The organism is Pseudomonas sp. rhizo66 (assembly GCF_031931925.1).
In the GTDB taxonomy this organism is placed as follows: domain Bacteria; phylum Pseudomonadota; class Gammaproteobacteria; order Pseudomonadales; family Pseudomonadaceae; genus Aquipseudomonas.
In genome coordinates this window covers 56,164-113,349 of record NZ_JAUJWZ010000017.1, presented here as the reverse complement: position 1 = coordinate 113,349, position 57,186 = coordinate 56,164, and the positions used below count along the sequence as shown (strand labels likewise).

The window sequence follows — 57,186 nt, the reverse complement described above, 5'->3', positions numbered from 1 at the left end:
CGCGTTGGGCGCCGTGTTTTCGCCATTGGGGATTTACTTCGCGCACCAGTTGCCGGAGAAAATCCTGATGATTCTGTTCAGTCTGCTGATGGTCATGGTGGCCTGGCGCATGCTGCGCCGCGAGCGTCAGCAGGAAGGGCCGAGCGATCACGGTCACGCCAGTTGGGGTCAGAAGAATTGCATGCTCAACGAAGAAACCGGGCGCTTCGACTGGACCGCCAAATGCACCGCAACGCTGGCTGCACTGGGCGCGATTACCGGCGTGGTGTCCGGTTTGCTCGGCGTCGGTGGCGGCTTCTTGATCGTGCCGGCGTTCAAGCAACTGACCGATGTGCAGATGCGCGGGATTGTCGCGACGTCGTTGATGGTGATCAGTCTGATTTCGGTGATAGGGGTGATCGGCTCGTTTCACGCCGGTGTGCGGATTGATGCGCAGGGTGCAGCGTTTATCGTGGCCAGCATTGTCGGCATGATCATCGGGCGCAAACTCAGTGCGCGGGTGCCGGCGCGGGCATTGCAGGTGGGGTTTGCCAGCGTGTGTCTGGTGGTGGCGGCCTACATGCTGTTTCGCGCCTGAGCGTGGGGAAGATCAAAAGATCGCAGCCTCGTTTCACTCGACAGCTCCTACATGGGAATGCGATTCATGCAGGAGCTGCCGAAGGCTCGGGCCGCGATCGGACGATCTTTTAGGGTGTTACAACACCAGATGCGGCAACCACAGCGAAATCGCCGGAACGTATGTGACCAGCATCAGCACCAGAAACAGCACCGCGTAAAACGGCAGCAGCGCTTTCACGGTGCTCTCGATGCTGACCTTGCCCACCGCTGAACCGACGAACAGCACCGCGCCTACCGGCGGCGTTATCAGACCGATGCCCAAATTCACCAGCATGATCATGCCGAACTGCACCGGATCCACGCCGATGCCGAGAATCACCGGCATCAGGATCGGCGTGAGGATCAGGATCAGCGGCGCCATGTCCATCACCGTGCCGAGCAACAGCAGCATGACGTTGATGCACATCAGGATCACGTAGCGGTTGTCCGACAGGGTCAGGAACAGCGTAGTGATCTTCGCCGGGATCTGCATCAGGGTCATGATGTAGCCGAAGCTCGCGGCGAAACCGATCAGGATCATCACGATCGAAATCGTCCGCACGGTGCGGTGCATCAGTTTCGGCAGTTCGCTCCACTTGTAGTCGCGGTAGATGAACATGGTGACGAAGAACGACCACAGCACGGCGATGGCCGCCGACTCGGTTGCGGTGAAGATCCCCGAGAGGATGCCGCCGAGGATGATCACCATCGCCATCATGCCCCAGAGGGCTTCGCCGACGATTTTCAGCGCCTGGCGCATCGGGATGACTTCACCTTTGGGGTAGTTGCGCTTTTTCGCGAAGATCAGGCACAGCACCATCAGGCAGGCACTCATCATCAAGCCTGGCACGATGCCCGCCATGAACAGCGAGGCAATCGAAACCGTACCACCGGCGGCCAGGGAGTAGAGCACCGAGTTATGGCTTGGCGGAGTCAGCAGGGCTTGCACCGAGCCGCTGACGGTCACGGCGGTGGAGAACTCCCGTGGATAACCCTTGCGTTCCATTTCCGGAATCAGCACCGAACCCACCGATGCGGTGTCGGCCACCGACGAGCCGGAAATCGCGCCGAAAAAGGTCGAGGCGACAATGTTGACCAGTGACAGACCGCCGCGGACAAAACCCACCAGTACCCCGGCACACGCCACCAGCCGGCGCGACATGCCGCCCTCGGCCATGATCGCACCGGCCAGCACGAAGAACGGAATGGCCAGCAGCGAGAATTTGTTCACCCCTGACGCGACCTGGATCATCACCGCCTGGAACGGGATATCGATCCACCATGCACCGATCAGCGCGGCGGCGCCCAGCGCGTAGGCGACGGGCATGCCGATCAGGATCAATACGATAAAACTGCCCAGCAGTATCAAAGCGTCCATTAAGCGGCACCTTCACTTTCTTCCACCAGGTCGAACTGCACGACCCGCCGTTTGCTCTGGTCACCGAGCAAGAGTTTTTCCAGAACAAAAACCAGCGTCAGCAAGCCGCCCACAGGAATCGGCAGATAAGTCACGCCCACCCGCAGATCGGGAAGGGCCGCCATGAACTGGTTCCAGGTGGACATGCAGAGCTTGGCGCCCCAGATCGTCATGAAGATGCAGATCGCCGCCATGAGCAGTTGCGAGAATATCGCCGCCGCAGATCTCAGCTGTGGAGGCATGCGGTCGGTGAGCATGGCCACGGCCATATGCGCACCGGCGCGGTAACTGGCGGCGGCGCCGATGAAGGTAAACACCATCATCAACAGAATCGCCGTGGGCTCGGGCCAGCTCGAGCCGGTGCCCAGCACGTAGCGGGCGAACACACCCCAGGGAATCATCAGGGAAATCGCCAGGACCGAAAGACCGGCGACCCAGATACACGTCATGTAGATCTTGTCGTTGATACGCAGCACTAGATTCTTCATCGGGTTCCACCGTAACCGGGCGCGCCTGAGTCATCAGGTGCGCCGGGCCTTTTTCAAAATTACGGAGCGGGAGGCGTTACTGAACGGCTTCGATTTTCTTGATCAGGTCGGCATATTTCGCGCCGTACTTTTCCCGCACCGGAGCGGTGGCGTCGTAGAAGGGTTTCTTGTCGACCTCGATGAACTCGACGCCGGCGGCCTTGAGTTTTTCCTCACTGGCAGCGGACTTCTTGTCCCACAGCACACGCTCTTCAGCCTGGGCAGCCTTGGCGGCGGTCTTGACCAGCGTTTGTTGATCCGGGGTCAGTTTTTCCCAAGTGATTTTCGACATCACGATCGGCTCTGGCAGGATCAGGTGTCCGGTGAGGCTGTAGTACTTCGCGTTCTGGAAGTGGTTATGTTCGAGCAGGGTTGGCGGGTTGTTTTCCGCGCCGTCGATCACGCCGGTCTGCAGGGCACTGAAGATTTCGCCGGTGTCCATGGCGATACCGTTGCCGCCCATGGCGTTCATCATGTCGATGAACATCGGGTTGCCTTGCACGCGGATTTTCATGCCCTTGAGGTCTTCGAGCTTGCGCACCGGTTTCTTGGTGTAGACGTTGCGCGTGCCGCCGTCCATCCAGGCCAGGGCCACCAGGCCGAATTCGGAGTGGGTGATTTTGTCGAGGATTTCGTCGCCCACCGGGCCGTCGATGACGTTACGCATGTGTTGATGGTCGCGGAAGATGAACGGCATGTTGAACACGTTCACGTCCGGTACCACCGGGCCGACGATACCCAGGCTGACGCGAGACAGCTGTACTGCGCCGACCTGCATCTGCTCGATGACTTCCTTTTCGGAACCCAGCACACCGCCGGGGAAGTACTGAAAGGTCAGCTCGCCGTTGGTTTCCTTGGTCAGGGTCTTGCCCATGTTTTCTTCGGCCACCACGGTTGGATAACCGGCGGGATGGATGTCGGCAAATTTGAGTTGCAGGGCCTGAGCGGCGCCAGTGAAGGTAAACATCAGCGGGAGTGCAGCGGCCAGCAAGGTGCGTTTGAAGTGCATGGGGGTGAGTCTCCAGTCTTGTTATTGTTGTGTTCAAGGCGCAGCGGTGCAGCAGAAGCGGGTGTTACAGCAAAGCGTCGAACATCGGCTCCGGCAGGCCTTTGACGTTGGGGTTCAGGGCGAACACGCCGCCTGCGAGAGATTGCGGATCATGGTCGTCGCCGGGACGAATCGAAGTCACGAACAAGGTGTCCATCCGGTCACCGCCGAAGGCACACATGGTCGGTTTTTTCACCGGCACCTCCAGTGAGAAATCCAGACGACCGTCCGGCGCGAAGCGGTGAATCAGGCCGGCGTCGTTGGCGCAGATCCAGTAAAAACCTTCAGCATCCACGGCAGCGCCATCGGGCCGTCCGGGAAAGTGGTTCATGTCGACGAACACTCGACGATTCGACGGCGTGCCGGTCTCGGTGTCGTAATCGAACGCCCAGATCAGTTGCACGTCGGGGTGCGAATCGGACAGGTACATCGTCTTGCCGTCAGGGCTGAAACCGAGGCCGTTGGGCACGATGAAACCGTCGAGCTGCGCTTCGATCACGCCAGACTGCCCGGCGCCGTAGCGATAGAGCCGGCCTTCGGGCGCATTCAGGCCCATGTTCAGCACCATGCTGCCGGCCCAGAAGCGCCCTTGGCGGTCGCAGCGACCATCGTTAAGGCGCATGTCTGTGCGGCTGTGCGCCACGGTGGCGAGCAATTCGCTGTCGAGGCTGCCATCGCTGTGCGGGTGCAGATGGAAAAAGCCGCTCTCCATGCCAGCGACCCAGCCGCCACTGCTGTGACGGGCGATGCAGGCGAGCATTTCCGGGGTTTTCCAGGCATGCACGTGGCCGGTGTCGGCGCTCCAGCGTTGCAACCCGCCGTTAGGAATATCCACCCAATACAGCGCGTTTTCCTGCGGTACCCAGACCGGGCTTTCGCCCACGGCGTTACGGGCATCGACGATCAATTCGGCTTGCATACTCATTCCTTTGCGTCGTTGTCAGGGGGATCAGTCGCCGAACGGACCTGCCGCGACGAACGCGCCGCCCTGGTAGATCCGCGCCGGGTCATCGGCGGCCGGCATGGGCTGTGCTTCGACTTTTTCGCGGAACACTTCGGAGCTGTCCTTCGCGGCAAAACAGAGGTGGCTGGCGAATTTGTTGTCCCACCAGACGTCCTTGTTGGCGGACATACCGTAGACCACGGTGTGGCCGACGTTCGGCGTGTATAGCGCGCGTTCGAGCAGTTGCGTGAGATCGTCGAAGCTCAGCCAGGTGTGCATCATTCGGCGGTTCTGCGGCTCGGGGAACGAGGAGCCGATGCGGATGCTGACGGTCTCGATGCCGTAGCGATCGAAATAGAAACTGGCCATGTCTTCGCCGTAGGACTTGGACAAACCGTAGTAACCATCGGGACGGCGCGCCGAGGTGGCGTCGAGTTTTTCGTCCTGTTTGTAGAAACCGATGACGTGGTTCGAGCTGGCGAAGATCACGCGCTTGACGCCATGCCGGCGCGCCGCTTCGTAAATGTGAAACACGCCGCTGATGTTGGCGCCGAGGATTTCTTCGAAGGGCCGTTCTACGGAGACGCCGCCGAAATGCAGGATCGCGTCGACGCCTTCGACCAGTTGGTGCACGGCGTGTTTGTCGGCCAGATCGCACGGGACGACTTCTTCGCGATCGTCGACGGCCGGGGCGAGGGCGGCAATGTCTGACAGGCGCAGGACATTGGCATAAGGGCGCATACGTTCGCGCAGGACTTTGCCCAGGCCCCCGGCGGCGCCGGTCAGCAGCAGGCGGTTGAAAGGGGCGCGGGGAGTAGAGGTAGACGTCATGGCAAGCCCTTACACGTTGTTATTAGGTTTGTTGTAGGTTGTCGTATGACTGCGCTGAAGTATCGGTAGGGTTTCCGGAACTTGTCAACGCGACTTTCGGTGTAAATGACGGAAGGCCCAAAACACTTTTCGATCACCACAATGACTTCGTAGCTACGCAACCCCCTTGAGGGAGCGAGCCTGCTCGCGAAGGCGGTGTGTCAATCAACATCAATGGTGAATCTGCCGCCGCCATCGCTGGCAAGCCAGCTCCCACAGGGTGTTGTGGTGGACACAGACATCGAAAACAACTTCGATACCTGTGGGAGCTGGCTTGCCAGCGATGAGGCCGGTGCAGGCAACTCTTGCATCGCCTGACACGCCGCCTTCGCGAGCAGGCTCGCTTCCACAGGGAAGCTCGGTGTGGCGACTGGCTTTACAACAACGAAATCGGATAACTGATAAAGATCCGGTTCTCGTCAAACTCGTTGGTGCTGAAGTCGCGGCGTATCGTCGCGTTGCGCCATTTCACGTTGAGGTTTTTCAACGGGCCGCTCTGCACCGTGTAGGCCAGTTCCGACTCGCGGCCCCATTCCTTGCCATCAGTGGTGCTGGCTGTGTGCACGTTGTCACCGCTGATGTAGCGGTTCATCAGGGTCAGGCCGGGGATGCCGAGGGCGACGAAGTTGTAGTCGTGGCGCAACTGCCAGGAGCGCTCTTTGGCATTGTCATAACTGGCGTTGTAACTGTCGTTGGCCAGGGTGCCGCCGCTCGTGCCGTTGACCCGCATCCACGCATCGTCGCCGCTGAGTTTTTGCAGGCCGACATAGAAGGTGTTGCCGCCGTATTTGGCCGAGAGCAGGGCGAACGCGGTCTTGTTGTCGAGGTCGCCGGCCTGGGCGCTGCCGTCTTCTTTGCCGGTGAAGAAACCGAGGTTGGCACCCAGCGTCCAGTCGCCCAGCGGCTGGCTATGGCTGAGGTTGAAATACTGCTGTTGGTAGATGTCGCTGAGCTCGGCGTACCACACGCCGACCAGCGTGCGCTTGTCGTTGAAGGTGTATTCGCCGCCGCCGAAGTTGAAGCGGTCGGAAGTGAACGCGCCACGGCCGTTCATTGACATGTCTTCCATGCTCGCGTCGTTGCGCGGGCTGTTGCCGCGGAACTGGCCGCCGTAGACAGTCAGACCGTTGATCTCGGTGGACGTGATCTGGCCGCCGCGAAAGGTCTGCGGCAGCGAACGGCCATCGTCGGAACGCAGGATCGGCAGCACCGGCATCCATTCGCCGACCTTCAGTTCAGTCTTCGAAACCTTGGCCTTCAGCGCCACACCGAGGCGACCGAAGTTGTCTGCCGGGCGCCCGTCATCGTGGATCGGCAACAGTTGCGTGCCGCCCGTGCCTTTGCCGCCATCGAGCTTTTGCGAGTACATGCCAAGGATGTCGAGCCCGAAGCCGACCGTGCCTTGGGTGAAGCCGGATTTGGCATCGAGGATGAAGTTTTGCGTCCACTCTTCAGCCTTGCCCTGCGGGTTGGCCGGGTTGACGAAGTTACGGTTGAAGTAGGCATTGCGCAGGTTCAGCGTGGCTTTGCTGTCTTCGAGAAAGCCTTCGGCATCGGCGCTCATCGGCAAGGCCAGGGCCAGGCTGCTGCAGCCGATCAGGCCAAGGGTGGTGCGTGGTCGAAGCGTGGCAAAGCGGAAAGGGCGGACGGAACTGCAGACAAGTGTGCTCACTGTGACGCTCCCTGAATCGTTTGTTGTTTTTATTATTTGTCATACGTCGTCGTACAACATGGATGCGGATATTTCCTAGGTTTTACGGGAAAGTCAACTGCCAGTTATACGATGACCTTGTCGTGCCCGAATTTTCAACTTATCGCTAAAACCTGTGGGCGCTGGCTTGCCAGCGATTGCGTAGTGTCATTCAACAAGGATGCTGGATATGCCGGCCTCATCGCTGGCAAGCCAGCTCCCACAGGGTTTGGTGGATGACAGGGGATGAGTGTGTTGCCGGTGAATTTGCGGCAAACTTCACCCACCTTCCGCACAAGGCCTGTCCATGGATCAATACGCCCCGCGCAACTGGCAGCCCCACGAAAAGCCCAGTCTGCCCGGTTCCCCTTCGACGCCGTTGCACTCCAACCCCAAGCGCCTGGCCTATGCCTTGGTCGGCGTGCTGGTGGCGGTGACCGGTGGCTTGGGCAACTCGCTAGTGGTGGCCAACCTGCCTTACCTGCAAGGTGCATTGGGCGCGACCACGGCGGAAATGGCCTGGTTGCCGGCGGCGTTCGTGATGACCAACGTATCGATGAACCTGCTGCTGGTGAAGTTTCGCCAGCAGTTCGGTTTGCGTGCATTCACCGAGGTATTTCTGGTGCTGTATGCGCTGGTGACCTTCGGCCATTTGTTCGTCAATGACCTGAATTCGGCGGTGGCGGTGCGCGCGGCCCACGGCATGGTCGGCGCGGCACTGAGTTCGCTGGGTCTGTATTACATGGTCCAGGCGTTCCCGGCGAAGTGGCGCATGAAGGCCCTGGTGCTCGGCCTCGGTACCTCACAACTGGCGCTGCCGCTGGCGCGATTATTCTCGGAAGATTTGCTGCAGATCGCCGAATGGCGCGGCCTCTATCTCTTCGAACTGGGCATGGCACTGCTGTCGCTGGGCTGCGTATTGCTGCTCAAGCTGCCGCCGGGCGACCGTTTCAAAACCTTCGAAAAACTCGACTTCCTCACCTTCGCCATTCTCGCCACGGGCGTGGCGCTGCTGTGTGCGGTGTTGTCGCTGGGGCGGATTGACTGGTGGCTGGAGGCCAACTGGATCGGCTATGCGCTGGCCGCCTCGATTGCTTTGATCCTCGCCGGTCTGGCCATCGAACATAATCGCAGCAACCCGCTGCTGATGACCCGTTGGCTTGGCAGCGGAACGATGATCCGCCTGGCGCTGGCGGTGACCCTGATTCGCATGGTCACCTCGGAGCAGTCGACCGGTGCGGTCGGTTTCATGCAGAACCTGAACATGGGCTATGAGCAACTGCACAGCCTCTACGTGGTGATGCTGATCGGCAGTGTCGCCGGGCTATTGACCAGTGCGCTGACCATCGACCCCAAACACCTGCTGATGCCATTGATCATCTCGCTGGGCCTGATGGCCACCGGGTCGGTGATGGACAGTTTTTCCAACAACCTGACCCGCCCGGAAAACCTCTACTTCAGTCAATTCCTGCTGGCCTTCGGCAGTACGTTTTTCCTCGGCCCGACCATGGTCTTCGGTACGCGCAATGTGCTGACCAATCCACGCAACCTGGTGAGTTTTTCTGTGCTGTTCGGGATCTGCAACAACCTCGGCGGCCTGCTGGGCGCGGCACTGCTGGGCACCTTTCAGATCGTCCGGGAAAAATTTCATTCCAGTCACATCGTTGAGCACCTGACACTGTATGACCCGTTGGTGGCCGCGCGCGTGCAGAGCGGCGGCTCGGCGTACGGCTCGTTGCTGGCCGACCCGAGCCTGCGCAACCTGGCGGGGATTCGCAGCCTGTCCAACGCCGCGACCCGCGAGGCCAACGTGCTGGCCTATAACGATGTGTTCATGCTGATCGCCGTGATTGCGGTGCTGACCATGATCTGGCTGTCCATTCGTGCGCTGTGGCTGATGAGCACCACCAAAGCCGTCGCCACGGCGCCTTCCGTACCTCCTAGCGGTGCCTCTACTTCATGACCGAACCGACCACCACAACCACCACCAATGCCATTGCCGCCACGCCTGAAGGCGTGGCGCCGCCGTCATCGCCGAACACCGAGCCACGCTCGCTGCGGGTGCGGATCATCTCTTCAATGGGCTTCGCGGCGATTGCCATCGTCGGTGTGTTGATCGTGCTCTATGCGTGGCAATTGCCGCCGTTCAGCAGTGCGGTCGAGACCACCGAAAACGCACTGGTGCGCGGGCAGGTGACGATCATCGGCCCGCAGCTCGCCGGCTATGTGTATGAAGTGCCGGTGCAGGATTTCCAGTACGTGAAGGCCGGCGATTTGCTGGTGCGGCTGGACGACCGCATCTATCAGCAGCGTCTCGACCAGTCGCTGGCGCAGCTGGCGGTGCAGAAAGCTGCATTGGCCAATGTGGTGCAGCAACGCAACAGCGCCGAGGCGACGATCAAATTGCGTCAGGCGGTGCAGGCTGACAGCGAAGCGCAGTTGCGCAAAAGCGAGGCCGATCTGCGCCGTAATCAGGAGTTGGTGCGCGACGGTTCGGTGTCCAAGCGTGAGATGGATGTAGCGCTGGCAGCCAATGCGCAAAGCATTGCGGCGGTCGCGCAGGCCAAGGCCAATCTGGAAATCGCCCGTCAGGATCTGCAAACGGTGATCGTCAATCGTGGCTCGCTGGAAGCAGCGGTGGCCAGCGCCGAAGCAGCGGTGCAACTGGCGCGGATCGACCTGTCGAATACGCGTATTGTCGCCCCGCGTGACGGTCAGCTCGGGCAGATCGGCGTGCGCCTCGGCGCTTACGTCAACTCCGGGGCGCAGTTGATGGCGTTGGTGCCGAACCAGAAATGGGTGATCGCCAACATGAAGGAAACCCAGATGGACAACGTCCGCGTCGGGCAACCGGTACGCTTCACCGTCGATGCGCTGAACCACCGTAAGTTCACCGGGCATGTGCAGCATATTTCCCCGGGCACCGGTTCTGAATTTGCCCTGCTGCAGGCGGACAACGCCACCGGCAACTTCGTGAAAATTGCCCAGCGGGTGCCGGTGCGGATCACCATCGATCCGGATCAGCAGGAAGAGGAACGGTTGCGGCCGGGGATGTCGGTGGTGGTCAGCATCGACACCGCCGCGGGCGACACCCAGCCTCACTGACACAATGCATAACCCTGTGGGAGCTGGCTTGCCAGCGATGACGTCGGCATATCCGAAATATCTGTTCCTGACACACCGCCATCGCTGGCAAGCCAGCTCCCACAGGGGGATCGTGTTTCAGGTTGTGATCATCGGGGGCAGGGTGCCGAGCAGGGATACGGCGGCTACGGCACCAATGCCGAGCAACCACTCCAGCATCACGCTGCGCCTGAGCGTCTCCATCCGCTGCTCGCAATCATTAATCCGCAAGCGATTGAACAGCGCCAACCCAAGCATCCCCAGCACGGTCAGCGCCTTGATCAGCAGAATCAACGCAAACCCGTTGAACAACGGCGTCGGCCACCACTGGCCGGTCAGCACGCGTACGTTGATCAAACCCGTGATCAGCAACCCCGCGACCAGCGCATAACCGATCCCGCTGAAACGTCGCAAAACTTCATTCACCGGCTCCGTCGGCTGACGCAGAATCAGCACCAGCAATAACAGCCCGCCGAGCCACGCCGCTACGCAGGTCAGATGCACGATCTGGTTGAAAATCAGCAATTGCCCACTCAAACCATCGAGCATGGCGCCGTGCCCGACCGGTGCCAGGGTCGCCAGCAACAACGCGCTCAAACCGAGTCGCAACGGCATGTTTGAACGCCAAGGCGTGAACAGCAAGGCCAGCAGCGCGGCATTGATCAGCAGATGCCAGCGCCACACCTGACCAAAAAACGTATTGCCCAGCACCCGCGCAAGCGTGTCCGGATCAAACGCCGCTGCAGTCGAGCCGGCCATGCTTGCGGTAATCAAAAGTGCCCAGGCAATCCCGCTGACCAGCGCCATCGCAGCCAGCCAGCGCGCCAGTCGCGCCAGGTACCGATCCACTTGCGGCGCTTCATCCGTGAGCAGCAACGGCCTGAACAGCCAGGCCCCGAACAGCATCAACACCACGATGAAATGCACGAAGCGGCACAGCACCAGCGCTTCACTCATGAATTACTGACCCACCTTGAACTGGTAGGCGCCTTCGCTTTTGTGCGTGTCCACCGACACCGCATGCCATTCGACTTTGTACTCGCCGGCGCTCAGCGGAGCGGCCGGTGTGACGATCAGGGTTTTCTTGTCGCCCTCGGTGGTTAGCGGCTTGACCGCGACCGGTGCGCCATCGCGAGTCAACGTGACTTTGGTGAAACTGGCCTCGACACCTTCGGAAAAGGTCAGGCGCAAATCGGCGGGAGCGGCGACGGTGCTGTCGGCGGCCGGGGTCTGGCTTTTCAGGTGGGCATGGGCAAACACGGAAGATGCGGCGAACAGCGAAGCGAGCAGGGCGGTGGTGGTCAGGACGTTCTTGAACAGCATCGCGGATACCTCTGAGGCAGGATCGAAGAAGCGTCAGTTTAGCCATCCGCTGACGCCAGTACGAAGTTTTGTTTGCAGCGGTCGCCCGCGGACCAGAGCGGATGCTAGTCTTGGGCAACGCTGTTGTCAGGGAGCCCTCATGGGCAATCACAAGATCGAGATTCGTCGCAGTAACGTCGAGAAAATCCTCCTCGCGGCGGAAAAAGTCTTCGCCGAAAAAGGCTTCGGCGGCACCGCCATGGCCGACATCGCAGCGGAGGTGCAACTGCCGCGCTCCAACCTGCATTACTACTTCAGCACCAAGAGCGAGCTGTACAGCGCGGTGCTGTTCGACCTGTTGGAAGTGTGGAAACAGGATGCGCTGTGCTTCGAGATGTTCGACGATCCGCGCGTGGTGCTGAGCAGCTATATCCGCGCCAAGATGAACCACTCGCGCAGCCGTCCGTATGGCTCGAAAGTCTGGGCCAACGAGATCATTCACGGTGCACCGACCTTGGGCGAGGCGCTGGATGTCAGCCTGTATGACTGGGCGAAGATGAAGGAAGCGAAGATTCGTCAGTGGGTCGAGGACAAGCGGATTTTGCCGGTGGAACCGTCGAGTCTGCTGTACATGATTTGGGCGTCGACCCAGCACTATGCCGACTTTGATCATCAGGTGAATATTCTGAATGAGCATCAGCCGTTGTCGGACATGCAGTTTGAGCGGGCGGTGCAGACGGTGACGAGTGTGATTTTGCGTGGGATCGGGTTGGAGCCCTGAAGATCACCGTCAACGGCCGACCCTCACCCCAGCCCTCTCCCGGAGGGAGAGGGGGCCTACCGAGGTGTCTTTCGAGGTACATCGACCTGAAAAATCCAGTCGATTATGGATTCAAAAAGCCGTCCGAGCCTTTGCCTGTTTCGATTAGCCGTCCGTGCCTGTGCATGTATCGATTATGGATTCAAAGCAAATCGTTCAGGTCGGTGGATTTCTGAAATATCCCCGGATCAGTCCCCTCTCCCTTTGGGAGAGGGTTAGGGTGAGGGGCTAGAGCGCAACGTGATACGGATTGCGCGGATCATGATTCCAATCGAGAAACGGCTTCCCAGTCTCAATCGGCACCATCTCGATGCAATCCGCCACCGGGCATGTGATCTGGCACAAATTACAACCCACACACTCCTCATCGATCACTTCATATTTATGCGTGCCATCCGCCTGCTTCAGACTGCTGATCGCCTGGTGTGAGGTGTCCTCGCAAGCAATGTGGCAGCGCCCGCAACCAATGCACGCGTCCTGATCAATCTTCGCGATCACCTGATAGTTGATGTCGAGGTATTTCCAGTCCGTGGTATTGCCCACCGCGCGCCCGGAGAACTCGGCGATGTTGGCGTAGCCCTGACTGTCCATCCACCGCGACAAGCCGTCCTTCATCTCCTCGACAATGCGGAAGCCATGCAGCATCGCCGCCGTGCACACCTGCACCGCGCCGCTGCCCAACGCCATGAATTCCGCCGCATCGCGCCAACTGCCGATGCCGCCAATGCCACAGATCGGCAAGCCCTGGGTCTGCGGATCGCGGGCAATCTCGGCGACCATGTTCAGCGCAATCGGTTTCACCGCCGAGCCGCAGTAACCGCCGTGGGTGCTTTTGCTGCCGACGGTGGGCAGGGCAACCATGTGTTCCAGGTCGACGCTGGTGATCGAGTTGATCGTATTGATCAGCGACACCGCGTCCGCACCACCGCGATGGGCCGCGCGGGCGGCGACGCGGATGTCGGTGATGTTCGGCGTCAGTTTGACGATCACCGGCAGCGAACAATAGGTCTTGCACCAGCGCGTGACCTGCTCGACGTACTCCGGCACCTGGCCGACCGCCGCACCCATGCCGCGCTCGGGCATGCCGTGGGGGCAGCCGAAGTTCAGTTCGATACCGTCAGCGCCAGTCGCTTCCACCAGCGGCAGAATGTGTTTCCACGACTCCTCGACACACGGCACCATCAACGAAACGATCAGCGCGCGATCCGGCCAGTCCTTCTTGACCTGAGTGATTTCGCGCAGGTTGATTTCCAGCGAACGGTCGGTGATCAGCTCGATATTGTTGATGCCCAACACTTCACGGTTATTGCCGTAGTGCGCCGAGTAACGCGACGACACGTTGACCGCCGCCGGGTCCTCGCCGAGGGTTTTCCACACCACGCCACCCCAGCCTGCTTCGAAGGCGCGGACGACGTTGTAAGCTTTGTCGGTGGGTGGCGCAGAGGCCAGCCAGAACGGATTCGGCGCTTTGATGCCAGCGAAGACAATCGACAGATCGGCCATTTACGCAGCCTCCACGTTAAGCATCAGTTGAGCGTTGATCGCCTCGGCGGCGCGTTTGCCGTGCTGCACGGCTTGTACGGTGAGGTCCTGATCGAGGCTGGTGCAGTCGCCGCCGGCATACACGCCGGGGATGCTGGTGCGCAGGTTCTCATCGACGTAGATGCGTTCGCCCTGACGCTTGAGTTCACGCGCCAACGGGTCGGCGAGGGCGCTGCCGTCGAAGGCCTGGCCGATGGCTTTGAAGATCGCGTCAGCAGCCAGCTCGAAAGTTTCGCCAGTGGTTTGCAGGCGACCGTCGACCAGATCGGTGCGGGCGAAACGCATGCCGCGCACCTGGCCCTGCGCGTCGAGCAGCACCTCTTCCGGTTGCGCCCAGGTCAGCAGGCGTACCTGATTGGCTTTGGCGATGTCCTGTTCATGACCGGTGGCGCCCATGTCGGCGGCGCCACGGCGATAGACCAGATTGACGTCGCGGGCACCGAGGCGGGCCATTTGCACGGCCATGTCGATCGCCGTGTTGCCGGCGCCGAGCACGATGCAGCGTTCGGCCAGTGGCAGTTGCGTGAGGTCATCGGCCTGGCGCAGTTCGCGAATGTAATCGGTGGCGGCGAGCAGGCCCGGAGCATCTTCGTGAGGCAGGCCGAGTTGCTTGCTGGCGTTGAGACCGAGGCCGAGGAACACCGCGTCGAACTGTTGATGCAGTTCGCTCAGCGTCAGGTTGTCACCGAGTTTCTGCCCGTGACGAATCTCGATGCCGCCGATCTGCAGGAGGAAATCCAGTTCCTTCTGCGCATAGTCGTCGACCAGTTTGTACTTGGCGATCCCGTATTCATTGAGGCCGCCAGCCTTCTCCCGCGCTTCGAAAATCACCACGTCATGCCCGTGCATGGCACAGCGGTGAGCGCAGGACAAACCGGCCGGCCCGGCACCGACCACGGCGATGCGTTTGCCAGTGGCGGCAGCACGCTGGAACGGGTGCTCGGTGAAGTGCGCATTGTCCACGGCGTAGCGTTGCAGCAGGCCGATCAGCACCGGCGCGCATTCCTGAGCGTTATTGCGTACGCAGGCTTGCTGGCAAAGGATTTCCGTCGGACAGACCCGCGCGCAACTGCCGCCGAGGATGTTCGCCGAAAGGATTTTCTGCGCCGCACCGGGCACGTTGTCTTGATGAATGTTGCGGATGAACGACGGGATGTCGATCTCGCTCGGGCACGCATTGACGCACGGGGCGTCGTAGCAATACAGGCAGCGCGAGGCTTCCAGATGCGCCTGCCGGGCGTTGAGCGGCGGCGCCAGATCGGTGAAATGCCCGGCGAGGGCGGCCGCGCTTTCGTGCGGGTGGGGGAGATGGTTCAGGGTCTCGATCACGGTTTTGTGCCTCACGGTTATTGAGGTTCTCTGCCTCTGATGGGCAGTGGTTTTTGTGGCGTTCGGGATGGCCTCATCGCTGGCAAGCCAGCTCCCACAAGGTTTTGTGAGCACCACAGATCCCTGTGGGAGCTGGCTTGCCAGCGATAGGCCGAAGGCCGCTTTCAGCGTTTCACAGCAGTCGGCTTTTGCAACTCAGCCCGCTTGCTCAGCAAATCAAACACCGCCGGGTACGCCGGCCGTTCGATATACCGTCCGGCACCACGCTCGGCACGCAGGTCGCCGTCGGCCCAAACCAGCCGGCCCTGGCTGATGGTATGGCTCGGCACGCCGCGCACGGTCTTGCCTTCGAAGATGTTGAAGTCCACCTGCTGATGGTGGGTCTTGGCGGAGATGGTGCGGGTGCCTTGCGGGTCCCACAGCACCAGGTCGGCATCGGCACCGACGCGAATCGCGCCTTTGCGCGGATACAGGTTGAAGATTTTCGCGGTGTTGGTGGAGGTGAGGGCGACGAAATCCTGCATCGAAAAACGCCCACTGTTGACGCCTTCATCCCACAACACCGCCATGCGATCTTCGATGCCGGCCGTACCATTGGGAATCTTGCTGAAGTCATCGCGGCCGGCGGCTTTTTGCTCGGCGCAGAAGCAGCAGTGGTCAGTCGCGGTGGTGTGCAGATTGCCGTTTTGCAGTCCGTGCCACAGCGCCTCTTGATGCCCGCGCGGACGGAACGGCGGGCTCATCACGTAACCGGCAGCGGTCTGCCAGTCCGGGTGTTGATAGACGCTATCGTCGAGCAGCAAATGCCCGGCGAGGACTTCGCCGTACACCGGTTGGCCCTTGCTGCGCGCATAGGTGATTTCGTCGAGGGCTTCCTTGGTCGAAACGTGCACCAGGTACAACGGCGTGCCAATGGTTTCAGCAATACGAATCGCCCGACTCGCCGCTTCGCCCTCAACCTGCGAGGGCCGCGACAGCGGATGCGCTTCCGGCCCGGTGATGCCCTGGGCCATCAACTTGCGTTGCAGGTGATAGACCAGTTCGCCGTTTTCCGCGTGCACGGTCGGCACCGCGCCGAGTTCCAGGCAGCGCTCGAAACTCGCCACCAGCGTGTCGTCAGCGGCCATGATCGCGTTTTTGTACGCCATGAAATGCTTGAAGCTGTTGATGCCGTGATGGCTGACCAGCTCGGCCATTTCCTCACGCACCTGCTCGCTCCACCAGGTGATCGCGACGTGGAAGCCATAGTCGGAGGCGGACTTTTCCGCCCAGCCGCGCCACTGATGAAAGGCCTCCATCAGCGACTGCTGCGGATTGGGAATAACAAAATCGATGATCGACGTGGTACCGCCGGCCAGACCGGCCGCCGTGCCACTGTAGAAATCCTCACTGGCCACGGTGCCCATGAAGGGGAGTTGCATGTGGGTGTGCGGATCGATGCCGCCGGGCATCAGGTACTGGCCGCTGCCGTCGAGGACTGCGGCACCAGCGGGAACATCAAGATTTTCACCGATGGCTTTGATCACGCCGTCGGCGCAATAGACGTCGGCGCGATAACTTTCATCATGGGTAACAACGGTGGCGCCACGGATCAACAGAGACATTCCGAGTTCCTCGCAGGCATGACCGACTTGTGCCGGTTCTAGATGTTTTATTGATGTACGGCGTTGCAGGGTGTATTCCTGTCAGCGCTGTCAGGAATAGAAACTAGTCGCAGATTTGCAATAGAGCAAGATTATTTTTTATAAGCTAATGACTGTTTTAAGTGTATGAAAAATAACGATAAAAATACAAAATCACCAAAATGGTGAGGCTGTTCACCATTTTGACGCACTTGACAGGATGGAAATATGAGCAAGATTTCCTATGTGAAATCAGCCGCTTGAAGTTGAGCTGCGGTTGCTCGCTCACGATGAAAAAAAGTGCAGTGCACCAGATTGAGTCCTGACAGTTCGGACAACTTGCCAGACGTCTAGCCTGAGCGTTCAGACAAGTTTCCACGGGCTCAGCAGATAAATAATTAAAACTGATGAATATCAGAAAGTTGCACAGCGTTTAACCCTCGGCCCGATGCGCAAGCGGGGCACCCGGCACGTTTATTGATGCCGCCGCTGACACCATGGCCGGTGCACGAAAGTTGTCAGTTCCTCCGGCCATCGTCCGGCTCGCACCCTTGTGTGCCAGTCGCCTGATGAGCAAAAAAATAATCAGAAGAACAGTGGAGCGGCCATGCAACAGATCAGATCGCAAGTGACCGAGCGCGACGGCTTGTTCGAGCTTGAAGCCGGCAGCGACGTCCTCGACAGTCCCCGTTACAACCACGACATGGCACCGACCAAGGTGCATGAACGAACCTGGAACAAATGGCACATCACCGCGCTGTGGGTCGGCATGTCGATCTGCGTGCCGACCTACACCCTCGGCGGCGTACTCACCGCTTACTTTGGCCTGACCGTTGGTGAAGCGTTGCTGGCAATTCTGTTCGCCAACGTCATCGTCCTGATTCCACTCACGCTCAACGCCTTTCCCGGCACCAAGTACGGCATTCCCTTTCCGGTGTTGCTGCGCTCGTCGTTCGGCATTCTCGGTTCCAACGTGCCGTGTCTGATTCGCGCACTGGTGGCGTGTGGCTGGTTCGGCATTCAGACGATGTTTGGCGGGTTGGCGATTCACCTGTTTCTCGGCTCAGTGTTCGAGGGCTGGAAATCCCTCGGCGGTACGGGGGAGGTGATTGGTTTCATGATTTTCTGGGCGCTGAATCTGTGGGTGGTGATCCGCGGCGCCGAGTCGATCAAATGGCTGGAAACCTTGTCGGCGCCGTTGCTGGTGGCGGTCGGCATCGGCCTGCTGGTGTGGGCGATGCCTAATGTGTCGATGACCGAGCTGCTGGCGATTCCGGCCAAGCGTCCGGAGGGCGCCAGTGTGGTCAGTTACTTCGCCGCCGGACTGACGGCGATGGTCGGTTTCTGGGCGACGTTGTCGCTGAACATTCCTGACTTCAGCCGTTACGCCAAGAGCCAGAAGGATCAGATTCTCGGGCAGATTTTTGGCCTGCCGCTGACGATGTTTCTGTTCGCTTCGCTCGGCGTGATCATGACGGCCGCGTCGGTGAAACTGGTCGGTGTCACCGTCTCCGATCCGGTCAGCCTGATCGGTCACATCCAGAGCCCGGTGTGGGTGGCGGTGGCGATGGCGCTGATCATCATCGCCACGCTGTCGACCAACACCGCCGCCAATATCGTCTCCCCGACCAACGACTTCCAGAACATCGCGCCCAAAGTGATCAACCGCACCAAAGCCGTGTTGCTGACAGGCTTTGTCGGACTGGTGTTGATGGGCCATGAGCTGCTGAAAAAACTCGGTTTGATCGTCTCCGATGTCAGCCTCGAAACCGTGTATTCCAACTGGTTGCTGGGTTATTCGAGCCTGCTCGGGCCGATCGCCGGGATCATGGTGGTGGACTATTTCCTGATCAAGAAACAGCAACTGGACCTGGCCGGGTTGTACCGCGACGACGTCTATCCGGCATGGAACTGGGCCGGGTTTCTCGCGTTCGGTGTGCCGGTGGTGTTGACCTTGCTGTCGCTGGGCAGCGATGCGTTCAGCTGGTTCTACAGCTACGGCTGGTTCACCGGTTCGGCGCTGGGCGGGATTATTTATTACGGGTTGTGCGTGATGCGTGCGCAGCCTTCGGTCGTGAAAACAGCGGTGTGAATGAGGGCCCCATCGCTGGCAAGCCAGCTCCCACAGGGATCGAGTCGTACACAAATTGTGTGTTCACTCAAAAACCTGTGGGAGCTGGCTTGCCAGCGATAGCGGTCTACCCGACACCAGAGAAATATCCATAAGAAAAGCAGCCTGAGGAGATCCCCATGAACGCAGCCGTAGACGTTCTCCAATCGAGCCATCAGCACATCAACCGCGATCGCCTGTGGGCGTCGCTCATGGAGCTGGCCAAGCTCGGCGCCACGGTCAAGGGCGGGGTCTGTCGCCTGGCCCTGACCGACCTCGATCGCCAGGCCCGCGACCTCTTCGTGCAATGGTGCAAGGACGCCGGGTGCAGCGTCACGGTCGATGCCGTCGGCAACATCTTCGCCCGGCGCCCGGGGCGCAATCCCGACCTGCCGCCGGTGATGACCGGCAGCCACATCGATACCCAGCCTACCGGCGGCAAGTTCGACGGCTGCTTCGGCGTGCTCGCCGGCGTCGAAGTCCTGCGCACCCTCAACGACCTGAAAGTGGAAACCGAAGCGCCGCTGGAAGTGGTGGTCTGGACCAACGAAGAAGGATCGCGCTTCGCCCCGTGCATGATGGGCTCCGGGGTGTTCGCGGAGAAATTCACCCTCGAAGAAACCCTGGCCAAAGTCGATGCCGATGGTGTGACCGTTGGTGAAGCGCTCAACGCCATCGGCTACGCTGGTTCGCGCAAGGTCAGCGGGCATAAGGTCGGCGCTTATTTCGAGGCGCACATCGAACAAGGCCCGATCCTCGAAGACGAGCAAAAAACCATCGGCGTCGTACTGGGCGCGCTGGGGCAGAAGTGGTTTGACCTCAAGCTGCGCGGCGTCGAAGCCCACGCCGGCCCGACGCCGATGCACCTGCGTAAAGACGCGCTGGTCGGCGCCTCGGTAATCGTCGGTGCGGTCAACCGCGCCGCCCTCGGCCATCAACCCCACGCCTGCGGCACGGTCGGTTGCCTGCAAGCCTATCCCGGCTCGCGCAACGTCATCCCCGGCGAGGTGCGCATGACCCTCGACTTTCGTCACCTGGAACCGGCGCGCCTCGACTCGATGATTGCCGAGGTGAAGCAAGTCATCGACGCCACTTGTGAAGAACATGGCCTTACCTACGAACTGACGCCTACTGCTGACTTCCCGCCGCTGTACTTCGAAAAAGGTTGTGTGGAAGCCGTGCGCGGTGCGGCAAAAGGCCTTGGCTTGTCGAATATGGACATCGTCAGCGGCGCCGGGCATGACGCGATTTTCCTTGCCGAACTCGGCCCGGCCGGGATGATTTTCGTGCCGTGTGAAGGCGGCATCAGCCACAACGAAATCGAAAACGCCGCGCCGGATGATCTGGCGGCGGGGTGTGCGGTGTTGTTGCGGGCGATGCTGGCGGCTTCGGCGATGGTGGCGGGCGGTCAGCGCGCGGCGTGAGCGCGTATTAAAAACGGGGTAACCGCTCAATAGCGGTTATCCCGTTGTCATTGTTCAGACGTCGAAATCTCTTCGCCTTGTCATATTTCCGTCATCAGAGTGTGCGATTTTGCCCCTGCCTGAAACATGATGTAACAGGTGCTGAGCGGGGTAACGCTCTGTTTTTAAAACGGAAAATGGATTCTAAGGAAGTCTGATGTCGACGTTTTGCCAGATTATGGATAAATCTGAGAGTGGCGGGTGCGGGTGCAAGATCCCATCCAGCGTGTTGAGCAGAATCTTGTCGGAAACCGCCGCGGCCAATACCGTTGCGGATGACAAAGTTGTTCTGGGTTTCGAGTCCTCCGATGATTGCGCCGTGTATGACAACGGCGACAATTACCTGTTGTTCACGACCGATTATTTCTCCCCGATCGTCAACGATCCTTATGTGTTCGGCCAATTGGCGGCGAGCAACGCGGTGAGCGATGTCTTTGCTTCTGGCGGTTATCCGTTGATTGCCAACTCGATCATGGCATTCGACCCCGAGCTGGTACCGGTGGAGCAGGTCACGCAGATGATCCTCGGCGCCCAGTCAGTCATGAACAAGTTCAATGTCAGTATCGTTGGCGGGCACACGATCAAGAACAGCCAACCGCTCTACGGCTTTTCAATCATCGGCCAGGTCGAAAAAAATCGTTTGAAAAAGAACAACACCGCCAAGGCCGGCGATGTGTTGGTGATGACGCGTCCGCTGGGCGTAGGCATCCTCGCCAGCGCGCTGAAGGCCGGGATTCTCGAACAAGCGGATATTGCTCCGCCCACCCTGGCGCTGATCACCGGTGACAACGAGTTTGGCCGCACCCTGAGCGCCAGTCCCGAGGTCAGCAGCCTGACCGACATTACCGGGTTCGGCTTGATCGGGCATATCAGTGAAATGGTCGGGCTGGGGCAGCTGGATGTCATGCTGGACAGCGCTGCACTGGCTTTTTATGACGGTGCCGAATCATTGGCGGTGGCGGTGACTTCATCTGAAAGCGGCGTTTTCGCCAACATCAGAAAGTACGCGCAGCACGTCGAATACCTCGGCGAGCTGTCACTGGCGCACAAGTTTCTGCTGCACGATCCGCAAACCAACGGCGGGTTGCTGTTTACCGTCAGCGAAGCGTGCCTGGCGGAAAACCGACAAGCGTGGCAATCGTTGTGCCCCGATCTGATGGTGATCGGCCGGGTGACGGACGGGGCGGGCAAGATCAAGGTGTGCTGAGATGACTGCCATGACGTTCTACCCGGTCATGACCGGTGTGGGAGTGATGGCCGGGTTCATGTCGGGCCTGTTCGGTATCGGTGGAGGCATCATTGTGACGCCTCTGCTGGTGCTGGTTTATCCGATGTTGGCCGGTCAGAAGTTACCGATTGAAGTGGTCACGGGGCTGTCTTCCGCGCAGGGCTTTTTCTCTTCGCTGGTTTCGTTTGCGCTGCACCGAGTCCGCTTTCAGCCGGATTGGCGAGTGATCAGAAACTTCGCGATACCGATGGCCGTTGCCAATTTTTTCGCCTCGGTCCATGCCGAAGCGTTCAGTGAGAACTTCATTCTGTTTGTCTTCGGACTGCTGGGACTGTTGTCGCTGCTGGTGACGTATCTGTTCCGCCAGCCGGTTGCCTTGTTGTGCAACTACCCGACGCTGTCGCTGCCGTTGACGGGGTTGGTGCTTGGGGTGTTGTGCGGGCTGGTTGGGCAGGGTGGCGGATTCATTTATCTGCCGGTGTTGATCAGCCTGTTCGGCCTGCCCATCAAACAAGCCATTTCGACCTCGGCGCTGATCGGCATCATCGGCGCCAGTGGGGCTTTGTTTGGCCGGCTGGGCTCGACGGGGGAGTTTCTCGGTTACACCGGTGAACTGGTGATCGGGATTGTGCTGGGCGGTTTTTTTGGCGCTGCCTTGTCTCATCGACTGGAGGCCAGGCATTTGAAGCGCGCGCTCAATGCTTTTGTTCTGCTCTGTTCGATTCAGCTTATGGCGCGCTTGATCATCTGAATAACCACGACTGTCCGGGTATCTCGGGCAGCATCCTAATGACGTAAAACAGAAAACTGGAAGTGTTTGATATGGATATCGCTGTGGATGCAATTTATGCCGATGTGTGTGGTTCGGCACCGGTCTCGACGGGTGTGAGCAACATGCTCCAGGCACTGTTCTCGAACCGCCAGTGTGCCAATCCCAATGCCAACCATGCCCTCGGTGTGCAGTTGCTGGAAAGGGTCGAGCGGGCAAGAGGCAGTGTCGCTCGCCTGTTGAATGTCGACACGCAATGCCTGATTTTCAATAGCGGTTCCAGCGAAGGTTGCGCGCAGGTCTTTCATGATTTTTTCGAGCGCTACAAGCACGAGCGGCCGGTGGTGCTTTACTCGGCCATTGAGCACGCCTGTACGCTGCAAAATATCAAGCGTTATTGCCTGGAAGGTCTGCACGCCATCGCCGTCGGTCATGACACAAACGGGTTGCTCGACCTCGAGCAGCTGCAGCGATTATTGATTGCCCATGCCGGGCGACCGACGCTGGTCTGCGTCATGGCCGTGCATAACGAAACAGGGGTGATTCAACCCCTGGAAGCCATCGCCGGACTGGTCAAGGCGCAGGGCGGGTTGCTGTTTTCCGACATGACCCAGGCGATCGGCAAAATCCCTGTGGATCTACAGGCATCCGGCGTCGACTTCGCCATTGCCTCGGGACACAAGTTCGGCGCACTGCCCGGCGCGGGGTTTCTGTATGCGCGCAATCGTTATGACTTATCGCCGTTGATTGCAGGCGGTGGCCAGGAGGGCGGGCTGCGCGGTGGCACGCAGAATTACCCCGGGATTCTGTCAATCGAAACGGCTTTGCAAGAAAAGCACCTCAAGTATTCGCAAGGGAATGGCGAGGTGCAGCTCGCGAGGGAGTGGTTTGAAGGCAAGCTGCAAGGCTTGCTCGATGAAGTGGTTGTGATCGGACAGCAAGCGCCACGAGTGCCCTGCGTCAGCTTCGTCGCACTGCCGGGGATCAACACGAAAAAACTGCAGTGGGCATTGAACAACCAGGCGATCTACATCACGGGTGGATCAGCCTGTTCGGACAAGAAAAACAACCTGTCCAATACCGTCACGCAACTGGGCTACCCTGAGCGGATCGCCGCGAGCACCGTGCGAATTTCCATTGCCGAGGAACAGTGTCAGGTTGCCTACGAACGAATTTTCGCCGGCATCGCTCAGGCCTTGAATTTACCGCAGAGCGCAACGGCAGCACGGCTAGAGGAGCATGTTTCGTGAGAGTGGTGACGTCCGGTTCGGCTTACCTGGACATTGATGCCTACGCCTGCTGCATTGCGTATGCCGAACTGCTGAACTGCCTGGGCGTGGCGGCCCGGGCGGTCAGCGGTGCGCCGCTCAATGCCAGCATTCCCCAGCGACTCAAGGTTAATGGCGACTCGCTCGACGATTACCTGCCGACGGCAATGGATGAGTTTGTTCTGGTGGATGTCTCGGACTATCACCATTTCGACCCGCTGGTGGTGCTCGATCGGGTGGTGGAGATCATCGACCATCATCCCGGTTACGAGGATTACTGGGCGCAGAGACTTGGCTCTGCCGCCGATATCCGGCCGATCGGTGCTGCCGCCACACAGGTCGTGCAGCGTTGGGACCGGGCTGACTTGTTGCCGAAAATAAGTCAGCAAAGCGCTGCGCTGTTGGCCACGGCGATACTCGACAACACCTTGAACTTCACCGGGCAAATGACCACGGCGCAGGATGTGCAGGCGTATGCGCTGCTCGCGCGGCTGGCGAATTTGTCGGCAGACTGGCCAGAGCAGTATTTCATCGAGTGCCAGGCTGCCGTCGAATCTGATGTTGCCGTCGCTTTGGCCGCCGATCTGAAACAGATGGCGCCCGAATCCGGTCTGCCGCAGATATTCGCGCAAATGACCGTGTGGGATGCCGACAACTTGCTGCAAAGGCATCGCTCAACGATCAATCGCTGGATGGCAGAGCAGGGCGATGACTGGCTGCTGAATGTGATCAGTATTCGCGACCGCAAAAGCTGTTTTCTAGCGCCAGCCGAGGTTAGCCAGGCAAAGCTCAATCATTTGTTGCCACTCGACTGGCAGGCCGGGCTGGCCGTTCGCGCGCCGTCAATGCTGCGCAAGGAATTGTTGAAATTGGGCCTTGACGCTACCAGTCACTGCGCGCCAAACACCATCGTCCAGTAAACCCCTTCATCACTGCGCGCCTCACTGGCAAACCCGGCACCGACCTGGGTAAACATCGGGTTCATCAGGTTGGCGCAATGCCCGGGGCTGGCCAGCCATCCGGCCATGGCCTTGCCCGGTGAACTTTGCCCGGCGGCGATGTTTTCGCCGATTTGCCGACCACGGTAGCCCGCCGCACGGGCACGATCGGCCGGCAGGTCGCCGTCCGGATCGCGGTGGGCGAAGTAGTTACCGTAAGCCATGGCTTTGCTGTGCCCCTGTGCGGCGGCGCCTAGCGCTGCGTTCCAGCTCAATGGCCGGGCGGCGGCGAAGCGCTGGCGTCCGCACATCCGTGGTCGCGCGCGTGCGGCGTTGACCTCGGCCAGCAGCGCTTTGCCGACGCTGCGGTTATCGCCGACGCGGCGGTCGAGCACCGGTTGCGCCAACACCACTTGCCATTCATTGCGCGAACGACTGACGCCGATGTCGGCGTAGCTCGCATCCAGCAGGGCGGCGCAGTGATCGTTTTGCAGCAGGTCGAAGGCTTCTTCGGCGTCTTCGGCACCGACCACGCGAATACTGCGCACCGCGACGGCTGAATACCCTGATGACTTCAACGCCTCGCGCATGCCCCCGGCGTAGCGGTAACCGATCGGCAAGGCCAGGTTCGACTTCAGCGCCAACGGCGCCAGGCGCTGCGCCGGGCGTCGATCACAGCGCTGCGGATGGGCGCGATAGTCGTTGATGGCGGCCACCAGTTGTCGCTCCGCACCGGCATGGGCGGTTTCAGCGAACAGCGGCGAAAGGATCAGCAGGCACAGCGAAACGAAGCGAGACGAACGGACGGCGTGGCGCATGAGACGGACAGCTCTGAAGGAAAACAGCGCAAAAGTTGAGTGAACCGCAGAAAGCGGCGCGGGTAGGACTGGGCTTTTTGGACTTGGTTCAAGGGGCGGGGAGGGGTTTTATTGTGGGACGACGACTTGCTGTCAGTTTCAGGGAAATGGGCGGTGGCTGATCAGGCCTAATCGCTGGCAAGCCAGCTCCCACAGTTTTTGCGCTGAACACGATTTGTGTGAACGACTCCGTACCCTGTGGGAGCTGGCTTGCCAGCGATGGGGACGGTTCAGCCAATACAAAAAGACACAGGCAGACCACTATCACCGATTCAACACATCCCCCATCCACTGCAAATACTGCGCACGGTCCGAGATCGAGTTATGCCCCGAATCCGGTACCACCCGGAGCTCCGCCAAACCCTGCGGGAAATTCTCCAGCAAACGCTGCGTGCTGGCGCGGGGAATCACCTCGTCGTCGCTTGCCGCCAGTAACAACGTCGGCACGCGGATATGCGCGGCGTACTTGCCGGATTCGAAGCGGTCCTTGAGCAACCACTGCACCGGCACCCACGGATACTGGCGTGCCGCGATTTCTTCGAGGCTGTTGTAAGGCGTCACCAGAATCAATTGCTGCACCGGCCGCTGACTGGCCAGACGCACGGCCACGCCGGAACCGAGACTGCGCCCGACCACCGCAATCTGCGGATGGCTGGCGTAGACCTGATCAAACAGCGCCAGCGCATCCTCGGCAATCGCCGCCTCGGACGGTGAGCCGCCGCTGCCACCGAAGCCGCGGTAGTTGAGCAAATACACCGCGTAACCGGGAAACGCCTCGGCAAACTCCGGCAGATTGCGCGACACGTCCTCGGCATTGCCGCCGAAGTAGATCAGTGCCCGTGGCCCGACGCGCTCGCGGGTGACCACTGATATCTGCGCGTCCGGCATCGACAGAGTCAGTTGTGAGTCGCTGCCGCTGACAGCATTGGGCTGCGGAAAATAGATCAGCGAGCGCTGAAAAAAGAACAGCGCCGCACACAGCACCAGGTACACGGCAACGATCAATGCGACGAGTGACATCAGGGTTCGGGACATTCGGCTACTTTTAACGGTGTGTGAAGGATGGCTGTCGCAGTGTAGTCCAGCCCTGCAACCGGGCCGCACACCCACACAACCGGCAACAGATCCACGCAGCAGGGGAACCAGCATGCGCCACACTGAGGGTTACTCCCGTCGCCGATTGCTCACGCTGGCTGCCGGGGTTTCGGCGGTCTTCACCTTTGATCGGGCGTTGGCCACAACCACCACGTCCGCGACCACCGGAGGCCAAACCATGCAGACCCGCGCCATCCCCTCCAGCGCCGAGTCGCTGCCCATCGTCGGCCTGGGCACCTATCGCGGTTTCGACGTCGGCCCCGGCGACCCGGCCTACCGGCAATTGCCGGCGGTGCTCGATGAGCTGTTCACCAAGGGCGGCACGCTGATCGACAGCTCACCGATGTACGGCCGCGCCGAACAAACCACCGGTGAACTGCTGTCGATCCACGAACCGCGTTCGCCGGCGTTTCTGGCCACCAAAGTGTGGACGCGCGGGCGCGAGGAGGGCATCGCGCAGATGGAGCAGTCGTTCAGCCTGCTGCGCACCGAGCGCATCGACCTGATGCAGATCCACAACCTGCTCGACTGGCAGACCCACCTGCCGACCCTGCGCGAATGGAAAGCGCAGGGGCGCATCCGTTACATCGGCATCACCCATTACACGCCCTCGGCCTATGAGGAAGTCGAAGCGGTGCTGAAGGCCGAACCAGTGGATTTCCTGCAAATCAATTACGCCCTTGATGATCGAGGCGCAGAGAAACGTATTCTGCCGCTGTGTCGTGAGCGCGGCGTCGCGGTGATCTGCAATCGGCCTTTTGGTGGGGGAGGCTTGCTTGCTCGACTCAAAGGCAAACCGCTGCCAGGCTGGGTGTCGGATGTGCAGGTCAACAGTTGGCCACAATTGGCGTTGAAGTTTGTGCTCTCGCATTCGGCGGTGACTTGCGTGATCCCGGGCACCGGTAATCCGCGTTACATGGCTGATAACGCCAGGGCCGGGTTCGGTCCGATGCTCACCGATGCGCAGCGGCATCAGTTGATTGCGTTGGCAGATTGAGCGAGCCGTGATCTTCCGTTTGCTTCTATGGCTGAGGGTTTTAATTTCCAAATGGTCTTTGAAACTGTCAGATCTGACAGTTGGAGGGGGTTTGTCAGCACGTAATCATGATGACACCTACTTCGCTCAGGAAGAATCATCATGGATGTGCTAAGCCGTCGATTGGCCTGTTTTACCGGAGTTTGCCTCGTGTTCATTCTGTTTGCTGCCTAAGCGCTTGATGAAAAATATGTGTGTATGGGACCGCAGCGTGGACAGTTTGCAACCGTGACTGCGAATTCTGTGAAAGAGGCGTCGACGTTAACCAAGGCGTTTTGGGGTGCTGCGGGTTGTTATAAAAAATGACAAGCCCTCAACCGCGATAGCGCAACGCCTCCAGCAACAACGCAAACGCCGGCGCAGCCTGGCGTCGGCTCGGGTAGTAGAGGTGATAACCGGCAAACGCCGGGCACCAGTCTTCCAGCACTTGCTGCAAACGGCCGTCGGCCAGATACGGCGCGACGATGTTCTCCGGGATGTAGCTCAGGCCGAAACCGTCCAGCGCCGCGTCGAGCAACGGGTAGACGCCGTTCAGGGTGACCTGCCCGGACACCCGCACTTTCAGGCTTTCGCCATCCTTCTCGAACTCCCAACTGTACAAACCGCCGTTGGTGGGCAGGCGCAGATTGTTGCAGGCGTGGTCGGTCAGGTCGCGTGGCGTTTGCGGCGGGGGGCGTTTGGCGAAATAGGCGGGTGAGCCAACCACCGCCATGCGCATGTCGGGGCCGATACGGGTGGCGATCATGCCTTGCGCGACGTCTTCGCCCAGACGCACACCCGCGTCGAAACCCTGGCCGGCGATGTCGACGAAACCATAATCGCAGCTCACCTCGACGCTGATATCCGGGTATTTCGGCAAAAAGTCCTTGAGCACCGGGCGCAGCAGCCAGTCCAGCGAATGATCGGTGGCGTTGAGGCGGATCTTGCCTGCCGGGGTGTCGCGCAGGTTGCTCAGGGCGGCGAGCTCCAGTTCGATTTCTTCGAAGCGCGGGCCGATGGTGTGCAACAGGTGTTCGCCGGCCTCGGTGGGCGAGACGCTGCGAGTCGTGCGGGTCAGCAGGCGCAAGCCCAAACGCGCTTCAAGCGCGCGAATCGTGTGACTGAGCGCCGATTGCGAAACGCCGAGTTTGGCCGCCGCTTTGGTGAAACTGCGCTCGCGGGCTACGGCGAGGAAGGCGAGCAGGTCGGTGGCGTTTTCCCGAAGCATTGATGAGTGTCCTGCATAAGTTTTTTCGAATTCTAGTCGATTATCTGAATAGTTCGGATGGGTAAAGTTGTGGCATTGATTATCTGGAGGAATTGCCATGAACCCGATTGCCGCTTCTGCGTTGACCCTTTCCCTGTTGGCGGGTGAGGTGCAGGCCAATGACAATCCGCGCGTGACCGTGACACCGAATGGTTCGCAACCTTCGGCCAGAGGCCCGGCAGATTGGTTCACTGGCACTGTGCGGGTCGATGCGCCGTTCAAAGGCTCCGACGCGGCACGAGTCAGTGGCGCGACGGTGACGTTTGAGCCGGGCGCGCGCACCGCGTGGCATACGCATCCGTTGGGGCAGACCTTGATCGTCACGGCCGGTTCCGGTTTTGTGCAGGAGTGGGGGCAGCCGGTTCGTGAAATTCGTCCTGGCGATACGGTGTGGATCGCGCCGGGGACCAAGCATTGGCACGGGGCGGCGCCCGGCACGGCGATGACGCATATCGCGATTGCTGAAGTGTTGGATGGCAAAGTAGTGGACTGGATGGAGCAGGTGAATGATGAGCAGTATCCGCTAGCGGACTGAAAGCTGTCAGGTAGCGCACCAGCACCCCATGCTAGTGCGCGACCTGATTTCCCCTCACCCCAGCCCTCTCCCAGAGGGAGAGGGAGCCGACCGAGGTGTCTTGTGTCATACATCGACCGGAGAGACCGAGTCGATTATGGGTTCACAGCAAACGCGACCCATCGACCTGAAAATGCTCTATCGATTATGGATTCACAGCAGGACGTGATCCGTCGACCTGAAAGTGCTGTATCGATTATGGATTCACAGCAAGACGTTCAAGTCGGTGTAACTCCCGAATATCCCCGGATCGGTTCCCTCTCCCTTTGGGAGAGGGCTAGGGTGAGGGGCTCTTTTCAGGCGTTTAGATCATCTCCGGCAGTGAAGAGAGGATTTTATCGAGGGTAATCGGATACTCCCGCACCCTAGCCCCGGTGGCGTTGTAGATCGCATTCGCCACCGCCGCACTGACCCCGCAAATCCCCAACTCACCAACCCCCTTGGCCTTCATCGGCGAAGACACCGGATCGGTCTCATCAAGGAAAATCACTTCCTGATGCGGAATGTCGGCATGCACCGGCACCTCATATCCGGCCAGGTCATGGTTGACGAAAAACCCAAGTTTCTTGTCCACCGCCAACTCTTCCATCAACGCTGCACCGACGCCCATGGTCATCGCTCCGATCACCTGGCTGCGCGCCGAAGTCGGGTTGAGAATCCGTCCCGCCGCACACACCGCGAGCATGCGGCGCACGCGTACTTCACCGGTGGCAGCATCGACGGCAACTTCGACGAAATGCGCGCCGAAGGTTGACTGCTGATACTTCTCGGCCAGATCACCGAACTCGATGCTGTCCTCGCCGACCAGTGCGCCGCCTTCAGCCGCATTGCGCAACGGCACGCTCTTGCTGCCGACGCGTACCTGACCGTCGATGAACTCGGCCTGATCCGCCGCCAGCCCCAGTTTGCTCGCCACCGCTTCGCGCAGTTTTACGCACGCGGCATAGACGCCAGAGGTCGAGCAGTTGCCGCCGAACTGGCCGCCGGAGCCGGCCGACACCGGGAAGTCCGAATCACCCAGACGCACCACCACCGCGTCGAGGCCAACGCCCATCATCTCGGCGGCAGTCTGCGCGAGGATCGTATAGCTGCCGGTGCCGATATCGGTCATGTCGGTTTCCACAACAATCTTGCCGTCCCGCTCCAGGCGTACGCGGGCGCCGGACTTGACCAGCAGGTTGTTGCGAAACGCTGCCGCCACGCCCATGCCGATCAGCCAGCGGCCTTCACGACGGCTGCCCGGTTGAGCCTTGCGCTGATCCCAGCCGAATTTCTCGGCGCCTGTCTGCAGGCACTTGATCAATTGGCGCTGGGAAAATGGCCGCTCGGTTTTGACCGGATCGACTTGCGTATCGTTGACAATGCGGAACTGCACCGGGTCCATCTTCAATTGCTCGGCCATCTCGTCCATGGCGATTTCCAGCACCATCAACCCCGGCGCTTCTCCCGGCGCGCGCATGGAGTTGCCCTCGGGCAAATCGAGCGGCGCGAGGCGCATGCTCACGCGACGGTTTTCGGCGGCGTACAGCAACTGGCTCGGTTGTGCGGCGAGTTCGACCTTGCCGTCGGCAAGGTTGCCCGACCAGCCTTCGTGGGCGATGGCGCTGAGCTTGCCGTCGGCTGTGGCGCCCATGCGGATGCGCTGAATCGTCGCCGGACGGTGTGTGGTGTTGTTGGCCATCTGCGGGCGGGCGAGGGCCACTTTCACTGGTCGGCCAGCCATGCGCGCACCGAGGGCGGCGAGTATAACGTCGGCGCGGATGAACAGCTTGCCGCCGAAACCGCCACCGATATACGGCGAGACCAGACGTACATTTTCCTTCGGTAGACCGAGGGTTTTCGCAATGTCACCGACACTCCAGGCGACCATCTGATTGGAGGTCCACACGGTCAGTTGATCACCTTTCCACGCCGCCAGGGTCGCGTGGGGTTCCATCATCGCGTGGGACTGGTCCGGGGTGGTGTACGTCTGATCGAACTGCACCGGAGCGGCGGCGAAGGCTTTGTCGAAGTCACCGTGATTGACGTCGGGCAACTCATCTTTTGGCTCGACGCCCAGCGCTTTCACGCTGGCCAGATCGAACTTGCCTTCGACGGTTTCGTAATCGACCTTGACCCGTTGCGCGGCGGCGCGGGCCTGCTCGAACGTCTCCGCAACGACCAGCGCGACGGCCTGCTGATAATGCTGGACGTCGGGACCGGCGAGCAGGTGAGCGGCGTTGTACTGACCCTTGTCGAGCTTGCCGGCGTTTTCGGCGGTAACAATCGCCAGCACGCCCGGCGCGGCTTTCGCCTCGTCCAGATGAATGGCTTTGATCCGCCCCTTGGCGATGGCCGCATCGACCATGAAACCGTAAGCCTGATTGGCGGCCGCTTCATGTTGCTCGTAGGCATACGTGGCCTGGCCGCTGGTTTTCAACGGCCCTTCGATGCGTTCGGTGGGTTGGCCGACGACCTTCAACTGGTCGATCGGATTGGTGGTGGCGGGCGTGTCGAATTTCATGCGATTTCCCTCGCTTGCGCCAACACCGAGCCAAGCGTGCGCTCGACCAGGGTCAGTTTGAACTGGTTGTCTTGGGTCGGCGTGGCACCGTCGAGCAGGCGTTCGCTGACGGCTTTGGCACCTTTTGGCAGCAGCGCTTCGGCGGCTTCAATCCGCCACGGCTTCGGCGCGATGCCGCCAACGGCAACGCGACCGCTGCCGTCCTTTTGCAGGATCAGACCGACCGAGACCAAGGCAAATGCGTAGGACGAGCGATCACGCACCTTGTGATAAACGTGGGTGCCGCCGACGGGCGCGGGCAGTGTCACTGAGGTAATGAACTCGCCGGGCGTGAGGCTGGTTTCGATGTTTGGCGTGGTGCCGGGCAACTGGTGAAAGTCGGCCATGGCGATGCTGCGGGTGCTGCCGTCGGGTTTCACCGTTTCAATCTGCGCATCGAGGGCACGCATGGCAATCGCCATGTCACTCGGGTGCGTGGCGATGCAGCTGTCGCTGACGCCGATGATGCCCAGTTGCCGGGTGACGCCACCGATGGCCGCGCAGCCGCTGCCGGGATTGCGTTTGTTGCAGGCCTGGTGGGTGTCGTAGAAGTACGGGCAGCGCGTGCGTTGCAGCAGGTTGCCGGCAGTGGTCGCCATGTTGCGCAACTGCCCGGACGCTCCGGCGAGCAGGGCGCGGGAGAGCAGAGCGTAGTCCTTGCGGACGCGCGCATCGGCCGCCAGATCGGTGTTGCGCACCAAGGCGCCGATGCGCAAACCGCCCTCGGGCGTGGCTTCGATCTGATCCAGGCCGAGGTGATTGACATCGATCAGGTGCAGCGGAGTTTCGATGTCGAGTTTCATCAAGTCCAGCAGGTTGGTGCCACCTGCAATGAAGCGTGCGCCTTCGACCTGTGCGGCCTGCGCAGCGGCAGCGGCGGGGGAATCGGCGCGGCTGTAGTTGAAGGCTCTCATGCCGGTACCTCCGCGACTTCAGTGATGGCTTCGATGATGTTCGAGTAGGCCCCACAGCGGCAGATATTGCCGCTCATGCGTTCCTGAAACTCTCTGGCGATCAACTGCGGCGGCTCGGTGAGGCTCTCACTGACGTGGCTGGGGATGCCGTCGCGGATTTCCTTGATCACTGACACCGCCGAGCAAATCTGCCCCGGTGTGCAATAGCCGCACTGATAGCCGTCATGCTTGATGAACGCGGCCTGCATCGGGTGCAGATTGTCGGGCATGCCGAGGCCTTCGATGGTGGTGATCTCGCTGCCTTCGTGCATCACCGCCAAGGTCAGGCAAGCGTTGATCCGGCGGCCATCGGCGATCACCGTGCAGGCGCCGCACTGGCCGTGGTCGCAACCTTTTTTACTGCCGGTCAGGTGCAGGTGCTCGCGCAAGGCATCGAGCAGGGTGGTGCGGGTGTCGACGTCAAGCGCACGCGGCTTGCCGTTGACGTTGATCGTCACTTTGCTCATGGCCGGTTGCTCCAGATTGGCCGCGTAGGCCTTGAGGCTGATAAACGGCGGCATCGCGAAGGCGGTGGCGGTCACGGCGCCGAGGATCAGAAATCCGCGTCGGGAAATCGTCATGGTTCGATTCCTTTTCTCTCTTCATCAGGGCAGCAGGGGCGTGGATGGCCCAAACGGGCAGCCAGCGTCATCGCCGGTCTCGTTAAGGAATGACTGCCGGAGAGAGGAAAAGGTTTTGTCGGATTTGCGCTATAGAGTTATGCGTGTGGCTCATTAATCTTTTATGCGACACGGAACCCCTGCAGGCGTGAGCCTGCTCGCGATGGCGCCTAGTCGGTCAACATGAGTGTTGAATGACAGGGCCCCATCGCTGGCAAGCCAGCTCCCACAGGTTCCCATTGTGTGAATGAAATCGCGTTTACAGCATGAGTCCCTGTGGGAGCTGGCTTGCCAGCGATGGGGCCAGATCATCCTGCCTCAATGCCCGCCGACCACCATCGAGGTAAACGGCGCCACATACGCCTGCAACGTCACCAGCCCACCGACCAGGATCGCCAGCACGATCGAGTGGAAGAACACGTAGCGCAAAATCTCGCCCTCATGCCCGTACCAGCGGGTCGCGGTGGAGGCGACCACGATCGATTGTGCATCGACCATTTTGCCCATCACCCCGCCGGAACTGTTCGCCGCCGCCATCAGTACCGGACTGATCCCGAGCTGTTCCGACGTGACCCGCTGCAAGCCGCCAAACAGCACGTTCGACGCGGTATCGGAACCGGTCAGCGCAACACCCAGCCAACCGAGCAACGTGCCAAACATCGGGTAGAAAATCCCTGTTGCGGCAAACGCCAGGCCCATGGTCGCGTCGAGTCCGGAGTAGCGCGTGAGAAACCCCAGGGCCAGCATCGCCGCAATGGTGATCAGCGAAAACCGCACCACCCATAACGTGCGCAGGTATTGCTTGATCAGTTGCGGAATCGAATAGCCCATCAGCAAGCCACCGACGATCGCCGCCAGCAAAATCCCGCTGCCGGTGGCGGTCAGCCAAGTGAATTTGTACACCGCTTCTTCCGCTTTCGGTGCCGCGACCACCGGCGGCACTTTTTCGATTTGCAGGTGCAAAGTGGTAAAAGTCACGGCCGGGGCGAAGACCGGGTTGGCTTCGCGCAGCGGCTTGCCCTGCGGGTCGAGCTTGGCCGAGTGGGTTACCGGATCAATGGCGGGGCGGGTGTCGAACATATTCTTGAAGCCCTGAGTACCCCAGGCAAACACGAACACGGTGAGGATGATCCATGGCATCCACGCACGCATCACCGCGGGCCGTGCCTGATCGCTGAATGCGGCGCTGGCGGTGACTGTTTCTTCCTCGACTTTGGAGTTGTCGACTCGCCCCGAAAGCGCTGCCGAGGTGTGAATGGTTGCCGGTTTCCACACCTTCAGGAACAGCGTCAGGCAGGCCATGGAAATCAGCGCGGCGATCACGTCCACCAGCATCGGCCCATGATAGTTCGACACCAGAAACTGCGGCACGGCAAAACTCACCCCAGCCACCAGAATCGCCGGCCAGATCTCCAGCATCTTGCGCCACCCGGCGAAGGCCCAGATCAGCCAGAACGGCACCAGTACCGAGAAGAATGGCAGTTGCCGACCGACCATCATCGACAGCTCCATCTCATCCAGCCCGGTGACTTTGGCCAGGGTGATGATCGGCGTGCCCAGTGCGCCGAACGCTACCGGCGCGGTGTTGGCGATCAGCGCCAGACCGGACGCGGCCAACGGCGAAAACCCCAGCCCGATCAGGATCGCTCCGGTTACCGCTACCGGCGTGCCGAACCCTGCCGCACCTTCGAAAAACGCACCAAAGCAAAAGGCGATCAGCAGCAACTGCAAGCGGCGGTCATCGGTGATCCGCGCAAGGGAATCCTGCAGCACTTTGAACGAGCCGTTTTCGGTGGTCAGGCGATGCAGAAAGATGATGTTGAGGACGATCCAGCCGATCGGCAGCAAGCCATTCGCTGCGCCGAACAGCGCGGCGGAACCGGCCATGCTCGCCGGCATGCCAAAGGCAAAAATCGAGATCAGCAGGGCGGACGCCAGCGCCAGCAGCGCCGCCAAGTGCGCCTTGACGTGGAAGAACGCCAGCGCCGCAAGCATCACCACCACCGGTACGGCGGCCATGAGCGTGGAGATCACCGGATTGCCGAACGGGTCATAGATTTGCTGCCAGACCATGGTTCACCTCTGCTTGTTGTTATTGAGGGCGCAGATCCATTGCGTCGGGCTAGGTTGCAAGGAGTATAGGGGGCATTTCGCCGCCGCTCGGGCTGCGCGGGCGGGGCGACAAACGGTCGATAGTGGCCACTGAATCAACGACGTTTTGCCCGGTCGTATTTGCGGCTGCGCGCACCGCGTCCTGAAGGGGCGGGCAGCGTGGCCGATTCCGTCGTCAAGACCTTGGTTTTAGGGAAGTGTTGAATGAAGCGCGCAACAACGATGCTGCTGACCGTGACCGCCGCCGTATTACTCGGCGGCTGTGTCGCGGATTTTGATGATGACCACCGCCATGGCCGGCATTACGACCGCGATCATGGCCGCTATTACGACCACGATCGGCGCTGGGATGATCGCGATGACCGCCGCGATGGGCGTCGCTACTACCGTGATCGGGATGATGATTGACCGAGTTCTGCGCGCTCGATCAGCAGAACAGTCGCGCAGACATGAGGAGATGGACGCAATGATGGCAATTCAGTAGCATCGCCGTTTTTTTGCCCCTTCCCCCCAAGGATGATCATGTCTGTTGCTTCTCGGTTGCGTCGTTTCCCCGTTGTTTTCGGTGCCGCTCTGTCAGCTCTGCTTTTGTCAGGCTGCACCCAGATGGGCACTTATCAGGATGCGGTTGAACCTGATGCTGCCAAGCTGCGCTTTGTCGCCAGCACCGATAATGCGTCGGTGGATTACTACGATGCAGAGCATTGCGATGGCCAGACCACGGGCTTGCTCAACAACCTGTTCATCGTCGATAGCACACGCCGGGTCGGCATGAGTGTTGCGCCACCGGAGAAAGCCAAGAGCTATCTGGAAATCAAGCTGCCGCCTGAAAAGGACATTTACCTGAAGGTCAACACCCAGGTCGGTTACGCCGTCTGCGGGTCCGGTTTCAGCTTCAAGCCTCAGCGCGGTAGCGAATATGAGCTGACCTTCGACCTCAAGGGCCGTCAGTGTTCGACGCTGATGCAGCGCGTGCAGCGCATCGATGGCAAGGACGTGCGCACGCCGATCCCGATGAAGCGCGAGGGGCTGGCGGCCTGTGCCGGGCGCAACCCGATCTTTCCCAAGCCGCCAGTGCTGCTGCCGGATACGCCGGAGCGGACGGTCATGATCGACCGCATCGTCAATGGCAGCCTTTTCGTGGTGTTGAAGTCCGACGCGAAGACGCGGGCCACGACGACGTTTACGCCGGAAAAACTCGATTCGCTGGTCAGCGAGCGCAAGGCGAAAATGGGCTTTGAACTGCCAGACGATTATTGGGCGCTGTACCGTCAGAATCTGGACGCGTTCAACATTGAGGGTTCCGCGATTGCCGACGAGGCGATCACCCGTTCCAGCGACGAGTACCGCAAGCGTCTGCGCAGTATCGACGACAAGCGCTTGAAAGAATGGTCGGCCGTCGACGGTACTTCTGGCAAGCGTGGCAATGCGGTGCAGTCCGACATGGAAACCGGCATGATCACGTACTACTTCCAATCGTCCAAGGAAGTCATGAGAGAAGCTGTCATACGCCACCTCGACCGCATGGCCAGTATGGATAAGCAGTACAACGTCTGCTCGCGTTACGCCGAGTGCTGGAAGCGCTGAACAGCGCAACCCTGATGTGAAAAAGCCCACTGCGCCGATACGGCCAGTGGGCTTTTTTGTGCGTGTTGCAATTAAAAACGAGCGCTCGCCCGGACGCTGGATCGCGCAGGCACGGAGGCCTCGATGTCCAGCAAATGGGTGGCGAGAATGTCGCTCAGAAAACGGAACTGATCGTTGATGCCGACCACTTCATTACTGAAGTGATTAGTGGCGGCGGGTATCAGCAGATCTTCGAAAGCTTCGTTGAACACCAGCGCCTGCGCCTTGTGCGACACGGCGTGCTGGTCGTAATAGTTGCTGCCGAACACCGGGAAACTCACGGAGAGTGTGACGTGGGTGTGAATCATGTTGTGAACTCCTCGTTGTGTTTCGGATGGCTTAATCGTGCCTTTCACGGACGGCGCGCGGAAGGCAATCGTGGCGATGGTGAATATCGATGGCAGTGATGGTTCGGGTTTTTGGGGTGATGCTGATGGCCTCATCGCTGGCAAGCCAGCTCCCACAGGTTCTGAGGTGATCACAAAATCTGCGGCCGCTGGAAATCCTTGTGGGAGCTGGCTTGCCAGCGATGAGGCCGGTACTTCCAACATCAGGCTCAATTGCCCCACCTATACTCAAACCTGCCTCCCACTCATCTCAAGGAAACCGCCACCGTGAACCCGCGTGCGCTGCTCGTCGCCGCACTGTTGTTGCTGGCCGGCTGCGCCACCTCGGCGCGGGCGCCGGTGGCAGCGCCGCAGGCGGTGTTTGTCTCGCCGCAGACCTGGCAGCAGATCGACCGGGAAATCGTCAGCGCTTCGCAGCAAGCCACCGAGCAAGTCAAAGTCTTTGCCCGTGGCTCGATGGAACATTGGCGCACTCGGGTCTATCAGCAAACTGAAGAAAATTTCATTCCATGGTTCAGCAGCTACTGGACACAGGAATGGCTATCGATGAAGGTCAGTTGGTACACGATCAATGCCGGCGGTGAGCAGGACGCGTCGGCCAAGCGCCTGGCGGCGTATCTGCTTGAGCAATATCAGGAAAGGGTGTTGGCGCCGGTCGCGGTGGAGATCGACCCGGATGCGATTCTGGGGCAGGCCACGGCGTTCTATGCGCAGTTGATGGCGCAGCAGATGCCGCTCATCGCCCAGCGCCATGGCGTGCCCGTTGGTCAGCTCAACGGGCGGTTGCAGAAAGTCCCCGCCATCGCACTGGGCCCGCCGCCAGCGCGGGATGCTTCGTTGTATCAAGTGATCAGCACGGAGCCGCTGAATACGCTGCCGGCGTACGCCGCGTTGATCGACAAGATCCACACTGACGGCGGCGCCAAGGGCATTGCCTCGACCGATGCCGGCATGGCTCCGGTGGCCAAACGCGCCAGTCAGCGGATGGAAGCGGAAATGGCCCCGCGCGGTGCCGCCAGTGCTGTTGCTGCCGCGGCAGGGAAACTGGCTGGTGGGCTGATCTCGGTCGGTGTCGCCGGCATCCGCGCGATCATTCAGGCCAATGACCGGCCCGACAGCGAAGCGTTGATCCGCAGCAGTCTGGGCGGCACCTTCGACAAGGCCTGGCTGAAACTGCTGCAGAACCCTACCACTGGCGTCATGGCCGGCACGCTGCACATCGCCGGGCAGGTCGAGCGCAATCTGGGTGGGGGCGATGAGCCGTCGGTCGGCTTGGGCGTGAATCCTGTCGAATGGCGGCCGCCGCAATCGACCAGTCAGCAGATCGAACCCAACGTGCAAGGAGAGTGATCATGGCTTACATCGATATTTTTGTCGCACCTGTGCCGAGCGCCAATCGCGAACAGTACAAAAAACACTGTGAGATTGCCGCCAGGTTGTTCAGGGAATACGGCGCACAGGACGTGGTTCAGTGCTGGGGCGATGACGTGCCGGAGGGCAAAGTCACGTCATTCCCGATGGCGGTCAAACTCAAGGAGGGTGAGACGGTATCGGCCGGCTGGCTGATCTGGCCAGACAAGGCCACTCGCGACGCCGGCATGGGCAAAATGATGGAAGATCCGCGCATGCAACCGGACGTCAACCCGATGGGTTTTGATGGCCAGCGGATGATCTTTGGCGGCTTCAAGAACATTCTTGAATCCTGAGGCCAACGCAAAATTTCTTGTAGGCTTTCGTCTACTCGCGATGGCGCCCGTACATTCAAAATCATCATTGCCTGACCTACCGCTATCGCTGGCAAGCCAGCTCCCACAGGTTTTGTGTGAAGCCAGCAATGGTGGGCGTACCGCACGACCCTGTGGGAGCTGGCTTGCCAGCGATGGCGTCTGCACATTCAACACCTCATTGGCAGACCTGCCGCTATCGTGAGCAGGCGAAGGCCTACAGGTACTGTGTTCACTCGGTTGAGGGGGTGATGCGGCAACTTTTGCGGGTGCGGATCTGCTCGTCAGTCGGGCGTTCCCGGACGAATTCGAAGCGCGGCTCACCCTCGCTGTAATGCACCAGCCAGCCCCATTCCAGCTCGCTTTCATCCTGCCCGGGATTCGGTGGCCGGGCCCACCACGGTTCTTTGCTGAGGATCTCGCGCATGACGGCCTCCGGTTAATGGCAATCCTTGAACTATAGCTTCCTGTCACGAGTCGTCAGATCAGGCTGTGTACAATCCGGCGGATCACGATGAACAGGGGAGCAGGGCCGTGACCTTAGAAGCTAAGCGACTGTTTTTCGCCCTCGATTGTCCACCGGCGCAGCGCAAGGCCATTGCGCAATGGCGCGCCGGGCTGGGTTTGCGAACCGGTAAACCGGTGCCGGCGGACAATTTTCATCTGACGCTGTTGTTTCTCGGCGCGGTGCCATTGGCGCAGATCAATGAAGTCTGCGAGGCCGCCGGCCAAGTGCGCACACCGGGTGAACCGCTGAAGATTGCACTGGATCGCCTGCAGGTCTTGCATCGCGCGGGGGTGTTGTCGCTCGCACCCGAGCAGGCACCGCCGGGGTTGCTGCGGCTGGTCTACGCGTTGGAACAGGCAATGTTGCCGTTCGGCTTCGATGAGACAACCCGCGAGTTTCGTCCGCATCTGACCCTGGCCCGAGACTACCGTGGGCCCGAGCCGGAATCCGCCACACCGCCGGAATTTTTCCTGCGGGCCGAGCGCTTTGCCTTGTTCGAATCGCACAAGGGCCGTTATCGGGTTTTGCAAGACTGGCCGCTGATCTGAGGCACAAAAAAAGGCGCCCGAGGGCGCCTGAAATTCACCTGAACCGAGGAAGCCAGGTGAGGCCGTTCATTGCAGGGTGCAGCGGTGGTAAGGCGCTGCGTGAACGGGAAATTTTTCAGCACTGCATTGCTTTACTGTGGGAGCGAGCCTGCTCGCGAAGGCGTCGGCAGATCCAACATTTCCATCGCCTGTCCTACCGCTTTCGCGAGCAGGCTCGCTCCCACATTTTTGATCTCCGGTGTTTTTACTTACCGAGTTTCACCCGGGTCCAGCCACGGGTCATGATCCGCTGGGTGGCAATCGGCTGATCCGGTACCGCATACAACGTTGCCATCACCGCTTGCGACGGGTACGAACCCGGGTCGTTGCGGATCGCTTCATCCACCAGCGGCGTGGCCGCCGCGTTGGCATTGCTGTAGCCATTGCTGTTGGTGATCTCGGCAATGATGTCCGGGCGCATCAGGAAGTCCATGAACAGGTAAGCGTTCTCGACATTGGCGGCATCGCGCGGGATGGCGACCATGTCGTAGAAGCTGCCGGCGCCTTCCTTGGGAATGCTGTAGTCGATCACTACGTTGTTGCCCGATTCCACTGCGCGGGCCTTGGCCTGCAGCACGTCGCCGGAGTAACCGACCGCCACGCAGATGTTGCCGTTGGCCAAGTCAGAGATGTATTTCGAGGAGTGGAAGTACGCCACGTTCGGGCGGATCTTCATGAACAGCGCCTCGGCTTCCTTGATGTGCGCGGTGTCCTTGTCGTTCACCGGGTAGCCCAGGTAGTGCAGGGCAGCCGGGATCATTTCGGTTGGCGAGTCGAGGAAACTGATGCCGCAGGCTTTCAGTTTTTCGGCGTTTTCCGGCTTGAACAGCAAGTCCCAGGAGTTGGTCGGGGCGTTGGCGCCGAGCACTTCCTTGACCTTGGCCGGGTTGAAGCCGATGCCGATCGAGCCCCACATGTACGGGAACGCGTGGGCGTTGTCCGGATCACTGGCGGCGGCGTTTTTCAGCAGCACCGGGTTGAGATTCTTCCAGTTCGGCAGCTTCGATTTGTCCAGCGTCTGATAGACGCCGGCCTTGATCTGCTTGGCCAGGAAACTGTTCGACGGCACGACCAGGTCGTAGCCGGATTTGCCCGCCAGCAAACGCGCCTCAAGGGTTTCGTTGCTGTCGAAGACGTCGTAGGTCACGCGGATGCCGGTCTCGTCTTCGAACTTCTTGACGGTGTCCGGCGCGATGTAATCGGACCAGTTGTAAACACGCAGCACCTTGTCGTTGGCCTGGGCGCCCATGACCATTGCGCCCATTAAGGACAGTGTCAGCAGAGTCCTGCCAAACATTTTCATCGGTACAACTCCATTCTTTTTATTCACATTACCTAAAGCCCCCTCACCCAGACCCTCTCCCAGAGGGAGAGGGGACTGACCGAGGGGCTGACTACATGTTTGTAGGAGCTGTCGAGTGAAACGAGGCTGCGATCTTTTGATCTTTCACATCAAGATCAGAAGATCGCAGCGTGCCGCAGCTCCTACAGGTCAAGCGGTGGCGGTTTGTTGCGGTTGCTGCCACGACTCGTTCGCCGTTTGATCCATCGCTTCCTGAATCGCTTTTTTGCGGTTGGCCTCTGCCTTGCGGCCGAAGTACCAGACCAGGAACGTCACCAACGACACCGCCAGCAGAATCAGGCTGGCCACGGCGTTGATCTCGGGCTTCACGCCCAGACGCACTGCCGAGAACACTTCCATTGGCAGGGTGGTGGACCCTGGGCCGGACACGAAGCTGGCCAACACCAGGTCATCCAGCGACAAGGCAAACGACATCATCCCGCCTGCCGCCAGCGACGGCGCGATCATCGGAATGGTGATCAGGAAAAACACCTTGAACGGCTTCGCGCCGAGATCCATCGCCGCTTCTTCGATCGACAGATCCAGTTCACGCAAGCGCGCGGAGACTACCACCGCGACATAAGCGGCACAAAACGTGGTGTGGGCGATCCAGATCGTGACGATGCCACGTTCCTGCGGCCAGCCGATCAGTTGCGCCATGGCCACGAACAGCAGCAACAGCGACAGACCGGTGATCACTTCAGGCATCACCAGCGGCGCGGTGACCAGACCACCGAACAGGGTGCGACCCTTGAAGCGTGTGACACGAGTCAGCACAAAAGCGGCGAGGGTGCCCAACGCGACAGCGGCAATCGCGGTGTAGCAGGCGATTTCCAGCGAGCGCACCACCGAGCCCATCAGTTGCGTGTTGTCGAGCAGGCCGACGTACCACTTCACCGACCAGCCGCCCCACACCGTCACCAGTTTGGAGGCGTTGAACGAGTAGATCACCAGAATCAGCATCGGCAGATAAATGAACATCAGGCCGAAGATCAACATGAACTTGGAAAAACCGAAGCGTTTCATCCCCGTGCCTCCATCTCTTTGGCCTGGCTGCGGTTGAACAGCAGAATCGGCACAATCAGGATCAACAGCATCACCACCGCCAGCGCAGACGCCACCGGCCAGTCGCGGTTATTGAAGAACTCTTGCCACAGCACGCGACCGATCATCAGCGTCTCCGGGCCACCCAGCAGTTCCGGAATCACGAACTCACCGACCACCGGAATGAACACCAGCATGCAGCCGGCGATGATGCCGTTCTTGGCCAGCGGCACGGTGATTTTCCAGAAGTTGTTGAAGTTGCTCGATCCCAGATCCTGCGCGGCTTCCAGCAGGCTGCCGTCGTGCTTGACGAGGTTGGCGTACAGCGGCAGCACCATGAACGGCAGGTAGGCGTAGACCACACCGATATACACGGCGGTGTTGGTGTTGAGGATCTCGATCGGGTGATCGGTCAGCCCCGTCCACATCAGAAACGCGTTGAGCAGACCGTTGTTGCTGAGGATGCCCATCCACGCATACACGCGGATCAGGATCGCGGTCCAGGTCGGCATCATGATCAACAGCAGCAGGACATTTTGCGTTTCCTTGCCAGTCTTGGTGATCGCGTAGGCCATCGGAAAACCGATCACCAGGCACATCAGCGTGCTCAGCGCCGCAACCTTCAGCGAACCGAGGTACGCTGACAGATACAGCTCGTCTTCGCCGAGCAGGGTGTAGTTGCCGATGTTCAGCAGCAGCTGGAATTTCTGTTCGGCATAGGTGTAGATCTCCGAGTACGGCGGGATCGACAGCGCAGCTTCCGAGAAGCTGATCTTCATCACCAGGAAGAACGGCAGCATGAAGAACAGGAACAGCCAGATGAACGGAATGCCGATCACCAGTTTTCGCCCGCTGGGCACCAGGCGCAGGAATTGCTGATTGAAGGTTTTCATGAGCGCAGTACCACGCCGCTGTCGTCTTCCCACCACACGTAGACCTTGTCGTCCCAGGTCGGGCGCGCGCCACGGCGTTCGGCGTTGGCCATGAACGACTGGACGATTTTGCCGCCGGGCAATTCGACGTAGAACACCGAGTGGCCGCCGAGGTAGGCAATGTCATGCACCTTGCCTTCGGACCAGTTGTAGCGGAACTCCGGTTGAGTGGTGCTGACGAGCATTTTTTCCGGACGGATCGCGTAGGTGACCGACTTGTCCTGTACCGAAGTGCTGACGCCGTGACCGACGTAGATCTTCTGCTGCAAGTCCGGGCTGTGGATGATCGCGTGACCTTCAAGGTCTTCCACCACGGTGCCGTCGAAGGCGTTCACGTTACCGATGAACTCGCAGACCATGCGGCTGACCGGTGCTTCATAGATGTCGACCGGGCTGCCGATTTGCGCGATCCAACCGAGGTGCATGATCGCGATGCGCTCGGCCATGGTCATGGCTTCTTCCTGGTCGTGGGTCACCATCACGCAGGTCACGCCGACGCGTTCGATGATCTGTACCAGCTCCAGTTGCATCTGCGAACGCAGCTTTTTATCCAGCGCGCCCATCGGTTCATCGAGCAGCAACAGCTTCGGACGCTTGGCCAGCGAGCGGGCGAGGGCGACGCGCTGACGCTGGCCGCCGGACAACTGGTGCGGGCGGCGTTTGGCGTATTGGGTCATGTGCACCAGGCGCAGCATTTCATCGACACGGGCATCGATTTCACTGGCCGGCAAACGGTCCTGCTTGAGGCCGAAGGCGATGTTCTGCGCAACGGTCATGTGTGGGAACAGCGCGTAGGACTGGAACATCATGTTGATCGGCCGCTCATACGGCGGCATGTCGGTGATGTCCACGCCGTCGAGCAAAATCCGCCCTTCGGTCGGGCGCTCGAAACCGGCGAGCATGCGCAGCAGGGTCGATTTGCCCGAACCGGAGCCACCGAGCAGGGCGAAGATTTCGCCCTGATGGATCTCCAGGGACACGTCGTCCACTGCCACGGTTTCGTCGAACTTCTTGGTGACACGATCGACTTTCACCAGAACCTTTTTCGGTTGCTGATGACCTTCAAGTGCCTTCCGGTAAGTGCTGGAGGCGTTTGCCATGTGAAACTCCCAACAGGTTTCGTTCGCCTGGCCAATGTGGCCTGGCTTAAGTGGATTGCAAGCCTGTAAGCGCTGCCCCGGTCGAATCGCCGCAATACCCTGTGGGAGCTGGCTTGCCAGCGATGGCGGTGGGTCACTCACCATTAATGTTGAAGGTGACGGCCTCATCGCTGGCAAGCCAGCTCCCACAGGGTTTTGCATTGTTCTGACAGGTATTGCACTTACCGATCCGGCTTGTTCGGCGCCGCCGTCCTGGCTGCCTGGGTCGTACTTGTTGTTATCACGGGTGTTGTTGTTCACGAATGACGGATGCGCGCAGGCACACCCGCCGTTCGAGGGGGCAGTAAATCGTTACGTGTTCTTTGCTTGAATCAGCGCTGGTTGCGTCGCGCCGCCCGCTGCCGACAAGCCTCGCCGAACGCCTGGAAAATCTTCAGGTAGTTCGGGTTATCGAGTACTTGCCATTCCGGGTGCCATTGCACGCCGAGGGCGAAGGTCGGACTGTGTTCGACCGAGACCGCCTCGATCAAGCCGTCCGGCGCCACCGCTTCGGCACGCAGGCCGGGGGCGAGGCGATCGATGCCCTGGCTGTGAATCGAGTTGACCTGGAACTCGCCGGGCAATCCCAGCGCCTCGAACACGCCGCCAGCAAGCACGGTCACCGCGTGAGCCGGCGCGTATTGCACGGCCACATCAGGGCTGTCGGCTTCACGGTGATCAAGCATGCCTGGCAGCTCATGCACCTTCTGATGCAGGCTGCCGCCGAACGCCACGTTCATTTCCTGGAAGCCCCGGCAAATGCCGAGCACCGGAACGCCCGCCGCGATGGCTGCACGTAATAAAGGAAGGGTGGTGGCATCCCGCGCCGGATCATGATCCGTGCCGGGTTCGCTGGCCGGGCCTTGATAGTGGAAAGGCTCCACGTTCGAGGGCGAGCCGGTCAGCAGCAGACCGTCGAGTTGACCGAGCAGGTCTTCGATTTCAGTCAGGTTGCCAAGGGAAGGGATGACCACTGGCAGCCCGTTGGCGCCAACGCTGACAGCACGTACGTACTTGTCGCCGCTGATGTGATAGGGGTGCAGGCCAATCTGTTTGACGCACGCAGTAACGCCGATCAATGGCTTGAATGCCATTTTTATTCACCTCGAAGTTTGACACTTGAACGAGCTTTTCCGGAGCTTAGCCTCGTTGATTTTAATTAACAACTGCCATGTAAAAAATTCTAAACGCCGTTCATCAAATCTTCATGGTTTGCGTGCGTCTGGCGCCTGTGTTGGCACGTGAGTGTTAAAAAAAGCCCGAAAAATAAAGCCTGAGCGGTCATGTGTTCGCTATTGACTTCACTTTGCCGTTCGGGTTGACTGGCTCGGCGAAACAGCAGTGAACATAATAATTAACAGCTAAATAGGTGCATCATGTCGGTCCCCCTGCGTACCGTTCAACTCAACGAAGCAAACGCATTCCTTAAGAAATATCCTGAGGTTTTGTACGTCGACCTTCTGATTGCGGATATGAACGGTGTGGTGCGCGGCAAGCGCATCGAACGCACCAGTCTTCATAAGGTTTACGAGAAAGGCATCAACCTGCCGGCCTCGCTTTTCGCGCTCGACATCAATGGCTCCACGGTGGAAAGCACCGGCCTGGGTCTGGACATCGGCGACGCTGACCGCATCTGCTACCCGATCCCCGGCACCCTGAGCATCGAGCCGTGGCAGAAGCGCCCCACCGCACAACTTCTAATGACCATGCACGAGATCGAAGGTGAGCCGTTCTTCGCCGACCCGCGTGAAGTGCTGGCCAACGTCGTACGCAAATTTGATGAGATGGGTCTGACGATCTGCGCGGCGTTTGAACTCGAGTTCTATCTGATCGACCAGGACAACGTGAACGGTCGTCCGCAGTCGCCACGTTCACCAGTGTCCGGCAAGCGTCCGGTGTCGACTCAGGTGTACCTGATCGACGACCTCGACGAATACGTCGATTGCCTGCAAGACATCCTCGAAGGCGCGAAAGAGCAGGGCATTCCGGCTGACGCGATCGTCAAGGAAAGCGCCCCGGCGCAGTTCGAAGTCAACCTGCATCACGTGTCCGACCCGATCAAGGCGTGCGACTACGCCGTCCTGCTCAAGCGTCTGGTGAAGAACATCGCCTACGACCACGAGATGGACACCACCTTCATGGCCAAGCCGTATCCGGGCCAGGCCGGCAACGGTCTGCACGTGCACATTTCGATCCTGGACAAAGAAGGCAACAACATCTTCGCCAGCGAGGATCCCGAGCAGAACGCCGCACTGCGACATGCGATCGGCGGTGTGCTGGAGACCCTGCCCGCGCAAATGGCTTTCCTCTGCCCGAACGTCAACTCGTACCGCCGCTTCGGCGCACAGTTCTACGTACCGAACTCGCCGAGCTGGGGCATCGACAACCGCACTGTTGCGGTGCGCGTACCGACCGGCTCGCCGGACGCCGTGCGCATCGAGCACCGCGTCGCCGGTGCCGATGCCAACCCGTACTTGCTGATGGCTTCCGTTCTGGCCGGTATTCACCACGGTCTGACCAATCAGATCGAACCGGGTGCCCCGGTGGAAGGCAACAGCTACGAGCAGAACGAACAGAGCCTGCCGAACAACCTGCGCGATGCACTGCGCGAACTGGACGACAGCGAAGTCATGGCCCGCTACATCGACCCGATGTACATCGACGTGTTTGTCGCGTGCAAGGAAAGCGAGCTGGCCGAGTTCGAGAACTCGATCTCTGACCTTGAGTACAACTGGTATCTGCATACGGTTTGATTGGCTGAGGCCCTCAAAAGCTGAAGAGCTCCTCACCCTAACCCTCTCCCGGAGGGAGAGGGGACTGACCGGGTTGTATCGATATATCCGGCGACCTGAACGATCCAGTCGATTATGGATTCGGCAAAGATTTTTCAGGTCGGCGGAGATTCTGAGCATCCCCGAATCGGTCCCCTCTACCCCCGGGAGAGGGCTAGGGTGAGGGCAGCCATCTCAAGCCAGACCCAGCACCCCGACACCCCCAATCCCCCCTTGTCGAGCCACAACAATGACAACGACCCGCAACGACTGGGAACAACGCTTCCAGTCCCTGACCATCGAAGCCCGCGCGTTCATCAACGGTGAATACCGCCCGGCCATCAGTGGCGACACCTTCGAATGCCTGAGCCCCGTCGACGGCCGTTTCCTCGCCTCCGTGGCCAGCACCGATGAAGCCGACGCCAACCTCGCGGTTGAAGTCGCGCGCCAGTCTTTCGAATCCGGCATCTGGGCGAAAAAAGCCCCGGCCGAGCGCAAGCGTATCCTGATTCGCTTCGCCGATCTGATCCTCCAGAACCAGGAAGAACTGGCGCTGCTGGAAACCCTCGACATGGGTAAACCGATCAGCGATTCGATGAGCATCGACATCCCGGCGACCGCCAACGCGATCCGCTGGAGCGCCGAAGCCATCGACAAGATCTACGACGAAGTTGCCGCTACCCCGCACGATCAACTCGGGCTCGTCACTCGCGAGCCTTCCGGTGTAGTTGCCGCGATCGTGCCGTGGAACTTCCCGCTGATCATGGCCAGCTGGAAATTTGGCCCGGCGCTGGCAGCGGGCAACTCGTTCATCCTCAAGCCTTCGGAAAAATCTCCGTTGACCGCGATCCGTATTGCGCAACTCGCGCTGGATGCCGGTATTCCGAAAGGCGTGTTCAACGTCCTGCCAGGCTTCGGCCACACCGTCGGCAAGGCGCTGGCGTTGCACATGGACGTCGATGTGCTGGCCTTCACCGGCTCCACGGCGATCGCCAAGCAACTGATGATTTATGCCGGGCAAAGCAACATGAAGCGCGTCTGGCTCGAAGCCGGGGGCAAGAGCCCGAACGTGGTGTTTGCCGACGCCCCGGACTTGCGCGCGGCAGCACAAGCAGCGGCCGGCGCGATTGCTTTCAACCAGGGCGAAGTCTGCACCGCGGGTTCGCGTCTGCTGGTCGAGCGTTCGATTCGCGAGCAATTCATTCCGCTGTTGGTGGAAGCGCTGCAAGCGTGGAAACCGGGTCATGCACTGGATCCGGCAACCACCGTCGGTGCCGTGGTCGACCAGCGTCAACTCGACAACGTGCTGCGCTACATCAGCATCGGTCGCGAGCAGGGCGCCGAGCTGATTGCCGGCGGCCAACGCACCCTCGAAGAAACCGGCGGCCTCTATGTGCAACCGGCGCTGTTCGACGGCGTGACCAACGCGATGACTATCGCTCAGGAAGAAATTTTTGGCCCGGTGCTGTCGCTAATCACCTTCGACACCGCTGAAGAAGCGCTGCAGATCGCCAACGACAGCATCTTCGGCCTCGCCGCCGGCGTGTGGACCAGCAACCTCAGCAAGGCGCACACCTTCGCCCGTGGCCTGCGTGCCGGCAGCGTCTGGGTCAACCAGTACGACGGCGGCGACATGACCGCACCGTTCGGTGGCTTCAAACAGTCGGGCAACGGCCGCGATAAATCGCTGCACGCGTTCGACAAGTACACCGAGCTGAAAGCGACCTGGATCAAGCTCTGACTCTATTACAGCGGTGGTCGCCTTTTATTAGCGGCCCTCGGAGAAACGTATGAAACAGCAACACGTAAACAGCTACTACGCCGCCACCCGCAACGAAGTCATCGACTTCCCGACCCTCGAAGAGTCGGTCGAGTGCGACGTTTGCATCATCGGCGCCGGCTACACCGGCCTGTCCTCGGCACTGTTCCTCACCGAAGCCGGCTACAAAGTGGCGGTGCTCGAAGCAGCGAAAGTCGGCTACGGCGCCAGCGGTCGCAACGGCGGTCAACTGGTCAACTCCTATAGCCGCGACGTCGACGTGATCGAAGAGCGCTACGGCGACAAGACCGCAGAAATCCTCGGCAGCATGATCTTCGAAGGCGCCGACATCATCCGTTCGCGCATCAAGGAATACGACATCAAGTGCGACTACCGCCCGGGCGGCATCTTCGCAGCGATGAACAAGAAACAACTCAACGGTCTGGCTGAGCAGAAGCGCAGTTGGGAACGTTACGGCAACCGCAATCTGAAGATGCTCGACGCGGCCGACATCCGTCGCGAAGTCGGCTCCGATGCTTACGTTGGCGGCCTGCTCGACATGCAGGGCGGCCACGTGCATCCGCTGAATCTGGCGCTCGGTGAAGCGGCTGCGATCACGCGTTTGGGCGGCAAGATTTACGAGCAATCAGCGGCTGTAGAAATCAAATACGGCGAGCCTAACGTCGTGCGCACCGCCAAAGGCCAGGTCCGCGCCAAGTACCTGCTGATCGCCGGCAACGCTTATCTGCCGCAAGGTCTCGACAACCGCGTGACCGCGAAAAGCATGCCGTGCGGTTCGCAGATCGTCGTCACCGAGCCGTTGACCGAAAAGCAGGCGCGCAGCCTGATCACCAACAACTACTGCGTTGAAGACTGTAACTATCTGCTGGATTACTACCGCCTCACCGCCGACAACCGTCTGCTTTACGGCGGCGGTGTGGTCTACGGCGCGCGGGAACCGGACGACATCGAACAACTGATCCGCCCGAAGATCCTCAAGACCTTCCCGCAGCTCAAAGACGTGAAAATCGACTACCGCTGGACCGGCAATTTCCTGCTGACCATGTCACGCATGCCGCAATTCGGCCGCATCGAAAAGAACGCCTACTACATGCAAGGCTACAGCGGCCACGGCGTCACCTGCTCGCACCTGGCCGGCAAACTGATTTCGGAAATGATCCGTGGCGACGCCGAACGCTTCGACGCCTTCGCATCGCTGCCGCACATGCCAATGCTCGGCGGCCGCACGTTCTCGGCCCCACTGACCGCCCTCGGCGCCGTCTACTACTCGCTGCGTGACCGCTTCGGCATCTAGGTTACCTCCCCGGCGGCGACCCCAAGACCCCGCCGGTTTTTCTTATCGCAACACTCCCTGATATCCAAATGTGGGAGCTGGCTTGCCAGCGATGAGGCCAGCAAACACAACATCAATCCGACTGAAACACTAAAGATCAAATTGTAGGAGTGAGTCTGCTCGCGATGAGGTTAGAAAAGACACCATCACTCCCGCTGACACACCACAAAACCTGTGGGAGCTGGCTTGCCAGCGATGGCGGTCTTTCAGCAAAAGGGATGTTGAATGTGCCACCCAATCGCTGGCAAGCCAGCTCCCACAGGTTTTGTATTCAGCCCAGAATTACCACCGGCAGGTTCATTTCACCCACCGTCCATCGAACCTGCTGAGCAACACCGGCAAACGTGATTTAATAGCCGCCTTTCACGGTTCCGGGACACGGGAGCAACGTGATCCGCGCCCCTCGGCGCGTCACCCGCCACCCACCCCCATTACCCGTGGGTCTGCGCGAGAACCGCCGAGCGGCGATCAGGCAAGGCAAAAACAGGCGAGGAAGCGGAGTGTAGGGCCCTACATGAGCATTCCGAGCCTGTTTTTAACGCAGCATGATCGTCGCGCAGGCAGTTTTCGCGCAGAGCCTAAGTACTTCTCACATAAGGCAGTCATGGATACGGGTTCTCGACTCAAACTAGTACGCGAAAGCTACAAACTCTCCCAGCGCGAGCTGGCCCGGCGTAGCGGCGTGACCAATGCCACCATTTCCCTGATCGAACAGAATCGCGTCAGCCCCTCCGTCAGCTCACTGAAAAAGCTGCTCGAAGGCATACCGATGTCCCTGGCCGACTTCTTCACCTTCGACCAACCCCCGCGCGAACACCAATACGTCTTCCGCGCCAACGAACAACCCGACCTCGGCCGCCACGGCCTGCGCCTGCTGCTGATCGGCGCCTCGGTGCCGAGTCGTCAGATGCGTCTGCTGCGTGAGCAATACGCACCGGGCGCGAGTTCGGGGGAAGAGCCGATTGTGCATGCGGAAGGCGAGGAGTGTGGGCTGGTGACGCGTGGCACGGTGGAGTTGACCGTGGATGGGTCGGTGAGTGTGTTGAATGCGGGGGATGGGTATTATTTTCCGACGACGCTGCCGCATAAGTTTCGGAATATCGGGGCGGATGAGGCTGAGATTATTAGTGCGAATACGCCGGCGAATTTTTGAGAGAAAAAGTTTTTTAGATATAAAAAAAACCGCAGAGATGCGGTTTTTTTTTACCCGTCGTTAGGGTTGGTAGTAAAACCCCTTGAGAGTGTTGCGCGTGATGCTGTTGTGCCATTACTCTATGCGTGTTGGAGATTGGCGAGTAGCTTATGAGGCGCTTCGGAAGGTTATGGGCGATATGTAGCATGGACGTCTTAATGGTGGATATATGTTTAGTTGCTCACTAGCTTGATGAGCTTTGTGTTTGTTTGAGTTATAAATGGCAGGGATTGGGATGGGCTATAAAGCTTTGCGGAAAGACCTTACGGAAACGACGCGAAAATGTGATTTTTGCGAGAATTATCTTACATCTTTAAAGGCATTTGTGCTTGAAGATGAAAGTACAGGCTCCATTGCGTATGCAGGTCCGACCTGTGCTAAAAAGAAATTGGGAAAAGGCTTTACTCTTTCAGGTGTTCCAGACCTTACAAGGTTTACACTCTCAGATAATATACGTGATACAAACTCAGGGGGCGGTAAAGGGGGAAGGCAGAGTTTAGATCCCGTTCGACTAGCGATTGAATATCTGACTCTTCGAGAGGAGAAACTAAAAGATGTCATGAAGACATCATATTCTGTATTGAGAGGGTATTATAATGTCTCGAAATCCAGGTCGCTCACTGAGTCCGAGGTTCTGCATATAAATAATATTGAGGCGAAGTCGCCGGATAGCTTAAAGCTTGCCAGCCTCCAGCGTTGCTATAATTATCTCTTTTGGATTGATGTCGGAATCAATAAGCTGCCTAGTGACAAGATTGATTTTTTAAGAAGCGTGAGGGAAGGCTTGATAAACAGTGGGCGAATTACTGAAGTACAAAGAAAGGCTGTGAATAGGTGGTTATCGAATATCGATGGAGTGCCGCAGCTTAAATGATTGTTTGTTTGAAATGTTGATGGGTTGTGTATTTTTTGTGAGGTATTGAATGCCATATCCAATAGAAAGGAAATTGGTGGTTGGGGTTGCGTCGAGTGCGCTATTTGATTTGTCCGAGTCTCATAGTGTTTATTTGGATAGTGGTGTTGAGGAATATAGGCTTCATCAGGAAAAGAATCTTGATGTTCCCCTGTTAAAGGGAGTGGCCTTTCCTTTTATACGTCGATTTCTCAGTATCAACAAAGCTTTTCCTAAGCAGCTCCCTGTTGAAGTGGTTTTATTATCAAGAAACTCTCCTGAAACAGGTATGAGGGTGTTCAGGTCGATAAAGCACTATGGTTTGGATATCAGTCGAGCTGCCTTCATGACCGGACGTTCACCTCATGAATATGTTCCTGCTTTCAACGCTTCGTTATTTTTGAGTGCAAACGAAGGCGATGTTCAAAAAGCTATTGATGCTAACTATCCAGCGGGCGTGGTGTTGCCGTCCAAAGTCTATGATGACGAGCTGGACAAGGAATTACGAGTTGCGTTCGACTTTGACGGTGTTATCGCTGATGACGAAGCCGAATCGGTTTTTAAGAGAAATCACGATTTGGGTGAGTTTCAAGCTCATGAGTATGAACATCAATCGATCCCTCACCAACCCGGACCATTAGCGGATTTATTTAGAAAACTTTCATTTATGCAAAAATTGGAAGAAAAGCGAATGAAAGAGGATTCTGAATATGAAAAAATTCTTAGAATATCAATTGTGACGGCGCGAAATGCTCCTAGTCATGAGCGAGTTGTAACTACCCTAAAGGAATGGGGTGTTTCTGCTGATGAGTCATTTTTTTTAGGGGGTATGGATAAGTCTAGGGTGTTGTCGATATTAAGGCCACATATGTTTTTTGATGATCAGCGAAGTCATTTGGAGTCACCCGCAGGCAATATCCCTATGGTTCATGTTCCCTTTGGTGTTGCGAATAAAATATAAAAATTAATCTGAGGTTATTGGTCGACCTATTTCGGTAATTTGTTTGGTCATAGCGTGCTCGTAGCTCAAGCGGAAAATGTATCTGGTGAGAATTTTTTGTGTGGGGCGTGTGATGGAAGTTAAAGGAGGCTTTGGTTGTGGTGAAGGAGCGTTTGTTGATGTTTTTCAGTAAAGCAAAAAAATCGTACAAACTTAGGTTTTTTTTGATTTTCTTGGTGTTGATTGTCATCTTTTCGCCTATTCTGGCATATGCGTATACGTTTGGTTTTGGGATTTGGGCGTCGCATGACGAATGGTCGAAAATGGGCAGTGCCTTAGGTGGTATATATAGTCCGATTATCGCAGTTGCGACATTATGTTTTTTGTATCGTCAGCAGCGTTTTACTGAAATATCTCATGCCGAAAATAGAGAAGCTGATTTTAGACGGCATACGTTTGCAAAATGCGAGAATTATATAACATTGGCTTCACATCGAGTCGATAAACTTGATGAGAGTCAGATTCGTGGCTTGACCTGTCTATTAGAGATGTACGCTGACGCTGTGGACGAAAAAGAGAAAGAGGAGATTTTTGCAGCGTTGAATAAGTTTTACCAACCTCAAATTCTGAGTATTGGCAGAGTTAGTTCAACTCTTCATAAAATCAGGAATTTAGACATGGATGTCGATGGGATGGTCAGTGATTTGCGAATGTATGCTTCGAGCGTAATAAGCTTAGAGCTTTTGTTGGCGCACGACGTTTTTTATAGGGCTTACATGAATGATGGGTCTTATTTTTCATTCGAACCTTCCGAGGATGAAAAGATGCGCGTTGATGAGGCGTTCGATAAAATGAAGAAGAAAAAGTAACAGCTTAGCCGGAGGTTTGCTTTGTGGTTACTTGATAGGCTTGATTGGCCATTTGAGTAAAAGACTTGGCTTGTAATGAATAACGGTTATTTATAAGTTTGGGTGGTTAGCGTGTCATGAAGTTGTTCGGTTTTTTTACAAAAAACCGCAGTTGTGCAGTTTTTTCTCAGTGAGGATTAATTACCGTTTGATAAGTGAAATCACCGCTGTTCAATCACCCGAAATACATCACTCACACCCTGCATCATGATTCTGGGGATGTTGGTGAGGGTGTTGATGTTGCGTTCAGTATGGTCAAGCAGGCAAGTGCAGGCATGAACCGAGGTATTTGAGGACGGCATTGATGCGCTCGGCGACGCAGTCGTCGTAATCCGGGGCGTGCGGTATGTCTGATGGAAACGGACTATCCGGTTTTGGCGCAGCTTCGCAGCCCAGCGGGAGCAAGCTCTCTCGCCACATGGGGTGTTTTCCTACGAAGTTTTCAGATATCGAAATTGGGCGAATCTACAGGGCGGTAGCCATTCGTCCGACACGCCGCACGTTCGCCGCACAGCTTCTTCCAATGTTGTAACTCACCGAGCAAAGGAAGAGCCACCATGCTGAACCATAAAATCGCGGTGTTAACCCTCGCGGCGTTGCTGTCCGGCAGTTCGCTGTACGCGATCGCGGCTGGCGAAACGCCGACTCCGACAGCCAACGACGGCAACAGCCAGACTCGTGAACCAGCGTCTCCAGCCACCAATGCCGATCCGGATGCCGATTCGCTGCCCAAGGGTGGAGATGGCGGGAAGACGGATAACGGACCGGTGCCTTCTGCCACCAAACCCAGTGGTGCTGGGCAATCAACCGGTAGCAGCAGTGGCGGGAGCGGCGGTGGTTGATGGATGTTGCGCACTAAAAGCCCGGTCTTTTTGAGCCGGGCTTTTCTTTGTCTGTCGCAAGCATGGATATCAGTCGTTTACTTCGTTTTCCAATGCCCGCCACCATTCTCACAATCAATCCGCGCCTGGGCCAAATGCTCCACGTCGTAGTAATACGTGGTTACCTGGGCGTTGTCGGGGATGTTCAATGCCTTGGCATTCTTGTCCTTGCTGGTGGAGTGCGGGTTGGCCAGGGATTCTTGGGTGATCGTAGCGATGCACGTGGCCTGATAGTGATCGGCGCAGTGTGCGACTTTGGTTTTAGTGCTGTTGAGCATGTCTTTGCTTTCATTGCTGCACGACCAGTCGATGGAGTTGACCGGCATGCCTTCGTATTCATAACAACTGTGGGTTTCCACCGCCGGCACCGAGGCGCTGGAGGATTGGGTCTGCACGTCGCAGCCTTCGGCCATGACGCAGGTGGGGATGACGGCGAAGCTGGCGAGCAGAAGCAGGAAGCGAATGTTCATCGGGGTTTCCTCTTCAGGGGCGCCGTGTCTGATCGATGATGTTGGCGCTTTAAAGTTTCGAGACGGCGTGGAGGAGGGAGGTTCCATCGGGTTTTTGATTTGCTCCCGTGGCGTACACTGCGAAACAATCGGAAACATTCAGCGCCCAAGGATTGGAACATTGCCCATGATCGAAATCGGCAGCCGCAATAATGCGTCCCCCTCGCAGCATCCATTCCACGACATCTACCTGTTTCACATAGACCCTTCAAAGCCAGACACGCCTTTCTGTTTCGAGCAGTCGATGGCTGGCGGGCATATGGAACATGGCGGTGCCCGGTGGTTGGCGCTGGATGAGCTGGATGGCTGGCCGGGTGAGTGGCGTGAGCATCTGCAGAAGGCTGATTGCGCGTGGGTTGCCGAGTTGATCGATGCCAATCCAACAGCCGATCAGGCTACTTTGGTGTCGCTGATTCTTCAGCAGCATTGCGGGCCAGCGAAGCCCATCGGACGCCTGAGGGCAATCGGCAACTGGCTCAAACGCAACATCCACGTCGGCGGCCGCTACGGCGTTTAACCCACGGAGACTCCCATGACCCAGACCCTCGAACGCGCTATTGCCATCGCCGCCACGGCACACGCCGGGCAGGTCGACAAGGGCGGAGCGCCGTACATTCTGCATCCGCTTAAAGTCATGTTGCGCATGAGCACGCTGGAAGAACGCATCGTCGCCGTGCTGCACGATGTGGTTGAGGATTGCGGTGTCAGCCTCGATGATTTGCGTAAGGAAGGCTTCAGCGAGGAAGTTTTGAGCGCTATCGAATCGGTGACCAAAGTGCCGGGCGAACCCTATGAAGACTTCGTCGACCGCGCCGCGCAGAACCCGATCGGTCGAGTGGTGAAATTGGCGGATCTGGAAGAGAACAGCGACCTGTCGCGGATTGCCTCGCCGAGTTGGGAGGACCTCGAACGAATCGAAAAATACCGCCGGGCGATTGGCCGGTTGCGCGGCTGAAAACGAATTCATCCCCTGTAGGAGCTGCCGAAGGCTGCGATCTTTTGATCTTGCTTTTAAAAACAAAAGTCAAAAGATCGCAGCCTTCGGCAGCTCCTACATGGGGTTGTGGTGTGTCAGGTAGATAGCCAGGAA

53 protein-coding genes and 1 pseudogene (1 of these 54 only partly in view) are annotated in these 57,186 nt (G+C 59.0%); 27 read left to right on the top strand and 27 right to left on the bottom strand.

What is annotated here, in order from left to right; all coding sequences use genetic code 11:
* Positions 1-577 carry the 3' portion of a sulfite exporter TauE/SafE family protein gene (locus QZR14_RS20260; RefSeq protein WP_250604367.1) on the top strand. Its footprint begins 224 nt before the window's first position, so 577 of the gene's 801 nt are visible here — the last part of the coding sequence; the start codon falls outside the window, past its left edge; its stop codon occupies positions 575-577.
* Positions 578-694: 117 nt separating this feature from the next.
* Here QZR14_RS20260 and QZR14_RS20255 read toward each other — a convergent pair whose 3' ends face one another.
* From QZR14_RS20255 to QZR14_RS20230, 6 genes are all read right to left on the bottom strand, one after another.
* Positions 695-1,975 carry a TRAP transporter large permease gene (locus tag QZR14_RS20255; RefSeq protein ID WP_250604369.1) on the bottom strand — a complete coding sequence of 427 codons (1,281 nt, stop codon included), beginning with the start codon at positions 1,973-1,975 and terminating at the stop codon, positions 695-697.
* Entirely contained in the window at positions 1,975-2,502 is a 528-nt protein-coding gene (locus QZR14_RS20250; protein ID WP_311997561.1) for a TRAP transporter small permease, read from the bottom strand. The genes QZR14_RS20255 and QZR14_RS20250 overlap by 1 nt, the downstream gene beginning before the upstream one ends.
* A gap of 76 nt (positions 2,503-2,578) precedes the next feature.
* Entirely contained in the window at positions 2,579-3,550 is a 972-nt protein-coding gene (locus QZR14_RS20245) for a TRAP transporter substrate-binding protein (RefSeq protein WP_311997560.1), read from the bottom strand.
* A gap of 64 nt (positions 3,551-3,614) precedes the next feature.
* A complete protein-coding gene (locus QZR14_RS20240; protein ID WP_311997559.1) occupies positions 3,615-4,508 on the bottom strand; it encodes an SMP-30/gluconolactonase/LRE family protein in 894 nt (297 codons plus the stop codon).
* 30 nt (positions 4,509-4,538) lie between these two features.
* Complete coding sequence (locus QZR14_RS20235) at positions 4,539-5,363, bottom strand: NAD-dependent epimerase/dehydratase family protein (protein ID WP_311997558.1); 825 nt, start codon at positions 5,361-5,363, stop codon at positions 4,539-4,541.
* A 415-nt stretch (positions 5,364-5,778) separates the two neighbouring features.
* The gene (locus tag QZR14_RS20230; RefSeq protein ID WP_311997557.1) at positions 5,779-7,074 is read right to left on the bottom strand and encodes an OprD family porin; all 1,296 of its coding nucleotides are present in this window, start codon (positions 7,072-7,074) and stop codon (positions 5,779-5,781) included.
* A 325-nt stretch (positions 7,075-7,399) separates the two neighbouring features.
* Between QZR14_RS20230 and QZR14_RS20225 the strand changes: the two genes are divergently transcribed.
* Both QZR14_RS20225 and QZR14_RS20220 read left to right on the top strand, forming a co-directional pair.
* On the top strand, positions 7,400-9,055 hold the full coding sequence (locus QZR14_RS20225) for an MFS transporter (protein ID WP_311997556.1): 1,656 nt from the start codon (positions 7,400-7,402) through the stop codon (positions 9,053-9,055).
* Positions 9,052-10,197: an HlyD family secretion protein gene (locus QZR14_RS20220; protein ID WP_311997555.1), complete on the top strand. Its 1,146-nt coding sequence runs from the start codon at positions 9,052-9,054 to the stop codon at positions 10,195-10,197. Before QZR14_RS20225 ends, QZR14_RS20220 begins: the two co-directional genes overlap by 4 nt.
* Positions 10,198-10,314: 117 nt before the next feature.
* On the opposite strand, the gene copD is transcribed toward QZR14_RS20220, so the two are convergent.
* Both copD and copC read right to left on the bottom strand, forming a co-directional pair.
* Entirely contained in the window at positions 10,315-11,172 is an 858-nt protein-coding gene (gene copD / locus QZR14_RS20215) for a copper homeostasis membrane protein CopD (RefSeq protein WP_311997554.1), read from the bottom strand.
* A 3-nt stretch (positions 11,173-11,175) separates the two neighbouring features.
* A complete protein-coding gene (gene copC, locus QZR14_RS20210) occupies positions 11,176-11,538 on the bottom strand; it encodes a copper homeostasis periplasmic binding protein CopC (protein WP_099756572.1) in 363 nt (120 codons plus the stop codon).
* A 139-nt stretch (positions 11,539-11,677) separates the two neighbouring features.
* Between copC and QZR14_RS20205 the strand changes: the two genes are divergently transcribed.
* Positions 11,678-12,298, top strand: a complete 621-nt coding sequence (locus tag QZR14_RS20205) for a TetR/AcrR family transcriptional regulator (protein ID WP_038365564.1) — start codon at positions 11,678-11,680, stop codon at positions 12,296-12,298.
* Between the two features lie 267 nt (positions 12,299-12,565).
* On the opposite strand, the gene preA is transcribed toward QZR14_RS20205, so the two are convergent.
* The 3 genes from preA to hydA all read right to left on the bottom strand — a co-directional run bounded on the left by preA (position 12,566) and on the right by hydA (position 16,812).
* Positions 12,566-13,840 (bottom strand): NAD-dependent dihydropyrimidine dehydrogenase subunit PreA, encoded by a 1,275-nt coding sequence (preA, locus tag QZR14_RS20200; protein WP_250604387.1) that lies wholly within the window; start codon positions 13,838-13,840, stop codon positions 12,566-12,568.
* Positions 13,841-15,208, bottom strand: a complete 1,368-nt coding sequence (locus tag QZR14_RS20195; RefSeq protein ID WP_311997553.1) for an NAD(P)-dependent oxidoreductase — start codon at positions 15,206-15,208, stop codon at positions 13,841-13,843.
* 164 nt (positions 15,209-15,372) lie between these two features.
* Positions 15,373-16,812 (bottom strand): dihydropyrimidinase, encoded by a 1,440-nt coding sequence (gene hydA / locus QZR14_RS20190; RefSeq protein WP_311997552.1) that lies wholly within the window; start codon positions 16,810-16,812, stop codon positions 15,373-15,375.
* A gap of 625 nt (positions 16,813-17,437) precedes the next feature.
* On the opposite strand from hydA, the gene QZR14_RS20185 reads away from it, so the two are divergent.
* The 6 genes from QZR14_RS20185 to QZR14_RS20160 all read left to right on the top strand — a co-directional run bounded on the left by QZR14_RS20185 (position 17,438) and on the right by QZR14_RS20160 (position 24,588).
* The gene (locus QZR14_RS20185) at positions 17,438-18,922 is read left to right on the top strand and encodes an NCS1 family nucleobase:cation symporter-1 (RefSeq protein ID WP_311997551.1); all 1,485 of its coding nucleotides are present in this window, start codon (positions 17,438-17,440) and stop codon (positions 18,920-18,922) included.
* A gap of 158 nt (positions 18,923-19,080) precedes the next feature.
* Positions 19,081-20,364 carry a Zn-dependent hydrolase gene (locus QZR14_RS20180; RefSeq protein ID WP_250604395.1) on the top strand — a complete coding sequence of 428 codons (1,284 nt, stop codon included), beginning with the start codon at positions 19,081-19,083 and terminating at the stop codon, positions 20,362-20,364.
* A gap of 196 nt (positions 20,365-20,560) precedes the next feature.
* Positions 20,561-21,610, top strand: a complete 1,050-nt coding sequence (gene selD / locus QZR14_RS20175) for a selenide, water dikinase SelD (RefSeq protein WP_311997550.1) — start codon at positions 20,561-20,563, stop codon at positions 21,608-21,610.
* 1 nt (position 21,611) lies between these two features.
* Positions 21,612-22,382, top strand: coding sequence for a sulfite exporter TauE/SafE family protein (locus QZR14_RS20170; protein WP_311997549.1), 771 nt, complete (start codon positions 21,612-21,614; stop codon positions 22,380-22,382).
* 71 nt (positions 22,383-22,453) lie between these two features.
* Positions 22,454-23,650: a cysteine desulfurase family protein gene (locus tag QZR14_RS20165; RefSeq protein ID WP_311997548.1), complete on the top strand. Its 1,197-nt coding sequence runs from the start codon at positions 22,454-22,456 to the stop codon at positions 23,648-23,650.
* Positions 23,647-24,588: a DHH family phosphoesterase gene (locus QZR14_RS20160; RefSeq protein WP_311997547.1), complete on the top strand. Its 942-nt coding sequence runs from the start codon at positions 23,647-23,649 to the stop codon at positions 24,586-24,588. The genes QZR14_RS20165 and QZR14_RS20160 overlap by 4 nt, the downstream gene beginning before the upstream one ends.
* Here the strand turns inward: QZR14_RS20160 and QZR14_RS20155 are convergent.
* A complete protein-coding gene (locus QZR14_RS20155) occupies positions 24,558-25,424 on the bottom strand; it encodes a CAP domain-containing protein (RefSeq protein WP_311997546.1) in 867 nt (288 codons plus the stop codon). The two genes, QZR14_RS20160 and QZR14_RS20155, sit on opposite strands and share 31 nt — an antisense overlap.
* A 303-nt stretch (positions 25,425-25,727) precedes the next feature.
* Complete coding sequence (locus QZR14_RS20150; RefSeq protein ID WP_311997545.1) at positions 25,728-26,498, bottom strand: alpha/beta hydrolase; 771 nt, start codon at positions 26,496-26,498, stop codon at positions 25,728-25,730.
* Positions 26,499-26,610: 112 nt separating this feature from the next.
* Between QZR14_RS20150 and QZR14_RS20145 the strand changes: the two genes are divergently transcribed.
* The gene (locus QZR14_RS20145) at positions 26,611-27,555 is read left to right on the top strand and encodes an aldo/keto reductase (RefSeq protein WP_311997544.1); all 945 of its coding nucleotides are present in this window, start codon (positions 26,611-26,613) and stop codon (positions 27,553-27,555) included.
* A 352-nt stretch (positions 27,556-27,907) separates the two neighbouring features.
* On the opposite strand, the gene QZR14_RS20140 is transcribed toward QZR14_RS20145, so the two are convergent.
* Positions 27,908-28,801: a LysR family transcriptional regulator gene (locus QZR14_RS20140; protein WP_311997543.1), complete on the bottom strand. Its 894-nt coding sequence runs from the start codon at positions 28,799-28,801 to the stop codon at positions 27,908-27,910.
* A 97-nt stretch (positions 28,802-28,898) separates the two neighbouring features.
* Here QZR14_RS20140 and QZR14_RS20135 point away from each other — a divergent pair, with 97 nt between their 5' ends.
* On the top strand, positions 28,899-29,375 hold the full coding sequence (locus tag QZR14_RS20135) for a (R)-mandelonitrile lyase (protein ID WP_311997542.1): 477 nt from the start codon (positions 28,899-28,901) through the stop codon (positions 29,373-29,375).
* 343 nt (positions 29,376-29,718) lie between these two features.
* Here QZR14_RS20135 and paoC read toward each other — a convergent pair whose 3' ends face one another.
* The 4 genes from paoC to QZR14_RS20115 all read right to left on the bottom strand — a co-directional run bounded on the left by paoC (position 29,719) and on the right by QZR14_RS20115 (position 35,602).
* Entirely contained in the window at positions 29,719-31,917 is a 2,199-nt protein-coding gene (paoC, locus tag QZR14_RS20130; protein WP_311997541.1) for an aldehyde oxidoreductase molybdenum-binding subunit PaoC, read from the bottom strand.
* Positions 31,914-32,870, bottom strand: a complete 957-nt coding sequence (locus tag QZR14_RS20125; RefSeq protein ID WP_311997540.1) for an FAD binding domain-containing protein — start codon at positions 32,868-32,870, stop codon at positions 31,914-31,916. Before QZR14_RS20125 ends, paoC begins: the two co-directional genes overlap by 4 nt.
* Complete coding sequence (gene paoA / locus QZR14_RS20120; RefSeq protein WP_311997539.1) at positions 32,867-33,490, bottom strand: aldehyde dehydrogenase iron-sulfur subunit PaoA; 624 nt, start codon at positions 33,488-33,490, stop codon at positions 32,867-32,869. The genes QZR14_RS20125 and paoA overlap by 4 nt, the downstream gene beginning before the upstream one ends.
* Positions 33,491-33,847: 357 nt before the next feature.
* A complete protein-coding gene (locus tag QZR14_RS20115; RefSeq protein WP_311997538.1) occupies positions 33,848-35,602 on the bottom strand; it encodes an L-lactate permease in 1,755 nt (584 codons plus the stop codon).
* A gap of 243 nt (positions 35,603-35,845) precedes the next feature.
* Here QZR14_RS20115 and QZR14_RS20110 point away from each other — a divergent pair, with 243 nt between their 5' ends.
* Positions 35,846-36,049 carry a hypothetical protein gene (locus tag QZR14_RS20110; protein ID WP_250604424.1) on the top strand — a complete coding sequence of 68 codons (204 nt, stop codon included), beginning with the start codon at positions 35,846-35,848 and terminating at the stop codon, positions 36,047-36,049.
* 198 nt (positions 36,050-36,247) lie between these two features.
* Positions 36,248-37,228 (top strand): hypothetical protein, encoded by a 981-nt coding sequence (locus tag QZR14_RS20105; RefSeq protein WP_311997537.1) that lies wholly within the window; start codon positions 36,248-36,250, stop codon positions 37,226-37,228.
* Positions 37,229-37,299: 71 nt separating this feature from the next.
* On the opposite strand, the gene QZR14_RS20100 is transcribed toward QZR14_RS20105, so the two are convergent.
* Positions 37,300-37,575, bottom strand: coding sequence for a hypothetical protein (locus tag QZR14_RS20100; RefSeq protein ID WP_311997536.1), 276 nt, complete (start codon positions 37,573-37,575; stop codon positions 37,300-37,302).
* 306 nt (positions 37,576-37,881) lie between these two features.
* On the opposite strand from QZR14_RS20100, the gene QZR14_RS20095 reads away from it, so the two are divergent.
* Together QZR14_RS20095 and QZR14_RS20090 are read left to right on the top strand one after the other, a co-directional pair.
* On the top strand, positions 37,882-38,964 hold the full coding sequence (locus QZR14_RS20095) for a hypothetical protein (protein WP_311997535.1): 1,083 nt from the start codon (positions 37,882-37,884) through the stop codon (positions 38,962-38,964).
* A gap of 2 nt (positions 38,965-38,966) precedes the next feature.
* Positions 38,967-39,320, top strand: coding sequence for a DUF1428 domain-containing protein (locus QZR14_RS20090; protein WP_311997534.1), 354 nt, complete (start codon positions 38,967-38,969; stop codon positions 39,318-39,320).
* Positions 39,321-39,570: 250 nt separating this feature from the next.
* On the opposite strand, the gene QZR14_RS20085 is transcribed toward QZR14_RS20090, so the two are convergent.
* Positions 39,571-39,765, bottom strand: coding sequence for a hypothetical protein (locus QZR14_RS20085; RefSeq protein WP_250604435.1), 195 nt, complete (start codon positions 39,763-39,765; stop codon positions 39,571-39,573).
* Between the two features lie 107 nt (positions 39,766-39,872).
* On the opposite strand from QZR14_RS20085, the gene thpR reads away from it, so the two are divergent.
* On the top strand, positions 39,873-40,394 hold the full coding sequence (gene thpR, locus QZR14_RS20080) for an RNA 2',3'-cyclic phosphodiesterase (protein WP_311997533.1): 522 nt from the start codon (positions 39,873-39,875) through the stop codon (positions 40,392-40,394).
* A gap of 244 nt (positions 40,395-40,638) precedes the next feature.
* On the opposite strand, the gene QZR14_RS20075 is transcribed toward thpR, so the two are convergent.
* From QZR14_RS20075 to QZR14_RS20055, 5 genes are all read right to left on the bottom strand, one after another.
* Entirely contained in the window at positions 40,639-41,736 is a 1,098-nt protein-coding gene (locus QZR14_RS20075; RefSeq protein WP_034155530.1) for a polyamine ABC transporter substrate-binding protein, read from the bottom strand.
* Positions 41,737-41,925: 189 nt separating this feature from the next.
* Entirely contained in the window at positions 41,926-42,801 is an 876-nt protein-coding gene (locus QZR14_RS20070) for an ABC transporter permease subunit (RefSeq protein WP_250604439.1), read from the bottom strand.
* On the bottom strand, positions 42,798-43,712 hold the full coding sequence (locus QZR14_RS20065) for an ABC transporter permease subunit (protein WP_250604441.1): 915 nt from the start codon (positions 43,710-43,712) through the stop codon (positions 42,798-42,800). Before QZR14_RS20065 ends, QZR14_RS20070 begins: the two co-directional genes overlap by 4 nt.
* Entirely contained in the window at positions 43,709-44,851 is a 1,143-nt protein-coding gene (locus QZR14_RS20060) for an ABC transporter ATP-binding protein (protein ID WP_007919249.1), read from the bottom strand. Before QZR14_RS20060 ends, QZR14_RS20065 begins: the two co-directional genes overlap by 4 nt.
* A 371-nt stretch (positions 44,852-45,222) precedes the next feature.
* Entirely contained in the window at positions 45,223-45,984 is a 762-nt protein-coding gene (locus QZR14_RS20055) for a gamma-glutamyl-gamma-aminobutyrate hydrolase family protein (RefSeq protein ID WP_311997532.1), read from the bottom strand.
* Between the two features lie 282 nt (positions 45,985-46,266).
* Between QZR14_RS20055 and QZR14_RS20050 the strand changes: the two genes are divergently transcribed.
* The 7 genes from QZR14_RS20050 to QZR14_RS20020 all read left to right on the top strand — a co-directional run bounded on the left by QZR14_RS20050 (position 46,267) and on the right by QZR14_RS20020 (position 54,667).
* On the top strand, positions 46,267-47,643 hold the full coding sequence (locus QZR14_RS20050) for a glutamine synthetase family protein (protein ID WP_250604445.1): 1,377 nt from the start codon (positions 46,267-46,269) through the stop codon (positions 47,641-47,643).
* Between the two features lie 268 nt (positions 47,644-47,911).
* Positions 47,912-49,402 (top strand): aldehyde dehydrogenase, encoded by a 1,491-nt coding sequence (locus QZR14_RS20045; protein ID WP_311997531.1) that lies wholly within the window; start codon positions 47,912-47,914, stop codon positions 49,400-49,402.
* 49 nt (positions 49,403-49,451) lie between these two features.
* Positions 49,452-50,735 carry an NAD(P)/FAD-dependent oxidoreductase gene (locus tag QZR14_RS20040; RefSeq protein WP_311997530.1) on the top strand — a complete coding sequence of 428 codons (1,284 nt, stop codon included), beginning with the start codon at positions 49,452-49,454 and terminating at the stop codon, positions 50,733-50,735.
* Positions 50,736-51,378: 643 nt separating this feature from the next.
* Positions 51,379-51,927: a cupin domain-containing protein gene (locus tag QZR14_RS20035; protein ID WP_007950154.1), complete on the top strand. Its 549-nt coding sequence runs from the start codon at positions 51,379-51,381 to the stop codon at positions 51,925-51,927.
* A 274-nt stretch (positions 51,928-52,201) separates the two neighbouring features.
* Positions 52,202-52,840 (top strand): hypothetical protein, encoded by a 639-nt coding sequence (locus QZR14_RS20030; RefSeq protein ID WP_250604451.1) that lies wholly within the window; start codon positions 52,202-52,204, stop codon positions 52,838-52,840.
* Positions 52,841-52,889: 49 nt separating this feature from the next.
* On the top strand, positions 52,890-53,819 hold the full coding sequence (locus tag QZR14_RS20025) for a 5'-nucleotidase (protein ID WP_311997529.1): 930 nt from the start codon (positions 52,890-52,892) through the stop codon (positions 53,817-53,819).
* A gap of 158 nt (positions 53,820-53,977) precedes the next feature.
* Positions 53,978-54,667 carry a hypothetical protein gene (locus QZR14_RS20020; RefSeq protein WP_250604455.1) on the top strand — a complete coding sequence of 230 codons (690 nt, stop codon included), beginning with the start codon at positions 53,978-53,980 and terminating at the stop codon, positions 54,665-54,667.
* A gap of 200 nt (positions 54,668-54,867) precedes the next feature.
* Here QZR14_RS20020 and QZR14_RS28145 read toward each other — a convergent pair.
* A pseudogene (locus QZR14_RS28145) lies at positions 54,868-55,126 on the bottom strand (fructose-bisphosphate aldolase).
* A 137-nt stretch (positions 55,127-55,263) separates the two neighbouring features.
* On the opposite strand from QZR14_RS28145, the gene QZR14_RS20010 reads away from it, so the two are divergent.
* Entirely contained in the window at positions 55,264-55,548 is a 285-nt protein-coding gene (locus tag QZR14_RS20010; RefSeq protein ID WP_250604457.1) for a hypothetical protein, read from the top strand.
* A 77-nt stretch (positions 55,549-55,625) separates the two neighbouring features.
* On the opposite strand, the gene QZR14_RS20005 is transcribed toward QZR14_RS20010, so the two are convergent.
* Positions 55,626-56,057, bottom strand: a complete 432-nt coding sequence (locus tag QZR14_RS20005) for a hypothetical protein (RefSeq protein WP_311997528.1) — start codon at positions 56,055-56,057, stop codon at positions 55,626-55,628.
* 166 nt (positions 56,058-56,223) lie between these two features.
* Here QZR14_RS20005 and QZR14_RS20000 point away from each other — a divergent pair, with 166 nt between their 5' ends.
* A complete protein-coding gene (locus tag QZR14_RS20000) occupies positions 56,224-56,613 on the top strand; it encodes a hypothetical protein (RefSeq protein WP_250604461.1) in 390 nt (129 codons plus the stop codon).
* A gap of 15 nt (positions 56,614-56,628) precedes the next feature.
* A complete protein-coding gene (locus tag QZR14_RS19995; RefSeq protein ID WP_311997527.1) occupies positions 56,629-57,051 on the top strand; it encodes an HD domain-containing protein in 423 nt (140 codons plus the stop codon).
* The last annotated feature ends 135 nt before the right edge of the window (positions 57,052-57,186 follow it).

Coding starts and splice junctions, on each gene's coding strand:
- hydA (WP_311997552.1), bottom strand. CDS start 16,812: ATGTCTCTGTTGATCCGTGGCGCCACCGTTGTTACCCATGATGAAAGT.
- QZR14_RS20205 (WP_038365564.1), top strand. CDS start 11,678: ATGGGCAATCACAAGATCGAGATTCGTCGCAGTAACGTCGAGAAAATC.
- QZR14_RS20240 (WP_311997559.1), bottom strand. CDS start 4,508: ATGCAAGCCGAATTGATCGTCGATGCCCGTAACGCCGTGGGCGAAAGC.
- QZR14_RS20110 (WP_250604424.1), top strand. CDS start 35,846: ATGAAGCGCGCAACAACGATGCTGCTGACCGTGACCGCCGCCGTATTA.
- QZR14_RS20005 (WP_311997528.1), bottom strand. CDS start 56,057: ATGAACATTCGCTTCCTGCTTCTGCTCGCCAGCTTCGCCGTCATCCCC.
- QZR14_RS20250 (WP_311997561.1), bottom strand. CDS start 2,502: ATGAAGAATCTAGTGCTGCGTATCAACGACAAGATCTACATGACGTGT.
- QZR14_RS20025 (WP_311997529.1), top strand. CDS start 52,890: ATGCCATATCCAATAGAAAGGAAATTGGTGGTTGGGGTTGCGTCGAGT.
- QZR14_RS20255 (WP_250604369.1), bottom strand. CDS start 1,975: ATGGACGCTTTGATACTGCTGGGCAGTTTTATCGTATTGATCCTGATC.
- copC (WP_099756572.1), bottom strand. CDS start 11,538: ATGCTGTTCAAGAACGTCCTGACCACCACCGCCCTGCTCGCTTCGCTG.
- QZR14_RS20165 (WP_311997548.1), top strand. CDS start 22,454: ATGGATATCGCTGTGGATGCAATTTATGCCGATGTGTGTGGTTCGGCA.
- QZR14_RS20030 (WP_250604451.1), top strand. CDS start 52,202: ATGGGCTATAAAGCTTTGCGGAAAGACCTTACGGAAACGACGCGAAAA.
- QZR14_RS20010 (WP_250604457.1), top strand. CDS start 55,264: ATGCTGAACCATAAAATCGCGGTGTTAACCCTCGCGGCGTTGCTGTCC.
- selD (WP_311997550.1), top strand. CDS start 20,561: ATGTCGACGTTTTGCCAGATTATGGATAAATCTGAGAGTGGCGGGTGC.
- QZR14_RS20125 (WP_311997540.1), bottom strand. CDS start 32,870: ATGAGAGCCTTCAACTACAGCCGCGCCGATTCCCCCGCCGCTGCCGCT.
- paoA (WP_311997539.1), bottom strand. CDS start 33,490: ATGACGATTTCCCGACGCGGATTTCTGATCCTCGGCGCCGTGACCGCC.
- QZR14_RS20105 (WP_311997537.1), top strand. CDS start 36,248: ATGGGCACTTATCAGGATGCGGTTGAACCTGATGCTGCCAAGCTGCGC.
- QZR14_RS20245 (WP_311997560.1), bottom strand. CDS start 3,550: ATGCACTTCAAACGCACCTTGCTGGCCGCTGCACTCCCGCTGATGTTT.
- paoC (WP_311997541.1), bottom strand. CDS start 31,917: ATGAAATTCGACACGCCCGCCACCACCAATCCGATCGACCAGTTGAAG.
- QZR14_RS20075 (WP_034155530.1), bottom strand. CDS start 41,736: ATGAAAATGTTTGGCAGGACTCTGCTGACACTGTCCTTAATGGGCGCA.
- QZR14_RS20085 (WP_250604435.1), bottom strand. CDS start 39,765: ATGCGCGAGATCCTCAGCAAAGAACCGTGGTGGGCCCGGCCACCGAAT.
- QZR14_RS19995 (WP_311997527.1), top strand. CDS start 56,629: ATGACCCAGACCCTCGAACGCGCTATTGCCATCGCCGCCACGGCACAC.
- QZR14_RS20145 (WP_311997544.1), top strand. CDS start 26,611: ATGCGCCACACTGAGGGTTACTCCCGTCGCCGATTGCTCACGCTGGCT.
- QZR14_RS20060 (WP_007919249.1), bottom strand. CDS start 44,851: ATGGCAAACGCCTCCAGCACTTACCGGAAGGCACTTGAAGGTCATCAG.
- QZR14_RS20155 (WP_311997546.1), bottom strand. CDS start 25,424: ATGCGCCACGCCGTCCGTTCGTCTCGCTTCGTTTCGCTGTGCCTGCTG.
- QZR14_RS20040 (WP_311997530.1), top strand. CDS start 49,452: ATGAAACAGCAACACGTAAACAGCTACTACGCCGCCACCCGCAACGAA.
- QZR14_RS20220 (WP_311997555.1), top strand. CDS start 9,052: ATGACCGAACCGACCACCACAACCACCACCAATGCCATTGCCGCCACG.
- copD (WP_311997554.1), bottom strand. CDS start 11,172: ATGAGTGAAGCGCTGGTGCTGTGCCGCTTCGTGCATTTCATCGTGGTG.
- QZR14_RS20100 (WP_311997536.1), bottom strand. CDS start 37,575: ATGATTCACACCCACGTCACACTCTCCGTGAGTTTCCCGGTGTTCGGC.
- QZR14_RS20185 (WP_311997551.1), top strand. CDS start 17,438: ATGCAACAGATCAGATCGCAAGTGACCGAGCGCGACGGCTTGTTCGAG.
- preA (WP_250604387.1), bottom strand. CDS start 13,840: ATGGCCGATCTGTCGATTGTCTTCGCTGGCATCAAAGCGCCGAATCCG.
- QZR14_RS20170 (WP_311997549.1), top strand. CDS start 21,612: ATGACTGCCATGACGTTCTACCCGGTCATGACCGGTGTGGGAGTGATG.
- QZR14_RS20235 (WP_311997558.1), bottom strand. CDS start 5,363: ATGACGTCTACCTCTACTCCCCGCGCCCCTTTCAACCGCCTGCTGCTG.
- QZR14_RS20180 (WP_250604395.1), top strand. CDS start 19,081: ATGAACGCAGCCGTAGACGTTCTCCAATCGAGCCATCAGCACATCAAC.
- QZR14_RS20225 (WP_311997556.1), top strand. CDS start 7,400: ATGGATCAATACGCCCCGCGCAACTGGCAGCCCCACGAAAAGCCCAGT.
- QZR14_RS20020 (WP_250604455.1), top strand. CDS start 53,978: ATGTTTTTCAGTAAAGCAAAAAAATCGTACAAACTTAGGTTTTTTTTG.
- QZR14_RS20035 (WP_007950154.1), top strand. CDS start 51,379: ATGGATACGGGTTCTCGACTCAAACTAGTACGCGAAAGCTACAAACTC.
- QZR14_RS20090 (WP_311997534.1), top strand. CDS start 38,967: ATGGCTTACATCGATATTTTTGTCGCACCTGTGCCGAGCGCCAATCGC.
- QZR14_RS20070 (WP_250604439.1), bottom strand. CDS start 42,801: ATGAAACGCTTCGGTTTTTCCAAGTTCATGTTGATCTTCGGCCTGATG.
- QZR14_RS20150 (WP_311997545.1), bottom strand. CDS start 26,498: ATGTCCCGAACCCTGATGTCACTCGTCGCATTGATCGTTGCCGTGTAC.
- QZR14_RS20140 (WP_311997543.1), bottom strand. CDS start 28,801: ATGCTTCGGGAAAACGCCACCGACCTGCTCGCCTTCCTCGCCGTAGCC.
- QZR14_RS20115 (WP_311997538.1), bottom strand. CDS start 35,602: ATGGTCTGGCAGCAAATCTATGACCCGTTCGGCAATCCGGTGATCTCC.
- QZR14_RS20065 (WP_250604441.1), bottom strand. CDS start 43,712: ATGAAAACCTTCAATCAGCAATTCCTGCGCCTGGTGCCCAGCGGGCGA.
- QZR14_RS20045 (WP_311997531.1), top strand. CDS start 47,912: ATGACAACGACCCGCAACGACTGGGAACAACGCTTCCAGTCCCTGACC.
- QZR14_RS20135 (WP_311997542.1), top strand. CDS start 28,899: ATGAACCCGATTGCCGCTTCTGCGTTGACCCTTTCCCTGTTGGCGGGT.
- QZR14_RS20050 (WP_250604445.1), top strand. CDS start 46,267: ATGTCGGTCCCCCTGCGTACCGTTCAACTCAACGAAGCAAACGCATTC.
- QZR14_RS20000 (WP_250604461.1), top strand. CDS start 56,224: ATGATCGAAATCGGCAGCCGCAATAATGCGTCCCCCTCGCAGCATCCA.
- QZR14_RS20055 (WP_311997532.1), bottom strand. CDS start 45,984: ATGGCATTCAAGCCATTGATCGGCGTTACTGCGTGCGTCAAACAGATT.